Source organism: Leisingera aquimarina DSM 24565, assembly GCF_000473165.1.
Classification (GTDB): Bacteria; Pseudomonadota; Alphaproteobacteria; order Rhodobacterales; family Rhodobacteraceae; genus Leisingera; species Leisingera aquimarina.
Genome location: NZ_AXBE01000012.1, coordinates 1 through 57,671 on the forward strand (window position 1 = coordinate 1; position 57,671 = coordinate 57,671).

The window sequence follows — 57,671 nt, forward strand, 5'->3', positions numbered from 1 at the left end:
GCATGGCGCGGTGGTCTATCACGCCTATTCGGGGCGCATCGCCCTGGAGCTGGAGCCGGGCACGGTCTATTGGTGCACCGCCGACCCTGGCTGGGTGACGGGCACCTCCTATGGCATCATCGCGCCGCTGGTGAACCGGGTGACGATGATCGTGGATGAGGCCGAGTTCGACCTTGCGCGCTGGTACGGCATCATCGGGCGCGAGAGGGTCGAGATCTGGTATTCGGCGCCCACCGCCATCCGGATGATGATGCGGGCGGGGGCAGAAGCGGCTGCGCCGTATGATTTCTCGTCCCTGACGTTTCTGGCCAGCGTCGGCGAGCCGCTGAACCCGGAGGCGGTGGAGTGGAGCGGCAAGGTGTTCCCGCAGCCGTTCCATGACAACTGGTGGCAGAGCGAAACCGGCGGGATCATGATTGCCAACCTGCCGGGCATGGCGGTGAAGCCCGGGTCGATGGGCAAGCCGCTGCCAGGGATCACCGCCGCCATCCTGAAACCGGACAGCGGCAGACTGGCGGAATGCGGCGCTGAGGAGACCGGGGAGCTGGCGCTGTGGCCGGACTGGCCTTCGGTGATGCGGGGGTATCTGCATGAGGAGGCGCGGTACAAGAAATGCTTTGCCGGTGGCTGGTATCTGTCCGGCGACCTGGCCACCCGTGATGAGGACGGATATTATTGGTTTGTCGGGCGCAAGGACGACCTGATTAAGACGTCCGGCCATCTGATCGGCCCGTTCGAGGTGGAAAGCGCGCTGATCGAGCACCCGGCGGTAGCCGAGGCGGCGGTGATCGGTGTGCCGGATGAGACCGCCGGTGAGATCGTGAAAGCGTATGCCACACTGAACCCGGGCATTGAGCCGGGCGAAGGCCTGGAGGGCGAAGTGCGGGCCCATGCGCGCAAGCGGCTGGGGGCGGCGGTGGCGCCGCGTTTCATCCTGTTCCGCAACACTCTGCCCAAGACCCGTTCCGGCAAGATCATGCGGCGGCTGCTTAAGGCGCGTGAACTGGGACTGCCGGAGGGAGACATCTCTACATTGGAGAGCGATGAGACATGAGCACCCATGAGAAAATCCGCCTCGGCCGGGGCCATGTTCGCGAACTGCTGACTGCGATGATGCGGGTCCGCATGTTCGAGGACAAATGCGCCGAGTTGTACACCCAGGAGGAAATCCGCGGCTTCCTGCATCTTTATGACGGCGAAGAGGCGATTGCCGCTGGCGTGATCCCGGTGCTGGCGGAGGGCGACCGGATTGTTGCCACCTACCGCGAACACGGCCACGCGCTGGTGCGCGGGGTTTCGATGAATGCGGTGATGGCGGAGATGTTCGGTAAGGCGGAGGGCTGCTCGGGCGGCGCGGCGGCTCGATGCATCTGTATGACGCGGCGGCCAACTTCTATGGCGGCAACGCGATTGTCGGCGGCGGGCTGCCGCTGGCGGCGGGGCTGGCGCTGGCCGATCATCTGCGCGGCGATCCCCATATGACCGCCTGTTTCTTTGGCGAGGGGGCGGTGGCTGAAGGCGAGTTCCATGAGGCAATGAACCTGGCGGCCCTGTGGGGGCTGCCGGTTCTTTTTGTCTGTGAAAACAACGGCTATGCCATGGGCACTGCGCTGGATCGCAGCGAGTCCGAGACAGATATCAGCGCAAAGGCCGCTGCCTATGGGGTGAAGTCCGAAGTGGTGGACGGCATGGATGTGGTGGCGGTTGAGGCGGCTGCCCGGCAGGCGCTTGCCGAGATCCGCAAAACCGGCAGGCCGGTGTTGCTGGAGTGCCGTACCTACCGGTTCCGGGCCCATTCGATGTTCGACGCGCAGCTGTACCGGGACAAGGCCGAGGTCGATGACTGGCGCAAGCGCGGCCCGATCGTCCGCTTCCGCAACTGGCTGCTGGAAGCGAAGCTGATACACGAGGACGAGATCGCCGGGATCGAGACGCGGATCAGGGCCGAGATTGCAGAGGCGGTTCAATTTGCCGAAGACGGCACGTGGGAACCTGCTGAAGACCTAACGCGTCATGTTTTAGTGCCGCAGCCCAGTCCTGTTGAACCTGCGACGCCTGGTGGGGAAACCCGGTTGGTAAGCTACCGGGAGGCGGTGCGCGAGGCCCTCCGCGATGCAATGAGGCGCGACGAACGGGTGTTCCTGATGGGCGAGGATGTGGGCGCCTATGGCGGCTGCTATGCGGTGTCCAAGGGGCTGATGGAGGAATTCGGCGAGGCCCGCATCCGTGACACGCCGCTGTCTGAGTCGGGCTTTACCGGCGCCGGGATCGGCGCGGCGATGGCTGGGATGCGCCCAGTTGTTGAACTGATGACGGTCAATTTCTCGCTGCTGGCGCTGGATCAGATCCTGAACACTGCCGCCACTGTCCGCCATATGTCAGGCGGCCAGTTCGGCGTGCCACTGGTGATCCGCATGGCCACGGAGGCGGGCAAGCAGATGGCGGCGCAGCACTCGCACAGCCTGGAAGGGTGGTATGCGCATTTTCCGGGGCTGAAGGTGCTGGCGCCGGCCACAGTCGAGGACGCCCGCGGGGTGCTGTGGACGGCGCTGTGCGACCCTGATCCGGTGCTGATTTTCGAGAATGTGATGCTCTATAACCGCGAGAACTTGCTGAGCAGCACGGCGGGGCCGGTGGATATTTCACAGGCCGCAATCCGCCGCGAGGGGAGCGATGTCACCCTGATCACCTATGGGGGGGCGCTGTTCAAGACGCTGGAGGCGGCGGAAAAACTGGCGGACTCGGGCATCTCGGCGGAGGTTCTGGACCTGCGCAGCCTGCGTCCGCTGGATAATGCCACGATCCTGGCCTCGGTTGGCAAGACCCGCCGAGCAGTCATTGTTGACGAGGGCTGGCGGTCGGGATCGCTGGCGGCTGAGATTTCGGCGCGAATCATGGAGCAAGGGTTCTGGAGCCTGGACGCGCCGGTTGGGCGGGTCTGTTCGGCCGAAGTGCCGATCCCCTATCCCAAGCACCTGGAAGACGCTGCCATTCCGCAGGTGCCGGCCATCGTGGCGGCAGGGCGATCTGTCATGGGAGACAGGTAAGATGGGTCTCTTCGTCATGCCCTCGCTCGGCTCCGACATGGAAAGCGGCACCTTGGTGGAATGGCTGGTCGCACCGGGTGACACTGTGGCCCGTGGTGATGCGGTTGCGGTGGTCGAAACTCAGAAGGGCGCGATCGAAATCGAGTGTTTCGAGGCCGGTACGGTGCAGGAGCTGAAGGCGCAGCCCGGCACGGTCCTGCCGGTGGGAGCGCCGATGGCCGTCATTCTGGCAGCTGGAGACGCGGCGCCTGAGACGGATGCGCTGCCGGAGCCGGAACAGGAACCTCAACCGCTATCCAAACCGGAACCTGCTGCGGAACCCGCAGCCGCGCCCGCCCGGGACACCACTGTGCCTGCCGCCGCGGCAGGAGCTGTGGCCGGCGCGATCAAAGCGTCGCCGGCGGCGCGGGCGCGGGCGGCGGAGCTGGGGCTGGACCTTGGCACGCTGGCGGGCAGCGGTCCGGGCGGCGCCGTCGTACTGGCGGATGTGGTGCCGGGGGGCGCGCGTGATATCGGCGAACCGGCCTCGCGTCTTGATGAGATGCGCAAGGCAATTTCCGCCGCGATGACTCACTCTAAGCGAACAATCCCGCATTTCTACTTGTCGCAGACCATGGATGTGCAGGCGACCCTTGATATGCTGGCGGTGCGCAATGCCGGGGTGCCGCCGGCTGAGCGGGTCCTGCTGGGCGCAGTGCTGCTGCGGATGGCGGCGCTGGCGGTGCAGAAGACAGGGACCCTGAACGGGCATTTCACCGATGGGGTTTTCCGCCCTGCGGAGCAGGTCAACCCCAGCCTTGCCGTGGCTTTACGCGGCGGTGGGCTGGTGGCGCCCGCGCTTGCTGATGTGCCCGCGATGACGCTGGATGAGATGATGTTTGCCATGCCGGACATGGTTTCCCGCGCGCGGGCAGGGCGGCTTCGAAGTTCGGAGATGACCCGCGGGACTATTACCGTGTCCAGCCTTGGCGAAACCAGCGGCGAGGTGATGGCGGGTGTGATCTTCCCGCCGCAGGTTGCATTGATCGGGATCGGTGCGCCCCAGATGCGGCCCTGGGTGATCGCGGGCGGGGTTGTCCCGCGCACCGTTATTACTGTCACTCTTGCTGCCGATCACCGGGTCAGCGGCGGGCGCGAGGCAGCCAGGTTCCTGAGCCAATTCGAAGTGCTTGTTTCACAGCCGGAGGTGTTATGACTCAACCCGATATGCGTGCTCTGTTCCTGGAAGAGCTGACGCGGATTTCCCCGGATATCGATCCGGCAGATGTGTCGGACAGCGATCATCTGCAGGATGATTTGGAGCTGGATTCTATGGACATTCTCAACCTGGTGACGGCCTTGCACCAGCGGCTGGGTGTCAGCATCTCGGAAGCCGATTACCCGAAAATCGCGACTCCGGGATTTGCGGTAAGCTATCTGTCCGATGCGGCGGGAAGCGGCTGAACCGGGCAAGGAATACGGAGCAAGTAAGGGTCAGCCGATCTGGTAGAGCGCATAGATCGACCCAAAATAAACTCCCAGTACCAGCCATGAATCAAGGCCGGCGCCAAATATCTTGGGCGTTCGGCGGATCAACAGGCCGGCCACGTAGATTGCAGTCACAAGAATGCCCGCTGCGATGCTGAGCTGGGCGCCTGTGGTTGCGTGATCCAGGTTCGGGCCGCTCCGGTAGGCGAGGTCGGCAGGCAGCAGAAGGGCCAGCATGATCAGATTGCTGCCGAAGATGTTGGAGATCGCCATCGTATAGGCGCCGATGCGGGCGGCGGCCAGCGTGGTGCTGAGTTCCGGCAGCGATGTTGCCGCCGCCAGAAGCGTCACTCCTACAAAGGGCGCCCCGAGCTGTGTACGTTCGGCGAACAGAGCCAGCTGTTGGTCTTCGGTATAGTTCACGGATATGGGTCAGGATTTTTGCCATGCCAAAACCCGTGCAAGCAACACTACGGAATCCAGTGATATCCGGAGCAAGCCGTCTGAGTGTTTTTGGCGGAGATGTTCAGATCGGTGCCGGAGTGTTCCTGCTGGAACCAATGCCAATCCATGCAGATGGGATCCTGCACTGGCTTGGTTTTTTACCTAACGCGCTGAGCACGGCCTTTCCGTGTCACAGCGAACCGGAGGCAATGGGTATTTTGAGGTTCCAAGCCGCGCCTGAACGAGGTTGGAAAGCGCAATTGCCAGAGCATCTGGAGACTATCCGCGTAGAGCATCCACGATGACAGCCAGTACTCACAGCTTGCAGCTGATACCGGCTGGTATCGACACCTACAGCCACCCTGTTGTTTATATGCACGCCGATTGCTACGTTTGCCAGGCCGAAGGTTTCCGGGCCCTCACCCGGGTGCGTATTGACTGTGGATGCAAATGGGTAATTGCAACGCCGAATGTGGTGACTGGCGGAGGCTGGTTGCCGCCCGATGCTGCTGCTCTGTCGGATGCGGCATGGCAGGCATTGCAGCCGGGCCCCGGAGCAATAGGGAAGCTATCGCACCCGGAGCCGCCAGCAGCTGCATCTTTCATTCGTGCCAAGGTTTACGGTGAGCGCCTTGCACAGGCGCAGTTCAGCACCATCATAGGCGACGCGCTGGCCCGCAGGCTTTCGGACCTGGATCTGGCAGCCTTTGTAACCGCCTGTGCTGGCGACCGTCTGGATTTTGAAGAAACAATTGCGCTGACGCGGGCCATGCAGGCAGTCGGCAAAACCTTGTGCTGGGGCAAGGATCTTGTTCTGGACAAACACTGCGTCGGCGGATTGCCCCGCAACCGGACCACACCCATCGTGGTGGCGATCGTTGCGGCAGCCGGGCATATCATCCCTAAAACTTCCAGCCGGGCCATAACATCACCTGCCGGGACCGCGGATGTCATGGAGGTTATGGCACCGGTAGAACTGGATTTGACTGAAATGCGCCGGGTGATTGAGGCGCAGGGAGGCTGCGTTGTCTGGGGCGGCGGGCTTCACATCAGTCCGGCAGATGACGTCGTGATCCGTATTGAACGGCCCCTGGATTTCGACAGCGATGGCCAGCTTGCGGCAAGTGTCTTGTCTGAGAAGGCCGCCGCCGGGGTCGAAAGGGTGATCATCGATATTCCTGCGGGACCAACCGCCAAAGTCCGCTCTGCGGCAGCGGCCGCATCCCTGTCAGCGCGTCTGAAAGCGGTTGCTGCAGCGATTGGGTTGGAATTGAAAATCCACGTCAGTGACGGCAGCCAGCCAGTGGGCTGCGGGATCGGTCCGGCGCTGGAAGCGGCGGATGTGCTGAAAGTGCTGCGCCGGACACCGGATGCGCCGGCGGATCTGCGCGTGCGGGCGCTGACGCTCGCGGGACAATTGCTTGATTTGGGCGGTGCTGCGGGAGCCGGCGCAGACACTGCTGCAAAGCTGCTGGACAGCGCCGCCACCGAGCAACGTTTCATGGCGATATGCGAAGCGCAGGGCGGATTCAGAGAACCGGAAGCCGCTTCGCACCGGACACTTGTGACTGCTGCACACAGCGGGACAATTACCGCAATCGACAATCGCCTGATCGCCCGGATCGCGAAACTCGCAGGCGCACCGCAGCGTGCCCGGGCTGGGATTTTGCTGCTGGCCCGCCCCGGTGACAGTATTCAACACGGCGAACCCCTGTTTGAAATCCATTCGGAGACCCCGGGAGAGTTGGCTTATGCGCGGGACTACGCCGCGCGCCAGCCCGGCCCGTTTTCCATCAGGAGGCAGCCATGACACCCGTTCTGGCGCCTTTTCCAGCCATGATGCCTATGGGTGTCCGCCTTGTGGAATCGGCCGGCGCCCGGATTGTTCCAATCAACTGGCGGCCCTTCCCGGATGGCGAGAGCCTGATTACCTTGGATGGAGACGTTGCCGGCTGCGATTTGGCCATATTGTGCACTCTGCAGGATCCCGACCGGCACATACTGCCGCTTCGTTTTGCAGCAGCCACTGCCCGTGAGATGGCAGCCTCCAGAATCGGACTGATTGCGCCCTACCTTGGCTATATGCGACAGGACCGGCGCTTTGCTGCCGGGCAGGCTGTCAGTGCGCCATTGTTTGCAGCCTGCCTTGAGGAAAGCTTTGACTGGCTCATAACTGCGGACCCGCATCTGCACCGGATTCAGAATCTGGCAGAACTGTTTTCCATTCCCGCACGGCATGTGGTTACTGCCCCGGTGCTTGCCGGTTGGATCGCCCGGAACATCGCCAGCCCCATCCTGATCGGTCCCGATGAAGAAAGTCGGCAATGGGTGGCCGAGGTTGCTGCACTCGCCGGGTGCCGCTACGAGGTGTTTCATAAACACCGAAGCGGCGATCAAGAGGTCGAAGTCATTGCCCCGTCCAGGATTGCTCTGACGGCCGGTACTCCAGTCATTTTGGATGACATAGCCTCGTCTGGCGGCACATTGGTCAAAACCTTAAAACAATTGGCCCCAGCGTGGAAAAGCCCGCCAATTTGTGTGGTGATACATGCGGTGTTTGCTGCCAGGGCCCATGCCCGAGTTATGGAAGCGGGCGCCCGCAGAATTATCACCACGGACAGCATCCCGCACAAGAGCAATGGAATCAGTATCACACCGTTATTGGGCGAAGCTTGGTGCAGCCAGATTGAAAACGGCGAGAGACAATTGGAAAGCAAAGAAGATCCACAATCATTTCGGAGTTGATCTGGCGCAATGCCCGGGCCCGTGAAATCAGAAATGCTGGCAGCATGTGGTGGTGTAATGGGAAGTAACCGCGAGAACGAACCGGAGGGGACCGGACCGCCAAGGCAGCTCCCGCTGGTGCGGTGGCTGATCTGGGCGGCTCTTTTCGGTACCCTGATGCTTTGGGCACTGGCAAATTCAACTGCTAATGTTCAATCCGTGCCCTACAGCGTATTGAAAGCAATGGTCCAGCGCGGCGAGGTCACCCGTGTTTTGCTGGAAGAGTTCGCCATCACGGTTGTCAGCGGCACTTCTAACGGTACCGAGCCCGTTCGTGCTGCCATCCCTGCCCAAGGCGATCCGGATCTGCTGCCGCTTCTTGAAGCCCAAGGGGTGGAAATCACCGCCAAACCGCCGCGAGGCGTTTCGGTTCTGTCCTACATGCTGCCTTGGGTATTGATTCTTGCGGTCTATCTCTGGTTCCAGCGGCGGATGTTCAGCCGGATCAGCGGTGGCATGGGCACGCCTGGGCTGGGCGGGATCTTCAGTGGGCGGTTCTCCAAACCCAGCGAAACCCGCTCACAAACCACGTTTGATGACGTTGCAGGCCAGGAGCAGGCAAAACGCGAGGTAGCTGAACTTGTCGAGTTCCTGCGCGAGCCCGACCGGTTCAGCAAAGTCGGCGCTGAGGTGCCGCATGGGGTCCTGCTGATGGGCCCGCCCGGAACCGGCAAAACCCTGCTGGCCAAGGCGCTCGCGGGAGAGGCCGACGTGCCGTTTTTTTCTACTTCCGGATCAGAGTTCATCGAAGTCTTTGTTGGTGTCGGCGCTGGCCGAGTGCGGAAGATGTTCGAAGCCGCGCGCAAAGTCGCCCCGGCGGTGATTTTCATCGACGAGCTGGACAGTATTGGCCGTACCCGCGGCACTGGGCTTGGCGGCGGCCACGATGAGCGCGAACAGACTCTGAATCAAATCCTTGCCGAACTTGACGGGTTTGAGGGAAAGGAGGCGGTGGTGGTTCTGGCCGCGACCAACCGGCCGGACGTGCTGGATCCGGCGCTGCTGCGCCCCGGCCGTTTTGACCGCCACGTTACACTGAACCTGCCCGATCTGCCGGCCCGCCGCGCCATTCTAGATCTCCACTCCCGCGACCTGCCGCTCTGCTGTCCTGACGATCTCAGCATCATCGCCGAAGGAACCCCCGGGTTTTCCGGCGCTGACTTGAAAAACCTGTTGAACGAGGCCGCTATTAATGCAGCCCGGCGGCAAGCAGCGGACATTACCAGTGCGGATCTTCAGGAAGCCCGGGACAAGGTGATGATGGGAACCGTCCGGACTCTGGCTCTCAAACCCGAAGAGCGGCATCGTTTGGCTGTGCATGAAGCCGGCCATACAGCTGCAGCCTTTTTCATTCCCGAAGCTGATCCGCTGTATAAGGTCACGATCATTCCGCGCGGCCGCAGTCTTGGCGGAACCCACATGCTGAGCCGCGAGGAGCATCATACCCTGCCTGAGAATTTTCTGCGCGCTCAACTGACGATCCTACTGGCGGGCAGGGCGGCCGAAAAGCTGTTGACCGGCATCGTCAGCTCCGGTGCGGATGACGACATCAATCGTGCAACCACGCTTGCCCGGTCCATGGTGACGCGCTGGGGCATGACAGAGGAGATCGGGCCAATTGACTTGCGGCAGACCGAAGATCACCCTTTCCTCGGGCAATCCATCGCGCGGCCGCGAGAGCATGCCGACGAGACAGCCGCCCAAGTGGATAAAGCAGTGATGACACTTCTGAAAACAGCTGAGACAGCAGCCGCAGAGCTTCTTCAAACGCATCAGGTAGAGGTCAGTCTGCTGGTTCACGAACTGGAAATGAGGGAGACGCTGAACCTTGAGGAAATTGAAACCTGCCTGACTTCAGGGAGTAAGGTCTGTTCCCTCAGCTGAATTAGTCTCGATGTGATCTGACACCGCCCCCTTCTCAGCACGCTGAAATGGGAACGGCGCATCTCTTGATGGAGATGATGGTTGCCCGTTTTTTTGGTGGTGCTGACCCACCACAAAACGAGGAAGCCACGATGCTGAATACTACCGACAAGATCATCAAGCACAAAACCGGCCTGCTGAACCTGGCCGAGGAACTGGGCAATGTCAGCAAAGCCTAGGATCGCATCCACTCGCTGCACGCCCTAACCGACAGCACATCAACCTGCTGCAGCTTCTGAACTACTTCCTCTGGATTCCGGGCATTCTTCGAGTCAATGGCGGAACGCCCTTCAATGCCGCGTGTCCGCCATTCGGATCCTTCGTTTTTCTAAACACAACAGCGGGCCATGTATGAACTGCCTCCCCCGCAAGCGACTTTTGAGACTCCCGGTTTTCCAGCTTATATGTATTCGGTCTTTTCGCGGGGCATGTTGGATTGCGTTTGACCGAGATGGGAAGTCGCGTGCCTTGTGTCTCACTACTTCACCGGCCGTTGAGGCCATGGACCACCACAAGCTGACAAGACGCCGATTGGCCGTTGGTCCCTCTCTCCTTCGCAGGCAGTTTCCTTGTGTTCGTTTTTTGGATCAAACCGCGGTCAGTGCCGTTGGCCCGTATCTTTCCTCTTTGGTTGGAACTGCCCAAGCGATCCGGGCCAGCTTGTTCGCAGCCGACGCTGCCGCGACGTTCGCGTGCCTCCTTTCCTTCAGATCATTTGCCCAGCAGGTGAGTGGTGAGGATCCGTCTCTGAAGAAGTGGAAAACTGCTCGGGTGGCCAGACAAAACCGCCCGAAATGATGCGCGCCGTTGCACTCTTCCATAGCAACGATGCAAGATGGAAGGCGGGCAAGAAAGTCGAGAAGACGAAATCACTGGAGACGTCTGCGACACACCACTTCGCCTTTCACATCCAGCCCTGCCAAGCTGCAAACCGTCTTACCCAGATCAATCTTCAGAACCGCAATATCGATCAGAATACTACTTCTTCTCCGCCAGTTATCACACCGTAGCTGAGTTTGGGTGGGAAGGCAGTTCATCCCATTAATTCAGATGGAAAAGGGCGTTATATTCCGCGGATCGCGTTCTCGCGATTGCTGTATGTGAGCTCGGATGGCGTGCGTGGTCGAAGCGCTGCCATGACGAATTTGTCCCATAGTGCTTCCTTCCAGTCCAACGAAAGGATCACACCATCAAACCGTGGGATCAAACACCTCACTGCGTGATGCCCTGCCGGGCAGTGGACGCGACCTATCTCAAGGCACACCGCACCGCGACCAGCATGGCTGCGAAAAAGGGGGGCGCGCGGCCGCCTGATCGGTAGAACCAAGGGTGGCATGAATACCAAGCTGCATGCCATCTGTGATAGCCAAGGGCGCCCGCTCAACCTGTTCGTTACCGCCGGGCAAGTCAGCGATTACATCGGTGCTCGAGCTTTGCTTAGCAGTCTGCCAAACGTGGACTGGCTGCTCGGTGATCGCGGTTATGACGCCGGCTGGTTCCGGGACGCGCTGAAAGACAAAGGGATACGCGCCTGCATCCCCGGCCGGAGGCAACGCAAGACGCCGGTCAAATACGATAAGCGCCGATACAAGCGGCGAAACCGCATCGAGATCATGTTTGGCAGGCTCAAGGATTGGAGGCCCGTGGCCACCCTCTATGACCGCTGTCCCAAGGTCTTCCTGTGTGCCATCGCCCTCGCAGCAACCGTCATCTACTGGTTATGAATCATCGGGTAATTTGTGGCTGCTTCCCTCGGAGCTGAAAGAGGGCTCACACTTCTGGCTGTCGAAGCTGAAGGAAGGAAGCAACCATGAAACACTATGCCGGACTGGACCTGTCGATGGACAGCACGCAGGTTTGCATCGTCGATGAAAACGGTGGGAAAGTAACCTCGATGAAGGTCGAGAGCGCGCCTGACCAGATCGCATGTGCGTTAAATCGAGTCGGCGACATTGAGCGGGCGGTGATCGAATCCGGCCGCATGTCGTCGGCAATCTGCCACGGCTTGCGAGCTCTCGGCGTTCCCGTCGTGTGCATCGACGCAGGGCAGGCGGATCAGAGCCTAAAGGTATTAAAGGCGAACAAGACTGACCCGCATGACGCAGCCGGGCTGGCGCAACTTGCCAGGACAGGCTTCTACAAGGAAGTGCATGTCAAAACTGCGGCCGCCCAGGCGTGCGCAGCGTCATCGCGACGCGCAGCCATCTCGTCGAAGCCCGGGTGCGGCTCGACAACATGATCCTAGGTATATGTGCAACTTTCGGGTTCAAACCCGGCCCCGGTCAGGGCAAGTCGTTTATCGACCGGGTGATGACTGCTGCAGATGTACCGGGCCTTGGCCAGAGAATCACAGCGCTGGTCGCCGCCAGAACCGGATTGGTGGAACAGATCAGGCAGCTGGATCGTGTCTTGCGTGAGTTCGCTCACCAATCGTCGGCCTGCAGGCAGCTCATGAGCATCTCCGGCGTCGGCGTTCAAACTTCCGCCGCTTTCGCCGCAGCCATCGATCAAGCTGACCGCTTCCGGCAATCCCGCACTGCAGGCGCCTACTTCGAATTGGTCCCCAGGCGTCACCAATCCGGGGAAATCGACTGGACAGGACGCATCACCAAACAGGGCGACAGCATGGTCCGCAAGCTGCTCTACGAAGCGGCCAACTCGATCCTGACGCGCAGTCGTGGCAGCTTCGCCCTCAAGACCTGGGCCCAGAAGATCGCCAAACGCCGAGGTCTGAGAAAGGCGCGCGTGGCGCTTGCCAGGCAGCTGACCGTCATCATGCACGCGATGCTGCGTGACGGCACTTTGTTCGAAGCGTGAGGTGAGATAGAAATCATTTGCCAGCGGTGAAGCCGGACAGTTGATCCGAGGGCGGTGTCCCGAGAGGGAACGCAGGGACGAACGATCTGCGAAGGTTACCGGATGGGCCCGGGAGCCCGCTTCGAGTCAATGCAACGTTCGGCCTTGTGAAACCCGATACAGCACGATCGCCTCACAGCAAACAGTGCGGACAGATCCTTGAAACCCTCAAGGGGAACACCGCCAAGCTCTGCAAATTGCAGATCCTGAACCTAGGAGAGCGGTCGCCGTTAATACGACCATGTCCTTCGCTGCGTGGTCACCATTGGCCGGGTACCGTGATTTGCAGACCACGTTGAATCATCAGCAAACCGCCAGCGGATCCTAACTTGCCCGCTGCGCGGCCAGTTGGCTGCCCCAATTGAGCGAGCAGCTTTGGTCAACCGTGTGCATCGAAGGCGGCAACATTCTGAAAGGATGAGTTGTGTTGCGGCGGCTGGACACCAAGCACTGTTTCGGCACTGCAATCATTTCCCGGAATTGACCTGTCGCATTGGTTCAGGCAGCGCTTCTGGTTAAGCTGTTCCTTAATTAACAATATGGGGAACTGCGACGGTGTCTGCCTCGCTCGAGAAGGATCAGGTTGGGGCACTGGGCTGGCACGCTGAAGCGGTTGCCGCCACCATAGACGGGCTTGACACAACCGCAAACGGGCTGACCGATGCGGAAGCCGCGGCTCGAGCGGTCCGTTTCGGCCGCAATGAACTGCCCGGCCAATTGCGGGCAGGACCGCTGAAACGGTTTCTCGCGCAGTTCAACAATCTGTTGATCTACATTCTTATCGCAGCTGCTGCGATCACAGGTGTGTTGGGTCAAATCAAGGATACACTCGTCATTCTTGCTGTGGTCTTGGTGAATGCAGCTATTGGGTTCATTCAGGAAGGCCGCGCTGAGGCTGCTATTGCAGCGCTCCAACGGATGCTGGCACCTATGGCTTCGGTACTGCGCGGCAACCGCCGCCGCAGGATTGATGCCGCTGATCTGGTGCCAGGCGATATCATCTTGATCGAAGCCGGTGACAGGGTTCCGGCAGATGCCCGTCTGATCGAAGCCACCGCGTTGAAGGTGCAGGAAGCCATCCTTTCGGGAGAATCCGTGCCCGTCACCAAGTCGGTGAAGCCGGTTGCCTTCGACGCCGCCCTTGGCGAACGGGCATCAATGATTTACAGCGGGACGCTGGTTGTATCCGGGCAGGGCCGCGCCATTGTCACCGCGACAGGAAGCGAAGCCGAAATCGGCCGGATCAGCGGCCTTCTCGCGGGTGTCGAGGAACTGATGACACCGCTCCTGAAAAAGATGGGAGTTTTTGCCCGCTGGATCACTGCACTGATCCTGAGCGGTGCGGTGCTCTTGCTGGTCTACGGGTTCTTCGTTCAGCACCTGCCTTTCGAGGCGCTTTTCATGGTTGTCGTCAGCCTTTCAGTTGCTGCAATCCCGGAAGGGCTGCCGGCTGTCCTGACAATCACACTGGCAATTGGCGTGCGCAAGATGTCAGATCGCCACGCGATCGTGCGCCGCTTGCCGGCAATCGAGACGCTAGGAGCGCTGACCGTCATCTGCACCGACAAAACCGGCACCCTGACGCGCAACGAGATGATGGTGGCATCGGTCTCCGCCCAAGGCCGGCGCTTCACGGTCGAAGGCGATGGGTATCAGACGGAAGGCCAAATCGTGGCCGTGAACGGCGGGGAGGATGACGGTCTTTCAGGGCTGATCGCAGCGGGTGTGCTCTGCAACGACGCCGGTATTGCCGCGGGAGTGGATGGTGTGCTTTCGGCTAGTGGCGATCCCATGGAGGCTGCGCTGCTAGTTTTGGCGGACAAAGCCGGGACACCTCATAACGTCTTGCGAGCTAAGTGGACACGGGAGGCGCTGCTGCCGTTCGATGCGGCACGCCGTTACATGGCGACGCTGGACAAAAGCGCGGAGGGTGCCTTCATTCACCTGAAGGGTGCACCGGAAGCGGTGCTTTCCATGTGCGCCAGCCAGGCGGGTAACTGCGGTGAAATCCCGCTCGACCAGGCTTACTGGGAAGCTGAGACCGTCCGCATTGCCGCGCTCGGCCAGCGAGTCATAGCCCTTGCGGCCAAGCCCGTGCCGAAAGCTGAGGCGGCTTTGAACCAATCAGCTCTCGCAGAGGGGTTGGTGCTTCTGGGGATGGTCGGGCTGATCGACCCGCCGCGTGCTGAGGCGGTTGCCGCTGTTGCCGAATGCCAGGGCGCTGGAATCACTGTCAAGATGATCACCGGTGATCATGCCGCGACTGCCGCAGCCATTGCTGCCGACGTCGGGCTATCCAACGCTGATCGCGTTCTTACCGGGCAAGATCTTGACGGCTTGGATGACGCCATGTTGATGCAGAAAGCTGAGATAACCAGCGTGTTCGCCCGCACCACGCCGGAGCACAAGCTGCGTCTCGTCACGGCGCTGCAGGCACGGGGGCACATCGTCGCGATGACCGGCGACGGAGTCAATGATACACCGGCGCTCAAGCGGGCCAATGCCGGGGTTGCCATGGGCATCACCGGGTCGGACGCTGCCAAGGAAGTAGCCGATCTGATCCTGACGGACGACAATTTCGTTTCAATTGCGGCCGCCGTTCGCGAGGGGCGCACGGTCTTCGACAATATCCGCAAGGTGATAAGCTGGACCCTGCCAACGAACGCTGGGGAGGCTGGCATCATCATCCTTGCTCTTGTTTTGGGTCTGGTCATCCCTTTTTCGGCGCTGCAGATCCTATGGATCAACCTCGTAACAGCCGGCTCGCTCGGGGTAGCCCTCGCGTTTGAACGACCGGAGAAAGCGGTCATGCACCAACCTCCTCTGCCTGCCGATGCGCCGATACTGGATCGCGTTCTGGTCTGGCATATAGCGCTCGTAACGGTGCTGTTTCTCGCGGCGGTATACGGGGTGTTCAACTACGCAACAGACCGTGGCTACAGCCTTGAACTTGCGCGAACCCTCACCGTGAATATGCTGATCATCCTCGAAATCTTTCATCTCTTCTACATCCGGAACTTTCATACCACATCGCTGACCTGGGAAGCTCTGCGCGGAACACCGGCGGTTTGGGCTTGCCTGCTGGTCGTCGTGGCTGGCCAGTTGCTGTTTACCTATGCGCCATTCATGCAGGAGGTGTTTGGCACGCGTGCGGTCACCCTGACCGATGGTGCAATCCTGATTGGCGTGGGTGCCGCGTTCTTTGCGATCCTTGAGATGGAAAAGCAGCTGCGCCTGCGATTGAAGCGCGTAAAGCTGAAGCAATTTAATCAGCCTAGCCTGGGCGGTCCAATTTAAGTTGTTGTGTATTTGCGTGGAGCTTACCCCTTTGGGGCCCGGGCTTCATACGGCTTTCGGACCCTTAGGATTTGCCCCAACGCTGGCCCACCGGACTGAGCGTTTTCTTTTTTCCAAACCCTTGGAAGCCGGGTGGCCCTGGTGGATTTCATGAACTCCGCCGGTGTCATATTGCCGATTGAGCGGTGCGGCCGTTCATTGTTGTACAACTGAACGCCAGAACGCCCACATTAGCGAACCGAGGGAAGTTTTTTTCCAAAGCAACCTTGGTTTGGCAGATCCGTTTATGTCCATGAGCTGATCGATAGGCCCGGCGATGCAGTGTTTCGGTGCAATCTCACGGGCAGTTGGCCGGACCGGTTTCTGGAAGTCCCGGTATGGATGTTTGACCGGGCCGCATGCGCTTCCTGCCATCGTGCTGGTATGGCGCATATTAGCAGTGTGCCGAAGTTTTTTGGGATCTGCATGTGTAAGCAGGCCGTGCAAACATGCAGTAGGGCTTCCGCAACCAACTCGTTGGACCGAGACTGGCCGATCCAGAACTCAGCGTGATGACGGATGTGTTCAATCCGATCCACAGAACCCGGTGCGCGACCGTGGAAGCGATGGACGGCAATCTCAGGATCATTGCGCGCAGGAGAGGCATTGCCCACCGCCTCCTGCAGAAACGATTGAGGCACAGGAGGCAGCGGTGTACCGGCCGCTCCTGCAGGCGCTGCTTCATACCCTCCCGCTGCGAAGGGGCAGCGGGGGTTGATCGGCCTTCTAGTGCTGCCGATCCTGCTGCTGGAGATCCTGAATACCCTGCGCCTTCTTGCCAGTCGCCGCCGACAGCGCGAGGCAGCCGTACTGGCTTGACTTCCCTCAATGCCGCGGGCACCGGGCTGGGCCACCATGCGGGCATGAATGGCGACCACGGGCACAGCAAGGAAGAAATCGCGCGCCGTCTGGCTGGCAGCAATGGCACCGGGCGGCTGCGTGACGCTGTTTACGGCGGCATTGACGGCGCTGTCACCACTTTTGCAATTGCTGCGGGGGTCGAAGGCGCCGGGTTTTCCCCTGGCGTGATCATCGCCCTGGGCAGTGCCAATGTACTGGCGGACGGGTTCTCCATGGCAGCGGCAAACTACCTGGGCACCAAAGCTGATTTGGATGACCGGCGGCGGCTTTATGCGGTTGAGGAACGCCATATCCGCCAGTACCCGGAGGGTGAGCGCGAGGAGTTGCGCCAGATCTTCCAGGATCTGGGTCTGAGTGGTAAAGTGCTGGAGGGTGCGGTGCGCTCTGTTGCCGGCAAGCCGGAGAAGTGGATTGCGCTGATGCTGACGAGCGAATACGGGCTAGCCCCCGCGGAACCCAACCCGGTTGCGGCGGCAGTAACAACCTTTGCGGCCTTCATGCTGGCGGGCATCGTGCCGCTGCTGCCGTTCGTGCTGGGGCTGCCTGACCCGTTTTTGATTGCGGCGGTGGCGACGGGGCTGGTGTTTTTCGGCATTGGCGCCAGCAAGAGCATCTGGTCACTGGCGCCCTGGTGGAAGTCCGGGCTGGAGACCCTGCTGATCGGTTCCTGCGCGGCCGGTCTGGCCTATCTGGCGGGCAGCCTGTTCCGGGTTTGAGGCCGATCAAGGGGGGCGGTCCTGTTTGGCCCTATACTGAGCGTAAAAGGGGGCCCGCAACATGTTTTCAAATGCCTTCAAGATCGCAACTCTGCAAGGGTTTGACATCAAGATCGATCCGAGCTGGGCATTGATCGCCGCACTGATCACATGGAGCTTGTCGACGCAGTTTTTTCCTAGGGTCTATCCTGGTGCGGCGCCTGGCGTATACATCACTTTGGCTTTGCTTGCGATGCTTGGCTTCTTTGCCTCGCTGATCCTGCACGAGATGTCCCACTCGGTGGTCGCCCGGCGGTTCGGTGTCGAAATCAAAGGGATTACGCTATTCATTTTCGGCGGTGTTGCCGAGCTGGGGTCGGAGCCCAAAACCGCCATCAGCGAGTTCTGGATTGCCATCGCGGGACCGCTGATGAGCTTTGCCCTGGCGCTCGGGTTCTGGCTGCTGGCGCAGGCGGGCAGCCTGCTGGCCCCCGAAATGGCGCTGAACCATGTATTTGCCTATCTTGCTCTGATCAATCTGGTGCTGGCAGTCTTCAACCTGGTCCCGGCCTTTCCGCTTGACGGCGGGCGTATCTTCCGGGCCTATCTCTGGAGCCAGAGTAAGGACCTGCTGAAGGCGACGGCCACTGCCACAAGGATCAGCAGCTTTTTTGCCTATGCCCTGATCATCTTTGGCGTTATCGGTCTCTTCTCAGGCAATCCGGTTGCATCCCTGTGGAAGGTGCTGATTGGTGTGTTTGTACTGATGGCTGCTAAGGGGACCTATGCGCATCAGTTGCAGGCCGCCGCTTTCAAGGACAAGACGATAGCCCGCATGATGACGCGCGATGCGGTGACTGTTCTGCCTGAGGTGAGCCTGCAATATCTGGTGGACGAGGTGATGCTGACAGAGCGTAAGACCTTTGTGCCGGTGACAGAGGGCGACGTACTGCTGGGTTATGTGAGTACAGAGCTGCTGCAGGGTGTCAGGCGCGAAGAGTGGCTGGTGACCAAAGTTGGGGATGTCTATGCCCCGTTGGATGAGGACAACACGGTCAGCCCCGGCCTGCCTGCTGCAGAACTGATGGCAAAAGTATCCGCAACCGGCCGCCGCAAGTTTCTCGTCGCAGACGGCCGCCAGCTGCTGGGCGTGATAACCCTGACTGATCTGATGAGCTATCTGGCGGTGCTGCAGGACATCAGGCCTCTGGACGGAATATCTAAGCGGAGCTGACGGAATGAAACGGATACTGATCGTGCAGGGCCACCCGGACAATTCCCGGCAGCATTTCTGCCATGCTCTGGCGCAGAGCTATGAGTTGGCTGCAGCGGAAGCCGGTCATCAGGTCGACGTAGTTGATGTACCCGCCAGCGGTGCGGCCTGCTTGCGATCCCGCGCGGAATGGGAAGGCAGCCTTCCCGAATATGCCGCTGAGGCACAGCGGGCGATTGCTGCCGCCGACCACATCGTCTTCATCTACCCGCTTTGGCTGGGCAGCATGCCGGCGCTGCTGAAGGCCTGGCTGGAACAGGTGTTCCGGGAAGGTTTTGCCTTCACCACGGGCAAACGCGGATGGCGTCCCAGGCTGAAGGGGAAATCAGCGCGTGTCATCGTCACGATGGGGATGCCCGCCTTTGCCTATAAATGGTTCTTTCTGGCGCATTCGCTGCGCAGCTTTGAACGCAACATCCTGAAGTTCTGCGGGATCAGGCCGGTCAGATGGTCGGTGTTCGGGATGGTCGAGGACTCTAATCCAGGCAGGCGCGGAAAATACCTGGCGGAAACCGCCCGCAACGGGGCAGCGGCGCGCTAGGGTCAGGACCCAGGACTGGTCAGGCCGCGATGATATCCTTCAGATGGCCGGCGATGTCGTCCAGCCCGGCATGGGTCAGGTCCTTATCAGCCTCTCCGATCACCTTGGATTTCAGCGCGTCAGGTAAGGCGGCCCGCAGCTGCCCCAGCATATGCGGCGCAGCCGTCAGGATCAACTGGTCGAAGGTTCCCGCAGCATTCCGTCTTTCCAGATCCTGTGCGATCAGGCGTGCAAAGGCTGCCTCGGCGGCCCGTTTCGGATCGCTGGCTTCGAATGTGGCCGCCCCATGCGCGCTGCTGATCGGATGGGTGCCGGCACGGTCGGCATTCTCCACCGCAGGCGGTGCTTGCAAAGCATGCCCGGCGGAGGCGGTGAAGCCCTTGCCCAGCCCGTGGTTTTCGACGATGCGTGCGGTGCGGGCATTAGCAAGAACGGCGAGGGTCACGATTGGTTTCATGGGTTTTCTCCAGTTGCTGAATGTCGGCTGCATTTGCCCTGAACCGGCCGCGGGCCGCCGCCCAGGAAGGCAAACCAGTACGCCAGGGCGACGCCGCCCGCGCCGCCGGCGATATTGCCCAGGGTGACCCAGAACAGGTTGGCGGCCGCCGCGGAGAGGGGGGTATCCGCTCCGGCACCCCAGGCCTGCGGGAAGAAATACATGTTGGCGATGGAATGCTCGAGTCCTAGAAGCACGAAGGCGGTGATCGGCCAGAGTATGGCCAGGACCTTGCCGGCGGCCGTGCGGGCGGCGAAGGACAGCCAGACGGCGAGGCATACCAGGGCGTTGCACAGGGCGCCGCGGACAAAAGCCTCAAGCGGTGTCAGATCTGCCTTGGCCCCGGCTATGGCGCTGGCGGTTTCGCCCATCGCACCGTCCAGCAGACCGGTCAGGGCAAAGGCGGAGGCCAGTCCGGCGGCGCCGGTCAGATTGCCGAAATAGACGATGCCCCAACTGCGCAGCAGCAGGCGGAGCGGGATTTTGCGGTCCACAGCGGCGATCACCATCAGCACATTGCCGGTGAACAGCTCTGCCCCGGCAATCACCACCAGAATCAGGCCGAGTGAGAACACCGCGCCGCCCAGCACCCGGACCGGTCCTGTTACGGGTGCGGTGCCCGTGAGGGTCATCGTGTAAGCCGCCGCGCCGAAACCGATGAAGGCACCGGCCAGCAGGGCCAGAACAAACATCTGCGGCAGAGGCAGCCGGGCTTTGGCGGTTCCCGCTGTCTCTACCAGCGCCGCGATTTCAGCAGGTTTGTAGGCGTCAAAGGAGGCCTGGCTGGTCATATGTCGGCTCCTGAATTCATGGGTGCAAGGGGTCAGTGGGCAAAGAGAACCGGCAGGTCTGTCTGTTCGATCATCGTGCGGGTGGTGCCGCCGAATACGGCCTCGCGCAGGCGGGAATGGCCGTAGGCCCCCATCGCCACCAGATCGGCACCGGCTTCGCGGGCGCGCTGCTGGATGCCGTGGCCGACATTCTGGCCGCCACCGGGGAATTGCGAGAGGGTGACATTGCAGCCGTGGTGGCTGAGCCAGGCGGCGACATCGGTGCCCGGGTCCTCGCCGTCACGCTGATCGGAAGCGCTGGATTCAAAGCAGCCGATCACCACCTCCTGCGCGTGGCGCAGATAGGTCAGCGCCGCATGTGCGGCGCGGGAGGCCGCAAGGCTGCTGTCCCAAGCCAGGAAGATGCGGCTGTATCTGGTAAAGGGCGCGCCATTTACAATGACAGGAACCGGAGACTGAAACAGCAGGCCATGCAGCGCTTCACGGAAGACATCCTCTCGGTCCCTGAGGCCATCGGCAAATTGCGCGATGTCGCAGGATTTTGCCCGCTGGGCACAAAGCAGCCGGATGTCCGCCCCAGCGCAAACCGCATATTGCACATCGCCGGAGCAGCAGCTGCGCGTAAGAAGGCCGCTCACCTCGCCAGCGCGGGTTTCGGCTGCCTGACGGGCCTCCCGGAGACGGTCAACCCAGTCGGCCGGCATCGCTGTTGAGCCGAAGGCTGTCGTGCCAGAGACGAAGTAGGGTCTGCCGGGCGGATTATCCAGCAGCAGGCAGGCGAGGTATGCGTCCTGGCGCTGCGCCGCTTCGGCGGCAGCGATGACAGCTTCGTCGCTGGTGTCTGTGGCGAGCACATAGAGAGCTGTGTTGCGTTGCATGTCTGGCCTCCGGGTTTTTGATCGCGGCAAGCCGGAATGCACGCCGCGTCAATCTGTAAATCAGGGCTGCTGCGGGATGCCATGATCCTGATCAATCCGGTGTGAAAGAGTGTCTCCCCTTGGGCGCTTGCATGAAATATGCCGGACTGACACCACTGCAAACTATGCCTAAGGTTAAGGCCGGCCTTTCGGCGGGGCCTGATAGCCGGCATCATGATTCAGCGGGCCCAGAACTCCTGCTTGAACAGCTCGTTGAGCTCGAGCAGCCAGTTGGCCGGAGGAAGCTGAAGAAGTGCCAAGACGGTAAAGCCGGCAACTGCCGCGAGCGCAATCAGCGCCTCGGCCCGGTGGCCGCGTGGAGACATCCTGCTGCCGAAGAACAGCATTTTGAACACATGCAGATGGAGCGCTGCATGCCACAGGGAACAGGCAATAAACAGCGCCGCCAGGACAATATGGAGATCACTCCAGTCCTGCTTGCCCAGTCCCAGCGCCTCCCAATCCACCTGATTAGAAATTTTACCTTTGGGCGAAAAGAAAAGGATGCTGCCGCTGAGAAGAATAGCTGCAAATGAGAAGGTTACACCAAAAACGGCCAGGGCCCTGCTAGTCAACCCGGCTTTTGATCTGGTTTGGGTACCGGTCTGGGTCATTTTTTGTCTCCTGTCTGGATAGGTTGAGTCTATCCGGCAGCAAGTCCGCGCGCCTTGATCCAGACATGGTTTTGGCGTGCAGACGCAGAACGGGCTGGTTTGACCTCACTCAAGGCAGGCACAATGTGCCTCTGGTATGCTTAGCCAGGGGTAGACCAATGCATCCAGATGAGAACCAGCAGGTTGAAGTGGTGGCTTTTCTGAGCGATCCGTCAGCTTATGGCATTGACGCACCGGTCGAGGTGATCACGACGCATTCCGCACATGTGTTCCTGGCCGACGGCCTGGCGTTCAAGATCAAGCGGGCGGTGCGCTACAGCTATCTGGACTTTTCCTCGCTTCAGGCCCGCAAGGATGTTCTGAAGCGGGAGCTTGCCCTGAATGCTTCTGCAGCGCCTGAGATCTATGACCGGGTGGTTGCGGTCACCCGCGAGGCGGCGGGCGGCCTGGCGCTTGAGGGGACAGGACCCGCTGTCGAATACGCCCTGCGGATGCACCGGTTCGCGCGGGAGGCCGAGCTGTGCGCGATTGCTGATGCAGGCGGTTTGACGGTTGATCTGGCAGGGCAGCTCGGCTCCGCGGTTGCCGCCTACCACAGAGATGCCGAAGAACGCAGCGCTGACGGGGCTGCCCTGATAGGAGAGATCAATGAGGAGCTGCAGGAGGCCTTGGGCGGTATGGGGGACGTGCTGAACTGCGGCCGGGTGGCGTCGTTTCTTGTCGCGGCCGCACAGGCCTTTGCCAAGACCGCGCCGCTTCTCAGCAAACGTACGGCGGCAGGCCGCGTGCGCAGATGCCACGGTGATTTGCATCTGCGGAACCTCGTGCTGATCGACGGCAGAGTAGTGCCGTTTGATGCGCTGGAGTTCGACGAACAGCTGGGCACCTGCGATGTCTTCTATGACTTCGGTTTCCTGCTGATGGATCTGCTGCACCGGGAAGCACAGGCGCAGGCGAATGCAGCGTTGAACAGCTATCTGCAGGCCACCAGGGATATCGGTGGACTGGCTGCGCTGCCGCTGTTCATGGCGCTGCGTGCGGCGATCCGGGCGATGGTTGCGGTGCAGGGCATGGCAGGCGGAACCTTGGCTGAACCCGCGCAGGAGGCGCGGGATTACCTTGAGCTGGCGGCCGCCTGTCTTGCGCCGGTGCCGCCTCGGCTGGTGGCGGTCGGCGGATTGTCGGGCACCGGCAAGACCACGGTCGCCGCGAGGACCGCACCGTACTTGACGCCGCTTCCAGGCGCGTTCCACCTGCGCAGCGATGTGGAACGCAAAGCTCTGTTCGGGGCTGCTCCGCTGGAGCATCTGCCTGCCGAAGGTTACCGCCCTGAGGTCACTGCGAAGGTCTATGCCCGGTTGATGGATCAGGCAGAGCAGGCCATGCGGGCCGGTCACAGCGTTGTTATTGACGCGACTTTCCTTGCTGCGGAATACCGGGACGCCGTGCAGGCGCTGGCGGTCCGGCTGCGGGTACCGTTCGACGGGATCTGGCTGCATGGCGCCACTGTCGAATTAGAGCGCAGGATCGCCGCCCGCACCAATGATGCCTCGGATGCGGACGCGGAAGTGCTGCAAGTGCAGTTGAAGCACCGCGCGGATCCTGCGGATTGGATCCGGATCAGCTGCCGGGGCGCCAAACGTGAGGTTGCGGCGCGGGTGAAGGCCGCCCTGTTGCCGGAGTGATCCGGACCGGCCTTGTGCGGCTGGAGGCGGGCCGCTGGGGGTAACCTCAATCAATTCAGCCGGAGGCCACGGGCGTAATGTTGAATAACTTCTGAGGAGGAACACCATGTACAAGAATATTCTGGTTCCCATTGCCCCGGATCACGGCGCAGATAGCGCCAGTTCTCTACAGGTTGCCCGGTTGCTGGCGGACAACGATGCCAGGATCACCGCGCTGACGGTTGCCGATGAGATCCCCGGCTATGTGGTGCAGCAACTGCCGGAGGGCCTGTTGGAAGACACCCGCGCAGAGATGCTGACGGCGCTCAAGTCGGATCTGGGCGGGGTGAAAGACATCAAGGCGGATGTGGTCACCGGCCATGCCGGGCGCACGATTAATGATTACGCCGAGGCGCATGGCGCGGACTGCATCGTCATCGCGTCGCACCGGCCCGGATTGCAGGATTATTTCCTCGGCTCGACGGGGGCGCGGGTTGTGCGCCACGCCAAATGCACTGTGGTTGTGATCCGCTAGCTGTCGTGCGCCACTGAACGGCGGAACAGCATGAGGCTGGTCGCCAGCAGGGCGGCGCCCAGCAGTGCCATCCACAGAAATTCCGGCCAGACGGTCTCAACCCCTGCACCTTTGAAGACGATGGCCTGGCTGGCGGCCATGTAGTGGCGGGAGGGCAGGATGACAGTGGCAGCCTGCAGCCAGTCCGGCTGGCTTTCCACCGGGGTTTCGCCGCCTGACAGCATCAGCATCGGCAGAATGGTCAGCATTACCAAGAGCGCAAACTGGGCCATTGAGCGCGCGACCGTCGCCAGGAACACCCCCAGCGCGGTTGCGGTGAACAGGAACAGTGCTGTGCCGCAGAGGAACAGGGCCTTGGACCCTGCAATGCTGATGTCCAGGACCCCTTGCATGACAAAGGCCAGCGACAGCGCCGCTGCGATCAGCACCACCGCGGCGTTTGCCCAGATCTTGGCCACGGCGATGTCAAAGGGCGACAGCGGCATCGCCAGCAGGTGTTCGATGGTGCCGTGCTCGCGCTCGCGGATCATCGCGGCACCGGTCAGGATCGTGGTCAGCCACATGATCTGGCCGATCAGCGCGTTGATGCCGGCAAAGCGCACGGTGTCGCGGTTCGGGTTGAAGGCGCTGCGGATGATGATCTCCAAGGTCTGCGGTGCGGCCAAGTCTGCGCCGATCGCAAAGCGGCGGATCTCGGTGCTGAGGATGCTGGTGATGTAATTGGCACCGATGCCTGCCTGTTCCATCGCGGTGGCGTCGATCAGCACCTGGATTTCCGGTACCCGGCCCGCGCGGACGCCCTTTTCGAACCCGGGCGGCACGGCGACGACAAACAGGAAGTGGCCGGCGTCCATCCGGGCGGCGCCGGTGCCGGGTTCAATCTGGACAACCGGCTGGAATTCGGGCGGGAAAAACGCGGCGGCCAGGGTGCGGGACAGGGGCGAGTTGTCCTCATCCGCAAAGGCGATGGACGCGTTGTTGACCGAGGTCGCAACCCCGGTGGCCTCCATCACCGGTGCCAGGGTGAACGACCAGGCCAGAAGCGCCATCATCACCCAGTCGCGGCGCAGGCTCATCATCTCCTTGAGGCCGAGCCAGAATATGCAGGAGATACGCTGCATCTACTTCTCCTGCGCGCGCAGCGCCAATACGGCCAGCAGGGTAAACACCGGCCCGAAGCAGGCCAGCGCCAGAATGTCGGGCATCAGCGCCTCCCAACCCAGCCCCTTGGTGAAGGCGCCGACGTTCAGATGCAGGAAGTAGGAGGAGGGCCACAGCGACCCGATGGTCTGGGCGCTGCCCTCCAGTGTCGAGACCGGCTGGAGTAAGCCGGAGAACTGGATAGTCGGCACCACCGAGGCAATGGCGGTTGTGAAGGTGGCTGCCACCTGGCTGGAAGTCATGGTGGCGATCAGCAGCCCGTAAGAGGTTGCGGCCCAGACATAGAGAAGCGCGCCAAGAGCCAGGGGCAGCGGGTCCCCTTTGAGCGGCACCCCGAAGACCGCAACTGTCATCGCGGCCAGCAGAAGGAAGTTGGCGTATGCGATCACGATATATGGGATCTGCTTGCCGATCAGGAATTCCAGCCGGGTAGTCGGCGTCACATAGAAATTGGTGACCGAGCCCAGCTCCTTTTCCCGCGCGACGCTGACTGCCATCAGCACCGCAGGCAGCATGATCAGCAGGATTGCCGGCATGGCCGGCGCCATTGCGGCGATACTCTCGAAGCTCTGGTTGTAGCGGAACCGCGGCTCTATCCGGGCAATTTCAGCAGGGCGGGTGGTCCTGAAAGCGGCTTGTGCGTCCAGGAAAGTCTGATGCAGCCCGGCAGCGTAACCCTCCACCGTTTCGCCCTTGAAGGGGATCGCGCCATCGACAATGGCAAGCACCTCTGCCGGTTCATCCGCCCGCAGCTTCTGCCCGAAACCGGGGGGCAGCTCGATCACCAGAGAGACTTCGCCCGAAACCAGACGGCTGCGGCCCTCGGCGGCGCTGGCCAAAGGCGGCGTGGGTCTGAAGTAGCGGGAGCCGGAAATCTCAGCGAGGTAGGCGCGGCTTTCGGGGCTTTGCGACAGGTCCAAGGCGGCATAGTCCAGCTCGTCGATATCCAGCGAAATTCCGAAGCAGAACACCAGCATCAGGATGACCGAGCCGAGGAAGGCAAAGGCAAGCCGCACCGGGTCGCGCAGGACCTCAATCGTCTCGCGCCGCGCATAGGCCTGGGCGCGGGTGAGGCCGCCGCCGGAGGTCGCGGCTTCTGCCTGCACTGCGGTTTTCGGTGCTGAGACTGGGGCAGGGGGGGCGGCGGCCCTGAGGATTGAGACAAAGGCCTGTTCCAGGGTGTCCGCAGCCTGCGATGCCATCAGCTCCTGCGGGGTTCCTTCAGCCAGCACCTTGCCCGCATGCATGAAGGAGACCCGGTCGCAGCGTTCGGCCTCGCCCATGAAATGGGTGGAGACAAAGATGGTCACCCCCTCGTTGCGCGACAGTTCGAGGAGCAGCGCCCAGAACATGTCGCGAGCCTCCGGGTCGACGCCGGAGGTCGGCTCGTCCAGGATCAGCACCCGCGGGTGGTGGATCATCGCAACCGCCAGCGACAGACGCTGTTTGATGCCCAACGGCAGGGAGCTGGCCAGGGAAGTGCTGTGGGCGGTCAACCCGAAGCGCTGCGTCAGTTCTGCGACTCTGGCCTCCCGGTCCTTGATCCCGAAAATGCGTGCGTGGAGCTGCAGGTTCTGATGCATGGTCAATTCGCCATAAAGCGAAAACGCCTGGCTCATGTAGCCGGTCTCGCGGCGCATTGCGCGGTTGCGGGCATCAACCGGCTTGCCGAACAGCTGCGCCTCGCCGGAGCTGATGGGCAGCAGGCCTGTCAGCATTTTCATGGTTGTCGACTTGCCGCAGCCGTTGGAGCCGAGAAAGCCGAAGATTTCACCGCGTGCAATGCTGAAATCGACGTGGTCGACTGCGGTGAAGTCACCGAAGCGGCGGGTCAGCCCGCGGGCGGTGATGACCGGTTCGCCGCCGCCGTGTTTGGCTTGCGTCTGGTCCTGAACCAGCGTTGGCTTTCCTTGCGCCCGCAGCTGCCGGTAGGCAGATTCGAGGTCTTCAGCCCCGCCTCGCAAGCCTTCTGGCGGGCCCTGAAACAGCACCCGGCCTGCATCCATGGCGACGATCCAGTCAAAGCTCTGCGCCTCCTCCATATATGCGGTCGAGACCAGTACGGAGAGGCCGGGGCTTTGTTCGCGGATGGCGCTTATCAACGCCCAGAATTGGCGGCGCGACAGCGGGTCAACGCCGGTTGTTGGCTCGTCCAGCACCAGGAGCTTGGGGTCGTGGATCAGTGCGCAGCACAGGCCCAGCTTCTGCTTCATGCCGCCGGAAAGCTTGCCCATCAGCCGGTTTGCGAAGGGTGCCAGCCCGGTTGCGGTGAGGAGCGCCGCGATCCGGGTCTCGCGCTCCGCCTCGCCCTGGCCGAACAGGCGCGAGAAGAACTCGAGGTTTTCGCGCACGGAAAGTTCGGGATAGAGGTTGCGGCCCAGCCCCTGCGGCATGAAGGCAATCGCGGGGCATATTCGGCGCCGGTGCGCGGGGTCGCCGATGGGGCCGCCGAGGACGTCTAAGGTCCCCGCTTGCAGTTTCTTGGCGCCAGTGATCAGGCCGAGGAGGGTCGATTTGCCGACCCCGTCCGGCCCAATGATGCCAACAAGCTGGCCGGCGGGAAGGTCCAAGGAGATCGCGTCCAGCGCGATATGTTTGCGATAGCGGTGTGTGACCTCCGCGACGTGGATTCCAGGGATGCCTGTAGCGGCCCTCATTCGAACAGCTCAGGCGGAATGCGCCGCTCCAACGCTTCGGGCCAGGGGCTGTCAAGGGTCAGCCGGATCACGGCGATGCCGCGCAGGCCGGTCTTCACGTGTTCGATCCGTGCCGCCACTAGATCCTGCGGAATACGAACGCGAACGCGGAACACCAGCTGCTCGCGCTCGCTGAGGGTTTCCACTTGCTTGGGTGTGAACTGGGCCTCTGGCGAGACGAAGGTGACCGTAGCAGGAATGGCATATTCGGGCAGCGCATCAAGCACGATGCGGGCCTCGGCGCCGATCGGCAGGAGACCTGCCTCGCGAGCGGGCAGGAACACATCCATGTAAATGTTTTCGAGGCTGAGGAGGGTCAGGATTGGCCCGCCGGCGGCCACCACCTCACCCTGTTCGGCCAACCGGTAGAGCACCCGGCCCGGCATCGGTGCAGTGAGGGTGCTGTCCTCGATCTGCGCGGCTATCCTGCGGACCTCTGCCTCAGCAGCCGCAATCCCGGCATCCGCGGTGGCCACCCGCGCCTGCGCCGCGCCCAGCACCGCCTCGGCGACCTGATGCGCAGTTTCGCGTTCCTCGAACACGGTTTCAGAGATGTTGTGCCCGGCCAGCAGGGCGGTGGCACGGTCCAGTTCATGGGCAGCGCGACGCTGTTCGCTCTGGCGCTGCAGAACCAGTGCCTCCGCCTCGGCCTTGGTTTGGCGGGCCAGCGCGGCTTCGGCCTTGGCCCGGTCATGCACTGCCGACAGCTCATCCGTATCCATTTCCACCAGCACATCACCGGCTGCGGCCAGGCTGCCCTCGGCGGCCAGCACCTTTGCCACGCGGCCCGCCCGTGCCGGGGCAATCTCGACCTGTTCAGCCTCGATCCGGCCGTTACCCTGGACGAAGCCTTGCGGCAGGTCCGCACCGTTTTCCGAAACGAACAGGTAGGCAGCAGCGGCCAAAAGCAGAAGGGCTGCCGTGGCAAGAGTTGCACCAGTGATTTTATTCATGGCAGAGCGCCCCGTCCTGTTGCGGCACCTGCGTAATCTAGTCCGGTTCCGCGCGGCCCGCTTTGCTCTGAGTCAATCCTGCGCTGCCGGATTGCCGCTATCATCGTTGCGTGTGCGGCGGGTGCCGGGATGGGACCGGGCGGCGCGCTGCAGAAGTTTCGGAGCAAAGGAGAACACTGATGCTGGTGCGGCTGGCAGTTGCAGTGGCTATCGCGGCAGGTCCGGTCTGGGCGCAGGATACCGGCGCGGACGAGGGGCGGGACCTGTTCCTGTACTTCTGCGCAGAGTGCCACGGCAAAGATGCAGCAAGCCTAGGCCCGATGGCGGAGATGATGGCGCTCAGGCCGCCAGACCTCAGACAACTGACCGAACGCAACGGCGGCGAATTTCCCATCGAGGCGGTTGCCAAGCAGATTGACGGCCGGCAGCCGGTTGCCGCCCATGGCGACATGCCGGTGTTCGGCCCCTCGCTGGACGAGGATCAGTATGTTGCCATGGCGCTGCCAAGCGGCCAGCCGATGATGGTGCCCCGGTCGCTGCACAATCTGATCGTCTATCTGCAGTCGGTGCAAAGCCATCAAGCAGGGGCTGAATGACTGCCAATCGCTGCTGCATAGGATATCCTGAATTCCATGCCTGCGGCACCAGGAGTCCCCGTCGGCAGATCAACTGCTATCCGTTCACAGGAGGAGAAAATGTTTCAAAGAATAGTCGTTGGACTGGATGGTTCCGAGGCGGCGGAAAACGCACTGCGAATGGCGTGTGATTTGGCTTAGAAATACGGGTCAGACATACACCTTGTGCACACGCCGCAGCCTCAGACGGTTGCATTCGCACTGGGGGCTGTTGCGAGTTATCACGCGGCCACGACAATGCCATCGGCGGAGGAAGTGCAGACCGCCGGAGAAACGATCCTTAATGCGGGACGCGCTATTGCGGAATCCTGCAATCAAGCCATTGCTGAAATGCATCTGGAAGCCGGTGATCCGGCTGATAATATCATCAACTGTACAAAGGCCTGCGGTGCTGATCTGATCGTTACAGGCCGCCGCGGATTGGGGTCCTTTAGCGCTCTTGTTCAAGGAAGTACAACCCACCGGCTGTCAACGGCGGTACGATTTCCGGCCACGGGCGGCGCAAAACCCGGCCATTTCAGGAGTGACCGGCGCCTTGGCACGCGCGCTCTCCAAATAGCTGGCGTGTGCCGAGGCGCCTTGGTCCGTCAGGACCAATCGGAGTTCCATTTCAGGAGTTTTCTTTGAACTGTTTCGCCCTGCTTTGGGCCAGGCGGTAGCTGTCCCCGCTCATCTCAAGGATACTCACATGATGGGTCAACCTGTCCAGCAAGGCTCCGGTCAGGCGCTCTGATCCGAATGTTTCCGTCCACTCGTCGAACGGCAGGTTGCTGGTGATCAGGATGGAACCGCGCTCGTATCGCTGCGAGGTCAGCTCGAACAGAAGCTCGGCGCCGGTCTTGCTGAGGGGCACGAAGCCCAGTTTGTCGATGATCAGGAGCTTCTGTTTCACCAACTGCTTCTGGAGCCGCAGAAGCAGGCGCTCGTCACGGGCCTCCATGAGTTCATGGACGACGGCGGCCGCCGTGGTGAAGCGGACGGTCAGCCCCTTCTGGCAGGCCGCCAATCCAAGACCGAGCGCAATGTGGGTCTTGCCGGTGCCGCTGGGGCCGAGGGCAATGACGTTCTCGCAGCGGTCGATCCATTCGCAGCGCGCCAGTTCCAGCACCTGCATCTTGTTGAGGGGCGGGATCGCGGTGAAGTCGAAGCTGTCGAGGCTCTTGGTGGCCGGGAATCTCGCCGCCTTGATCCGCCGTTCGACCATGCGCCGTTCCCGGTCGATGAGTTCCAGTTCGACCAACCGGGCCAGGAACTGGACATGGTCGCGTCCCTCGGCGGCGCACAGCCTGGCCTGCTTGTCATATTCCCTCAGGAAGGTCGGCAGCTTTAGCTTCTTCAGTTGATGGTTCAGCAGGATCTGTGGTGCTTCTGTCATGCCGGCCCGCCCGCCGTCAGGCACATGTAACTGGACGGCGACGTCGTCGCCACCTTGGCTCGCGGCAGGTAGGGGTAGACATCAAGGTCGAGCCTCGGGGGCCGCCGTTCAACCCGGCACAGCACCAGGTGCTTCACTGCATCAAAACTGATGGCACCCATTTGCAAGGCCGTCTTCACCGCGGCATGGACGTCTTCCATCTCGAAGCTCTCGATCAACCGCAGGACCTGCACATACTCGCGCCGACCGGCCTTGAGCAGACGCGCCTCCATTAACCGTTGAAGGGTATGGAAGGCCTTGGGAAGATCCCAGTTCGCCAGCGGCGCTGCTTGGTCGAACGCCCCGATCTTCTGCTCGATGAGCGGCAGGTAGTGCAGCGGATCGAAGATCATGTCTTCGCGGTCGTAGCTGCGCGGGTGCCGCGCAATGACGTCGCCGCCACAACCTATCACCACCCGGTCAACGAAGCCGCGGATCCAGACATCACGGTGACCGTAGGCGACCGGCACTGAATGGTCGTTGGTCTTGTAGCGCACGAGTGCCAAGGAACTGACACGGCCCGTGGCCTGGTCGCAAGCCTCGAAGGGCGTGGCCGGCACCGCAGCCATCGCATCCAGATCATGCTGAAGCCGCTCGCCAATCGTCGCGCCATGACCGCGCAGAATATCGCCCTGGCGTCTCCGGCATTGATCTTCCAGCCATAGATTGAAGGCATCCCAGGTCGGGAAGTTTGGGACCGGCACCATGAAGTTACGTCTGGCATAACCGACCAGGCCCTCGACCGCCCCTTTGTCATTCCCTTTGCCAGGGCGGCCATACCGATCCCGGATCACGTAGTGAGACAGAAACTCGCTGAAGAGCCGGGCCCGCCTGCGCGCGCCATCCGGCTGGATGCGGGCAACCAGGCAGCGGTCATTGTCGTAGAGCACCGACAGGGGAACACGGCCGAAGAAGGCAAAGGCATGCACATGGCCGTCCATCCACGCCTCGGCTGTCGCCGCAGGATAGGCGCGAACATAACAGGCATCGCTATGCGGCAAATCCAGTGCGAAGAAATGGGCTTTCTGCTCGACCCCGCCGATCACGACGGTAGCTTCGCCAAAATCGGCCTGCGCGTGACCCGGCGGATGCTGGAGCGGCACGAACATCTCGCGGCTGCGGCGGCCATGCTCACGGACATAGTCCTTGATGATTGTGTAGCCGCCGGCAAAGCCATGCTCGTCGCGCAGCCGCTCGAAAATCCGTTTCGCCGTGTGGCGCTGCTTGCGCGGCCGCTCCCGGTCTTCCGAAAACCACTGATCAATAATCCCGGTGAACCCGTCCAGCTTCGGGCGCCGGATCGGTGCCGTACGCCGATAACCCGGCGGAGCTGAGTACACGATCATCTTGTCGACGCTGTCCCGCGAGATCCCGAAATGACGGGCGATGGCTCTCTTGCTCATACCTTCGCGGAAATACGCCTGGCGAACCTTCCGATAAAGTTCCACGGTGAAAATGCTCCTGCCCTCCCTGAAACCAGAAAGAGCCAAAACTGGCCGGTTTTTACGCCGCCCGCAGCAAGGTCATCCCGCCGCTACCGTGGCCGAGTTTCGCACCGCCGCTTACACCTGATTCATCAATAACCTTTGGCTAAGCGCAGTGGCGCATATGCGAGATCTGATCCGTCTTCATAGCGTTTGCATTCCTGCGCCCCATTTAAAATACGCTATAGCTGCGAATAGAATTACAGAGTCCAATAGGATTTTGGGAACCCACATTCTTCAGCAGGCTCCGCTTTAGTGTTGTGTAGAATTTATGAAGAAAGTTTCCGCGCAATTTCCCGGGCGCTGGCATGTGCGGAAGCTACCGATGCATCGTGACGATCGTCCGCAAACTCCTGGTATTCTGCAGAAGCTTCAAACATGTGCTCGGCACCGAGATACTTTCGAAGCGTGTTGATATGAGCAGAGAGGTGACCGGAGCCATCCCGGATACCACCATTTTCAAACCCAAATTCGCCTGCTGATGTAAGCAATACCAGAGTTTTACCTGACATGATGGGTTCCAAAGGGAAATCACCGCGAGCAAGATCAAACGTAAAGGTCTTGTTTATCCGGATGATCTGATCAAACCACGCCTTGAGTGCAGCGGGCATGCCGTAGTTGTACATGGGGCTGGAGAACAGAAGAATATCAGCACGATCAAGTTCGTCGATTAGAGTATCAGAGAGGCTCACCAACTCTTCCTGCTGTTCTGTGCGTTCGGTGCCTGGAGTAAACACTGAAGCAATCCAGTCGTTGCTAATGAAATCCGGCGGGGTCATGCCGACATCCCGCAGGATAATTTTTACTTCAGGATCATTTTCTTTCCACTGCTCGACAAAACTGTCTGCAAGGGCCCTGGAAATAGAATTATAGGCGGCAACAGCGTTATCAGTCCGACGTACGCTAGCGTCAATTCGAAGGATGGTAGTCATGTCTGCACCTTTATGGGTTGAATCGTCTCCTTAAAGTTGGACCCGGATTGCATGACACTCAAATGAAGAGAATTTCGCGGGCAGCTAAAGAAGCTCATCTGTCTCAGACCGCCTGTAAAGTAGGCTCCAGCCAGCCTGCCGTCTTGAGCAGGTCCTTATCTCCGGCCGCGCTGGATGTCAGTGAGAGGCTGTACCCTGGTGTGCGCGATCCAACCGGTAGAGAAATTGTCGGCGCATTCAGGAATGCAGCTTTCATCGACGCTGAAAGGATATGCGCGTTCTCGCGTGCGAATGCGGCCGGATCTCTTATGACGCTCTGAATCGTCGGCGGGCGGGACAGTAGTGTCGGGTATAGCAGCATGCCACCGTCCAGTTCGGCTTCGAACTCTTGAATCACCACCTGCCTCGCAGCGAGCAATGCACGCGTATTCTCATCACTGATTGCCGCCGAGTGAGAGAGGCGCTCTCTTACTCTTGGGTCCAGACCGGTGTGATCCGTCTGGACCACTTTTTTGAGCAGGCGGTAGGCTTCGGCTCCGACAAGTGTCCCGTGTGTGTGAAACAATTCGTTGACCCGCGCAAAACTCCGGATGGTTCGGAACTCTAAATCAAACCCGGAATCCGCCAATTGCGCTACGACTTTGCGGTACATGGCCACTATATCGGGCGCGTAGTCGGCCAATGCCTTGTCATCAAGGCATATAATGCGCTTGCGGCATTGGCCGGGGGCGCGATCTTCGGCGAGCAAATTATCCAGCAGCTGGACCTGTTCAACATGCCGTGCGAGGGGGCCAGGTGTGTCCAACGAGGGGGCCAGTGGGAAAATGCCCGCATCGTCGTACCGCCCCATCGTCGGGCGGAAGCCAACGATTCCCTGGCAGGCGGCCGGGATACGGACGGATCCGGATGTGTCCGTGCCCAAGGCCAAATCAGCCAGCCCCAGCGCAACCGCTGTGGCCGACCCGCTTGATGACCCGCCAGGCACCAAACTCCGCCTCAAAGCATTGGGCGGAGTGCCAAAGTGAGGGTTGATGCCCAGCCCAGAGAAAGCAAACTCCGACATATTCGTATGTCCAATGACGATGAGCCCCGCAGCCCGCAACAGGGCTACGATCGGCGCATCGCTTTGCGCTGGTTCAGGGTGATAGAGCCGTGATCCCGCGTGGCTGCCTAAACCCTGAACATCGATATTTGCTTTTACCGCTATAAATTTCCCATCAAGCGGGCTTAGCGGTGTCCCATTCTCCTGCCTTGCATCCGCCGCACGTGCATCAGCCAGCAGCCTGTCCTGCGGCACATCAGTAAAGATGCTTTGATGCTCATCCAGCGAAGCCAGGAAATCACTGGCTCTTTGTTCTATGGTCATTTGGTCAAGACCGGGGCGGAGTAATATGGCAGTTCTTCAACGCGAACACTCTCTGCATCGGCGTCATATTGCGACCGGACATGCTGCGCGATCTCTTCGAGAGAAGCAAACCAGACATCACCCCGATCCAACACCGACTCGAGCCATTTTTCGACTTGCCGCCAGCGCGCCAAGCGTCCGGTCAGAAACGGATGCCAGATGCCAATCCAAAAGCCGCCGGCTTCATATTGGGCTTCGAATTCTTCCCAAAAAGGGGTGAGGCCCGCGGTTGGCCCTGCGACAGGCATCATATACCCGATCTCATCGTAATGAGCGAATTGCGGCCAATCATCGGTGCCCCAATGCACTGGCAGCTCAATCAGTGACCGCCCCTTGGAACGCATAATATAGGGAAAGTCATCGGCCATGAGCGAGCTGTCATACTCAAACTCATGCTTGTTCAGCAGATCGACGACGCCCTGCGTCACGTTGTATACCGGCGCACGATAGCCTTTGGGTTTTTTCCCGAGAACCCGCGCGTGGGACTCCAGCGCGCGTTCGAACCAGTATTCCTGCTCTGAGGTGCTGTGGTTCGTCGGGTCTTCGTGCAAATAACCGTGGTGTCCGATTTCATGGCCGTCCTTCAGGATGGCCTCCATCGCACTCGGGTATTGCTCAATGACCCAGCCCGGCGCGAAAAAGGACTGTTTCAAACCCAGCCTTTTGTAAGTCTCCAAAATCCGTGGGATAGCCACGGTCGGGCCATAGCGACCCATCGAAATAGGGTACAAGCGGTCATGCCCGTCAGCCGGTTTAGAGATGTGAATCAGGCTGTCGGCATCAATATCGAAAGTGATCGCGCAGGCGCATCGTGCACCATTGGGCCATTTGATTTTCTTCTGCATCTCTTCGCTCCTTTGTCACCCAAGCTAGGCGTGTTCCGTCAGCCAATCGTCATACCACCTCAGCAAGGCGGATCTGACGATGGCATAGTCTTCTGCTCTCAGCCTCTGATCGGCTGCATGCTGCATGTTGTCAGCAATGTCTCGAAAGACACTTTGTTCGTCTCGATTGCAGATCTTGCCGTGATACACGGCCAGAGAACCGCTGGTGTAAACCGACAGAATATCTGAGGATTTAGCACTGCTAACCAGCAGTTCGATCGGGTCGGCACGGTCTGATAACCATGGGCCTTGTAAGTTTTCCAGGCTGACAATCATGAAATCAGCGCGCTTGCCCTCGGTGAGACTGCCTATATTGTGATCCATACCCATCTGCCGAGCGCCGCCCATCGTGGCCATGTCGAACACATCCTGTGCGCACAAATCGCGTTCCGCGGGATCAGCGGACCAATACAGATTCCGCGCCAGGCGCATTTCCGCAAACATATCCTCATCGCCTGCGAGGCTGGTACCATCCATACCCAGTGCAAGGTTTATGCCTAGCCGCATCATTTGCGGAGCGCGTGCAATTCCGGACCGGAGCCGTAAATTCGAGCTTGGATTGCAAACGATATGCGCGCCCATCTCAGCCACTTGCTGAAGATCGTTGTCATCGGCCCAAACCATATGGGCCAAAGACAGTTTCTTGTTCAGCAAGCCGGCTTGGGCCAGCTCTGCAACAGGGCTTTGGAATTCCGGCCGTCCAGCAGAGAGATGCTGCAGTAATGATTCTGCCGCATGTGTCTGCATGCGTAAGCCTTTGTGCTGAACCGCGAACCCGATATCCCGCAACAGCTCATGCCCCGTCCAATGAGGTGCCACCGGCCCGAACCAGACATCTGCGTTTTCGGTGGTTGCATTTTCTTCAGCCAGACGGACTACGAGGCCTAAATACGTAGCCGGGTCCATCCGCACGCGAGAAAGATGCTGGTGCTCCAGTTTTTCACGCAAATCTTGCGGCAGTGATGCCAAGAAATCGGTGTCCTGCCCGGCCGGGTGGACAAGACGATTTTGCCAGCGCTCCCCCGGCGCGATTGCACAGGACATTCCCAACCGGTTGTACACATCGATCTTTTCGCGGATTTTAACCTCTGCGAGTGCCGCCGTTGCCCCGGGAGTACAAGCATCGACAACAGCCGTCACACCATTTTTCAGAAGGCGTAGGGCAGCATATTCGGTCGATGTCTTGGACGAGATAGCAGCTGCACCAGCAGTGGCTAGAATCCAAGGTTCCAGCAGGTCGTCAGAGATACCCTGATTAACCAGATTCACCCCGAAACAATGGTGATGCGCGTTTACAAACCCTGGAAGAATTGCGACGTTTTCGCCAACATGGACGCGGGCTTCAGGAAAGCGCGACGTCAAGTCCTGCAGGGGTGCAATACCGCGCACCCTCCCGTCCCGGACATAGATCGCGCAATCCTTGCGGCTGTCAAACGTATCAACGATGACCCAACAGGCCGAGAAAATGTCCCCAGTATCACCCATCGTGCACGACGAATTCCAACGTTGTCGGTTTGCCTTCGGACCCGTTTACTGGAGTGATGTCCTGCGGACAGGCAGACATCACCGCGTAGACCGAAGTCTCCACCTGAAAGGTGATCGTATCCCCTGGCTTGGAAACAGGCGGTGCCCAGTCAAGGTTCATTCCTGAACTGACAGGGACATTCATCCACAGATTAAACGGTGCAGGGACATGCGGTGCTTTTTGACCGATCGCAAGCAAGGCTTGCCGCAAGTTATCCGAGCAGTTGTCATGGTATTCCGTGCAGCCCAGCTGTTTGTAGCGGTTCCAATCGCAGCTGGCGATCAAAGTATCATGGACACCCGGCGAACAGTCCTGGGTCAGGGTCAGCAAAGGGTTGCGCAGGTTACTGACTAGCCGGTCCCCGACTTTTGGAGACACCGACAGGAGATCTGTGTGCACATGCTCCATGGACATGAACTCCCCCAGGTCACCGGCCTTGAATGCCCAGAAATCGCAGACCTGCCAGCCGCTGAGATTGGTGATCGTCAGGCATTGCCCCGCATCTACACGCACCGCGACTCCACAGCGCGCCGGAATAACGTAGCGCTTTGAGAGCACAGGAATGCCATTTTTTGAAATGGCGCTGTCCAAACTTTGGTTAAGGCCATCAGGCTGCGAAGGATTATAATTTTGCATACGCAGAAACTCCAAATTGGGAGTCTAGAAACGCATGTCCCCGCGCAGTTTAGAAATGACAAAAATTCACCCGACGGATTAGTTCGTTAAAGGCACCGAACCGCAGTGTCAGTCTTCAAAGAACCTTTGACCAACCGCGCTTTCTCGGAACTCATCTGCCTGGTCTAACAGCCATTCACGAAAGACTCTCACACGCGCCCGATTGGCATAGGTTTCCGGGCAAACAAGATAATAGCTCTTGTTCTCCAGTGCGGTGTCAAAGGGGGCTACAAGCATCTGCCTTTCCAGGAGGCGAGCCGCGGCCAGCAGGCTGACCAAAGCTACCCCGTGCCCATCGCTTGCCGTCGACAAACAGATGTGTTCTTCGGAATAGGTGACATAGGGTTCGACTTTGCAGTCCGCCAGCCCAACGGCGTTCATCCAGCTGGCCCAGCTCGGGTCAGTCTCTGAAAAGCCGCTCCATTTGTATTCAATCAGTTTGGATTCAAGTAAATCTGCGGCGGAAAAAAGCGTTTTCGCCTTTTCCACGCTGCATACCGGTGTGACTTTGTCACTTAAAACCCAGGCGACATAACTGTCGGGGTAATCACCATAGCCATAGCGAATGGCCACATCCACGCCGCTCGACTTAAAATCCACTAGTTGATCACTGGAAAGGATACGCACAGAAATTTCTGGGTGCTTTTCGTAGAAATTTCGCAGCCTGGGGCTCAGCCAATTTGCAGCAAAGGACCCAGTCGTCGATATCGTCAGGGTTCCCTCCAGCTCATCCTCCTCTAAAGCCAGAGACGCTGCTTCGATGTTTTTGAATGCGGCTATGATATGTGGTGCGTAATTCGCCCCTTCCTCTGTCAGCTTCAGTGCTCGGGGCAATCTATGAAACAGAGAGACCCCAAGTTGCTCTTCCAGTGACTTGATCTGATGGGAGACAGCTGTTGGCGTGACACATAGCTCATCCGCAGCATCCTTGAAACTCAGATGACGACAGGCGGCCTCAAAGGCCTGAATGCTTTTCAAAGATGGTATCTTTGCCATTTTGCGCTGTTTTGCTCTCCTTTGCATCATCTTACCGCCCCTGCATCGTAACCTAATCCGCCCTTCGCGTGGGTATGAAATTCTCAGCTGTGGGATGAAAACATATAGGTTGAGGTGGTTCTGCGTTCTCCCGTCAAATTGTGCGAAAGTTGGGAGGGCGTTTTGGAACCATACTTAAAAGTCACCAGTATCGAAAAAACGTTCGGTGCCGTGCGCGCATTGGACAATGTCAATCTGCTTGCATCAAGGGGAGAGTGCATTGCGATTTTGGGTGAGAACGGCGCGGGGAAAACCACGCTGGCCAGCGTTTTAATCGGTCTCTATCAGCCCGACAGCGGCCAGATCGAACTGGATGGGTCAAAGATTTCTGTCACTAGCCCTGCAGCGGCGATCGAGCACGGGATCGGCATGATCCACCAGCACTTCAGCCTGTTTGGCGCAATGACCGCGGAGGAAAACATCCTGATCGGGCTTCCTGGCGAAAAACGCGGCGCGGCGGCTCGCGCTCGCATTCGGCAGCTTTGTGACGATTTCGACTTCACTGTGGATTTCAACGTGCCCGTGGCCAGCATGGCCGTCGGAATGAAGCAGCGGGTGGAAATCCTGAAAGCACTGTTTCGCGACGTGTCGATCCTGATCCTGGATGAGCCCACCAGTGTTCTCGCTCCCACCGAAGTCGCCCCATTCCTGCAGGGTGTACGGAAGCTTGTTGCCAATGGCTGCCTAGTTTTCTTCATAAGCCATAAGCTCGACGAGATCCGAGAGATCGCGGATCGCGTCATGATCATGCGCCATGGCCGTGTTGAGGGGATTCTGCCGGTGGCTACCACACCGATGACCCAAATGTCGGCGCTGATGATGGGGCAAGATGCTTCCGGCCAACCTGCGGAAAAAACCGAAATAAAAGAGACACGCCTGGATACGGTGCTCGCACCGAAAGCACTTGTTGTCTCTGATGTTAGCCTCACGGCCCCGAGCGGTGCAGAGATCCTGAAAGACGTCGACTTCACCCTGCATGCCGGGGAAATCCTTGGAATTGTCGGAATCGACGGCAATGGGCAAACCGAACTCAGCGAAGTGATCACGGGGCTGAAGCGGCAGACAAGCGGGAGAATCCTTCTTGGAGACAAAGAAATCTCCAATAGCACCATCACCGAGCGAATTTCTGATGGTGTCGGGTTTGTTCCTGAAGACCGTCATGCAGAGGGCCTTGTTCTCTCCCTGAGCGTGGAAGAGAATTTTGCCTTTCGCTCAGTTGGCGAGGACAAGTTCATGTCTGGTAGGCTGATTTCCAGGCGGGCCATCAGCAAAATCGCCGAAGAGGCCGTCAAAGTCTATGACATCCGCCCGTCCAACCCGAAGCTGAATGCCTCAGCTTTGTCCGGCGGCAATCAGCAAAAAATCGTTCTGGCCCGAGAAGTTGCTCGGGCGCGAAACCTATTGGTGGTCGTGCAACCAACCAAAGGGCTTGATGTAGGGGCAACGCAATTCGTTCAGGACCAGATCCGCGCCGTCGCGCAAAGCGGTGTCGGGGTGCTCTATATCTCGACAGAGTTGGAGCATGTTTTGGAGATATCCCACCGTGTGGCTGTCATGGCCTTCGGACGTATCAGCGGAATCGTTGATCCGCAGAACACCACGCTTCAGGACATTGGGCTTTTAATGACCGCATCGCCGGAGGAGAAACTATGAATAGCTTGACAATGCAACGTAGGGTTGCAATAGCATTGCTTCTGGCACTGACCGTCGGCGGCTTTTTGATCTTGATCGACGGGCACAATCCGTTTGCGGCCTACAAGGTTCTGTTTTTTGAATCCTTCCTAGACTATTGGGGGTTTTCCAACACCTTGGTCAAGGCCTCGCCTATGCTTTTGGCTGGCCTCGCTGTGATCATTCCGATGCGCGCGGGCGTGTTTAACATCGGAGGCGAAGGTCAGATATACATCGGCGGGCTTTTTGGCGCCATCTTTGCACTAGCCCTCCCAGACCTGCCTGGTGTTCTGGGCGTGCCGCTGATCTTTCTGTCTGCCGCCATCGGCGGGGCCTTCTGGGCTGCTATTCCTGCATACTTGAAGGCGTATCGCGGCACCAACGAAGTCATTGTGACGCTTCTGATGAACTTCATAGCAATCCACATTGTCAGTTATGCTGTCGCTGGGCCGCTGTTGGCCGAAGGTGCCCCATATCCGTATTCGGATGAGGTCTCGGAAGCGTATCGCTTGCCCATTCTGATGCCGCGCTCCGACGCGCATGCCGGGATCGTAATCGGGCTGGCCATGGCCATTATTCTGTATTTCTGGCTGCGGTTCATGCCTTCTGGGTTCCAGCTGGACTTGGTTGGCCGCAACGCCCGGGCAGCCGCCTATGCCGGGGTGGATGAAAAGAAAACCATTATCCGCGCCATGCTTATCGGCGGCAGCCTGGCAGGGATGGCCGGTGCAATCGAAGTCATCGGTCTGAAATACCGGCTCTTCCACCTGTTCAGCGACGGCTACGGATACGATGGTATCGTCGTTGCCTTCCTTGCGGCACTGAACCCGATCGTAGCGCCGTTGACCGCCCTGTTCTTGGCAGGCCTATCGGCTGGCGCAGGCACGATGCAGCGCGCCGTCGGGGTTGACAGTTCTGTCATCGAAGTTGTCGAGGGGCTTGTGGTGGTCTTCGTCGCCGCCGCGCTCGTCGCGCCGCGCAATGTTTCGAAATCCTTCCTGAAAACACTGCTGAGCCAGGGGCTGAACAGCCGCTCGGAGCACAGTGAAAAGAAAGAGGCATAGCACCATGTTTGATCTTGTTTTGCTGGGCGACGTCCTAGCCGGAACCGCACGACTGGGCACTCCTATTGCCTTTGCAGCCCTGGGCGGTGTGATCGCGGAAAGAGGCGGGCTGTATAATATCGGTCTGGAAGGCCAAATCTTGGCTGGAGCCCTAGGGGCTGCGGCAGGGTCCTTTGCGACAGGTTCGGCTCTGATCGGGCTAGGTTGCGGCGTTATCTGCGGTCTGATCTCCGGACTTTTTCTGGGCTATATGTCTATACGCCTGCGCATCAATCAGCTGGTCGGAGGCATCGCGCTTAACTTGCTTTTGGCTGGACTGACCGCCTTTCTCTCCCGTCAGATCTTCGGAGCGCAAGCTGGTGGGGCACGCGTTGAAGGGTTCACCCAGATCCACGTGCCGCTGCTGTCAGACATTCCGGTACTTGGCCCATCGCTGTTTTCACAAGACCCGCTGTTCTATCTGCTGATCGGGATGGCGATACTGGCTTGGTATTGGCTGATGAAAACACCAAAGGGGCTGGATTTGCGCGCGGTGGGCGAAAATCCCAAGGCCGCTGACTTGGCCGGGGTTCCTGTCTTTCGCATGCAATACCTTGCGATTGCGGTTAGCGGCGCACTGGCGGCCCTCGCGGGGGGGCATCTGGTTCTGTCACAGGTCTATGTCTTTGCCGAAGGCATGAGCGCCGGCAAAGGGTTCATCGCCTTGGCGGCTATTATTCTGGGCCGCTGGTCCCCGTTGGGTGCCGTGTGCGCTGCGCTGTTCTTTGGATTCTGCGACGCAGTTCAGTTCAAACTGCAGTTCACTTCGCCCGAAGTACCCTATCAGCTGTTTCTGATCCTGCCCTACCTCGCTTCGCTCATCGCCTTGGTGCTCCTAGCGACCAAGGCAAGCGCCCCTGCGGGCGTAGGCCGGCCCTACGACCGGGAGCATCGATAAAATTCAGCCGTGACGTGAGAAACCATCGCTTTTCACGTCCGGCCTCCCCCTGCAAGCTTTGTCTACATTTCAAACTGGGAGGAACACAAATGCAAATGAGACACAAAATTCTTGCTGGCCTGGCAGCACTTTTACTGGCAGGGCCTGCAGCATCCGAAGACTTCGAACGGGCTGCCATCGTGATGCCAGGCTCCATATCTGACAACGGCTGGAACCAATCTGGCTACGAGGGGCTCATTCAAGCGGGTGAAGCGCTTGGCTTTGAAACGGCCTTCTCCGAAAGCGTGCATCAGCCTGAGCAGATCGAGGTACTTAGTGATTACGCCCGTCGCGGGTACGACTTGGTGATCGGTCACGGTGGCGAGTTTCAGGACGCGGTGGAACGCGTTGCGGCCCGGTTCCCGGAAACCATGTTTATGGTCAACAACGGCCTTGGCAATGGCGAGAACATCGCCAACGCGGATTTCTACTTCAGCCAGATCGCCTATCTGATGGGTTACGTTGCCGGCTCAATGACCGAGACCGGCACGATCGGTATCATCGCCGCGCAGAAATTCAAGTTCACCACAGATACCGTGGCCGGCTATGAGGCTGGCGCCAAGGCCGCGAATCCAGACGTCAGCGTGCTGGTGACCTGGACCGGTGACTGGGATGATATCGCCAAAGGCAAGGAGGCGGCTTTGAACCAGATTTCGCAAGGCGCGGATGTTGTTTGGCCGACCATGGACAGCGCAACGCTGGGTTCTATGCAGGCAGTGCAGGAAAAGGGCGTCTACGGCATCGGTATCTACCGTGATGCAATCAATGAGTGGCCGGAAGTTCTGCAGTCCGCGATCCTGGATGTGCGCGGTAACATGCGCACCTACCTGGAAAGGGCGACCGCAGGCGTGCTGGAAGGCGCACTTTACCGGGCAGACATGAGCAACGAGTTGGCAATGCGTATCGGGTCCTTCCACCCAGATATCCCGGCCGATGTTGTTAACGAGGTCGCCAAACTGATCGACGCCATGAAGTCCGGCGCATTGGTCGTCGAACCACAATAACACCTCCCTGAACTACCGCCCCAAAAAACTTGGGGCGGGAATTTTGCAGGTATTTGAATGAGCCTGAAATTCAGAAATAGATATTTGTTCCGGGCTTCGAATGCATCGCAGGTTTCCCATTGCCGCCATACGTTGATGTCGCAGCATCTGGTAAATTTGGGCTCGAAGCGCCAGTCTGCGCCTTCTGCAGCAGACGGCCGGATCAGCCCATTGTTACCTATCGGCACGTCACTTAGGTTGGCGGAATGGACGAGGATGAATCAATTTCAATCTACAAAGCCATTCCCGGTGGTGAGGAGCTTTTGGGTTGGTTTGGCAAAGTGCCCAATTTCCATGATGCGGAAGTCCTGGACTTGCATCTAAAACGCAAGGGGCGCTCAACGCTACGACTGCACGCGTGGAACATGACTAGCAAAGTCAGGAACGGTTACTTTGTACTGGAAAAGCACGCGGTTGTAGAGTTTTCGATTGGTCGAATAGTTACCTTGGAGCTTGGTGATTTCAACCATCAGAATGTCATTGATGGGCTGACTATTTCACGCGTAGAAGTCGGCGAGAACAGCCAAGCTTTTGAATTGCTGTTGGAGCCGTCGTTTGGGCTGGCAGGGATTATTCGCGCGGAAGAGTTATCGGTTGCGTTCATTCCTGGAAAGCCAGACAAATAACTTTCCTTCAACGACCGCGTAGTCTGCGCTATGCAGTCTTGTGGTCGAAGGATCTTGAACGTCCGCTCTGCGCCGTTTGCTACGTGCTGCACCGGCGAGAGGCAACCAGGTGGCCGACGGCAACTGTGGGCTCTGAGCTGCCTTGCAGCACCGCAGCGGGCTGATCACCGTCCTGGACCAATGCCGTCGCTGTCGCGGGTGACCCCAGTCAGCCCAAAGCGGACATGCTTTACCAGAACGTCGGGCGGGAAATTGGCTTTCGCTGCACGAGCAGTCGGAGTTCATGGCCAGCCTTGAAAGCGGACCTTCTTGGAAAAGCGAAACAACTCCGAGCCTCGCAACGAGAGAAAAACATCTTCAAAGTTGACTGACAGAGCCGTACGAAGAGTTAGTGCTTTCCACCCAATGCGAGCAAACGATTTAGACGAAGGAAATTTTTTAATGCCTAGCCACATAGATTCCTCGCTCGAAACCCTCATCGCGCATGGTGCGACGCCAACTGGAATTGTTGATGCCCTTCGGAAACCCGGTGGAAGCCCGTTCTTCAGATGCGCGCTTCAAGTGACCCCTTATGACTATGGGCTGCGCCACGCAAAGGACGCAGGTATTTCATCCGAAAGCGACTATAACGAGGCTATGGCTAAGGCCTGTCGCGAAAACGGTGTCCAAGTCGTCGCGATCACGGACCATTTTCGCTATGATGCTTCAGTGTCGTTAGCTGAGTGTCTTCGGGAAAATTGAGCGGCCCCGCTTGAGTGGTCCAAGTTGAAAGTTAGTGCATGGTTGGCCTTTGGTCTACCGGAACAATGGCCTCTGGAGCCGGTGGGCGGTAGCCCAGAGCACTGTGTGGTCGTCTGGTGTTGTAGTGTTTTCTCCAACTTTCGATGATGATCTGGGCTTCCCGCAGCGAGTAAAAGACCTCACCGTTCAGCAGCTCGTCGCGCATGCGCCCGTTGAAGCTTTCGCAATATCCGTTCTCCCACGGTGACCCGGGTTCGATGAATGCGGTCTTAGCCCCAACTGCTTTGATCCAGCCTCTGACGGCCTCAGCTATGAATTCGGGGCCGTTGTCAGACCTGATGTAAGCAGGCACGCCCCGAAGAATGAACAGGTCGGTCAGAACATCAATGACCTCGGTCGAGTTCAGCTGCCGCCTCACCCGGGTCGCCAAACATTCCCGACTGTGTTCGTCCAGAATATTCAATGTCCTGAACGCTCGNCCATCGTCTGTTCGATGATGCACGAAGTCGTACGACCAGACGTGATTGCGATACTCTGGCCGCAGCCGAACACACGAACCATTGTTGAGCCAGAGCCGCCCTTTCTTGGGCTGTTTCATGGGAACCTTTAGCCCCTCTCGCCGCCATAGACGTTCGACGCGCTTGTCGTTCACCTGCCAGCCTGCGTCTCACAGCAGAGCGGCAATCCGACGGTAGCCATATCGACCATACTGACGTGTCAGCTCGATCATGTCCTCGACCAGGCGGTCTTCGTCAGCACGCCCAAGTGGCAACCGGCGCTGCGTGGATCGGTGCTGGCCCAGGACGCGGCATACACGGCGTTCGGAAATCTTGATTTGGCTACGCACATGATCGATGCAGGCACGGCGGCGCGAGGGGCTCAGAAGTTTCCCTTTGCGGCCTCTGACAGGATCAGTTTGTCGAGTGTAAGATCTGAAACGGCACGGCGAAGGCGCTCGTTCTCCTTCTGGAGCCGCTTCAGTTCCTTGAGTTGTTCTGTGCCCATTCCGCCGTACTTCTTCTTCCAACGGCAATAGGTTTGTTCCGTCACACTGATCTGCCGAATGGCGTCTATTCGGGGCATGCCTTGCCCCATCAGCACTTCAACCTGCCGTAACTTCACGACAATCTCTTCAGGCTTGGGTCTCTTAATCGCCATCTATGGTCCTCCGCTTTCCTAATCATAGGGGCGGACCACTTCATTGGGGGAGGCTCAGCAGTCCGACCCGGCGCTAGCCGTAATCATTGATCATGTTCTTCCCTCGCATGAAGCCATATGCGCAGCGGCGGCTGCGCTCGAGGTTGAGATTACTGCTATCGCCAAACGCCATGATCTGTCTCGTCGTTTGATGACGATCCCTGGGATCGGACCGGTTGTTGCGTTGAGCTTTCTGGCACTCATCGAGAACACCGAGCGGTTTCCAAAGACTGCAAATGTCGGAGCGTTCGTGGGCCTAACGCCGAGACGATATCAGTCCGGTGAGGTCGACTACTCTGGCCGAATATCCAAAAGAGGCGATGCCGCCATGCGTCGCCTGCTGTACGAAGTGGCCAGTACATTGATCAATCGTGTGAAGCGATATTCACCGTTGAAGTCTTGGGCTGTCCGCCTAGCGGCGAGGCGAGGCTTCAAAAAGGCCGCTGTCGCGACAGCCCGCAAACTGGCTGTACTCATGCTGACACTTTGGAAGACTGGCGAAGAATTCCATTGGACAAAGGAGGCCACTACTTGAGCTAAAATCCCGCCGGAGCCGGTAGGAAGCAAAGTCCCTGTGGGACGGAAGGCAGATCGACCTCGGAGAGAACTATGCCCCACAGTGACAATGCGAACTTCCGTTGACATAGCCGCAATCAGAGAACCTTCTCCAAGAACCGCCCTCTCGGCAGATTGCTTCGCAATCGCCTGCCGGGTAATACATGGCCGGTTCCGTGACAGCGAACTGTTGCGGCATCTCTTCGAGACAACCGTCGCGCGGTGTATCGAAGAGGGTCTGGTCAGCGGGCAGCGCATGGCCATCGATGCCAGCCTGATCGAAGCCGATGCCAACAAGCAAAATTCTACGCCTAAGGAAGAATGGGACGTCAGGCAGATCGATCCCGCCGATGCGCCTCGGGCGGTCCGTGAGTATCTCGACACCCTGGACGAGGCTGCCTTCGGCGCGGCCAGCGAGGTTCAGCCAAAGTTTACGTCCCATTCCGACCCTGCCAGCCAATGGACCGCAGCCCGCAAGGGTCCGGCCTTCTTCAGCTATTCCGACAATTACCTGATCGACACGGACCACGGCGTCATCGTGGACGCGGAGGCGACGAGATCAATCCGCCAAGCCGAAGTTGGGTCGACCAAGACCATGCTCGCGCGCGTGAAGGCCAGGTTCGACCTCCACCCTGAGCGCCTGATCGCAGACACCGCCTATGGCACCGCGCCGATGCTTGGCTGGTTGGTCGACCGCAAGATCGTCCCGCACATCCCCGTCTTCGACAAGTCGGGGCGCAGCGACGGAACCTGGACCCGCGCGGACTTCGAGTGGGATGCCGGGAACAATCAATACATCTGCCCGGAACGCCACGAACTGAAGCAATTCCGCCGGAACTATTCCGATCCGAACCGAGGGCCGACCAGAAAGGGCGTCGCGAAATACCGGTGCCTAAAGCACACGTGCCAGGCCTGCCCTTCGAAGTCTCGTTGCTGCCCTAACATGGACTTCCGGTCGATCACCCGAGAGGAGCATGAAGACGCGCGGCAAGTCGCTCGCGACATCCACTGCCCGGCAGTGCATGTTTACATGCACGAGAGGGGCGAAGACCGACCAATACATCATCTCAATGAAGCTGCGCAAGAAGGTCGAGATGCTCTTCGCCCACCTCAAGCGTATCCTTGGACTCAGTCGGCTCCGATTACGCGGCCCATGCGGCGCAAACGACGAATTCCTCCTCGCCGCCACCGCCCAAAACCTCCGCAAACTGGCCAAGGTCATTCCCGCACCGCGGCAACCGAAGAAAGCCTGATAAGAAAGGCGCTCACGCTCTTTTCCGGCGCCCATATTCTGCGCCCGCGAACGGGTGTTTTTCCACGGAATGGGGACTTTGCTGCCGTTCGCCGCACATGCAAACAGGATGCCCACACATGTCCGCTTTAGGCACATAGCACCCTTTGCAAACTTCAGGCAGATTCCCACAAGCCGAAGTTATGGCTGCCGCCAGAGCCCGTCTTCTCCAAGCCAAAAGTTCGGGCAGTTCGCTCGAAATTTCAGCGCAAACGGGCTTTCTGAAAATCACGCCGCACCACTGGCCTTTACAGCTTTCTTCCATCCTCATCATGCTGTGCCGCATGCCCGATGCCCTATCTATTATAGTTGTCGAAGCTGACCGTGAGCGCGCATTCATGATTGTGGATGGGCTGCGCGAAGCTGGAGAATTCGACATACAGGTCATCTCGGAACCGTCCGGGCTTGCGCGCCAGATCCAGTTGCGGGACCCGGATGTTGTCCTCATCGACATCGAAAACCCGTCCCGCGATATGCTGGAGGAATTGGCACTCGCATCCGGCCCCAAAGAAAGGCCTGTTGCGATGTTTGTGGACCGCAGTGAAAACGGCATGTCTTCGGCCGCCGTGGAGGCCGGGGTTTCGGCGTATGTGGTGGATGGATTGCAGCCCGCACGGCTAAAGCCAGTTCTGGATGCCGCCATTGCCCGCTTCCGGTTGTTTCAGCGTATGCGCACAGAACTGGTCGAGGCCAAACGCGCCCTGGAAGAGCGTAAGGTCATCGACCGCGCCAAGGGGATGGTTATGAAGGCCCGCGGCATTGGCGAGGACGAAGCCTATGCGCTGCTGCGAAAAGCGGCAATGGACCAGAACAAGCGTGTCGCGGAGGTTGCCCAGGCGCTGGTCACCGCAGCAGGGCTGCTGGCATGAGCGTGACGCTGATCCCAACAGGCTATGTCCCGCTGACCGATGCAGCACCGCTGATTGCGGCTCAGGAAATGGGCTTTGCCGCCGAGGAGCGGCTGACGCTGGAGTTGCACCGCGCACCCTCCTGGTCGTCGCTGCGGGATATGCTGGCCTTTGGCCGGGTGGACGCTGCCCATATGCTCGCGCCTGTGCCGGTCGCCGCGGCGCTTGGCCTCGGCGGCGCCAGCACACGCCTGTCTGTTCTGTGTGTGCTCTCCGTCAATGGCACCGTCATTGGTGTCAGCAGCAGCCTGGCCCGCAGGCTGGCCGATACCGGACACAGGTTCTCCTTCGACGACGCTGTGTCTGCCGGGAACGCCCTGACTGGCGCTGCCGGCCCGGATCTGCGGATTGGCGTCCCGTTTCCCTTTTCCATGCACGCCGAACTACTGACCTACTGGCTGAAAGGGCTGGGGACGGACACACCCCTGGACATAAGCATCCGCACGGTTCCACCGCCGCTGATGGCCCAGGCCATCCGCAAGGGGGAAATCGACGCCTTCTGCGTCGGCGAACCTTGGGGATCCATGGCGGTTGAGCAGGGTGCAGGCGCGCTGCTGCTGCCTGGCCGGGCCATCTGGTCCTTTGCGCCGGAAAAGGTGCTGGCCGTCCGCGGTGCGTGGGCGGAGACCGAACCCGGCCTGTCAGGCCGCCTGATCCGGGCGCTGTGGCGCGCAGGGCGCTGGCTGGCCGACCCGGCCTCCCGCGGGCTTGCAGCCGAGATCCTGTCTTCCCGTCGGTATCTCGACTTGCCTGCCGAAATTATCGAACGGGCCCTTTCGGGAAAGTTCACAGTCACGGCGCAGGGCCTGCAGCGTGAAGCACCCGGTTTCATCGGGTTCCACGATGGTGCAGCAGGGTTCCCCTGGCGCAGCCAGGCCCAATGGATTGCGCTGCAACTCGCACGGAGGAACGGCTTGAACCGCCAGGCGGCGCTTGCAAAGGCCGGGCGTGTTTTCCGCAGCGATCTTTACCGCGATGCCCTGCGCGGGACTGGCGCGGACTTGCCCGGCGCCTCTTCGAAATTGGAAGGCGCGATTGGCGCCCCTATGTTGGCAGCGGGAGAATCTGAGGCCGTCAGGCTGCTGCAGAACCGGTTCTTCGATGGCCGGGTTTTTGATCCCCAGGCCGCGGATTGATGAAAAACTAGGCAGCGCTCCTTCATGCTGCGCTGCAGTGCAGAAAATCTTGCTGCAGATGCAAAAAACTGTTGGCGCTTCCCGGCTCATCCGGCAGTCTGAATGCAGGCAGGCAACGGAGCCTGACTGAGAATTTTCCCGAAGACCGGGTTTCACTGAGCAAAGCCGCTCGACCCACCGCCACTCCTCCCGGCGGTGCGTGTCAGCGGCTTTTTTCTGTTCCGCCCCTTGGGCCGGACACAGCTAGGAAAAGGAAACAACCCGATGAAGACACTCATTATGGCGCTTGCGGCCTCCACGGCACTGACCGGACCGGCACTGGCCGGAGCACTGGAACTGGAAAGAGATGTGCTGACCTTCGGCTTCATCAAGCTGACGGATATGGCGCCGCTGGCAGTGGCCTATGAGCAGGGCTTTTTCGATGACGAGGGCCTGTTCGTTACGCTGGAAGCACAGGCGAACTGGAAGGTTCTGCTGGATGGCGTGATCGACGGCACTCTGGACGGCGCCCATATGCTGGCAGGTCAGCCTCTGGCCGCCACCATCGGCTATGGGACTGAGGCTCATATCATCACGCCGTTCTCCATGGACCTGAATGGCAATGGCATCACGCTCTCCAACGAAGTGTGGGAGATGATGAAGCCGAACCTGCCCACGGACGCAGATGGCAAGATCGCGCATCCTATTTCGGCCTCCCACCTGAAACCGGTGATCGAAGACTTCAACGCCAATGGCAAGCCGTTCAACATGGGAATGGTGTTCCCGGTCTCTACTCACAATTACGAGCTGCGCTACTGGCTGGCGGCCGGCGGCATCCATCCCGGCTACTACTCGCCTGAAAACGTGACCGGCCAGATCGGCGCCGAGGCCTTTCTGTCGGTGACCCCGCCGCCGCAGATGCCCGCTACATTGGAGGCCGGCACCATCTCCGGCTACTGCGTAGGCGAACCCTGGAACCAGCAGGCCGTGTTCAAGGGCATCGGTGTCCCGGTTATCACCGACTACGAGCTGTGGAAGAACAATCCGGAAAAAGTATTCGGCATCACCGCCGAATTCGCCGAGGAAAACCCGAACACCACCCGGGCTGTGGTCAAGGCGCTGATCCGCGCCGCCATGTGGCTGGATGAAAACGGTAATGCCAACCGTCCCGAAGCGGTGGAGATCCTGTCGCGCCCGGATTACGTCGGTGCCGACTACGAAGTGATCGCCAACTCGATGACCGGCACTTTCGAGTACGAAAAGGGCGACAAGCGCGAGGTCCCGGATTTCAACGTGTTCTTCCGTTACAACGCCACCTATCCATTCTACTCGGACGCGGTCTGGTATCTGACCCAGATGCGCCGCTGGGGGCAGATCGCCGACCCCAAGCCCGACAGCTGGTATGACGAGGTCGCCCGGTCGGTCTACAAGCCTGAAATCTATCTCGAGGCCGCAAAGGTGCTGGTCGATGAGGGCCTGGCAAACCACGAAGACTTCCCCTGGGACAGCGACGGCTACAAGGCCCTGACCCCGGCAGAGGACATCATCGATGGCATCCCATTCGGTGGCAAAACGCCCAACGCCTATATCGACAGCCTGCCGATTGGCTTGAAGTCCGGCCAGACCGTAGTCGGCAACGCCGTTCAGGGCTGACACCGGTCGGGAGGGCGGGCGGAGCGATGCTTCCGTAGGAGCGAGCTCCGTTCCCCTTCCCCAGCAATCCCCAGAGGACTACACTATGACCATCGCCGACCACGACACGCTGAACTCCGAGGCTCGCCGCTCCCGGCTCTTCACCCGCATCAACAATATGGACGCCTGGTTCCAGGTCTTCGGCCTAGCCTGGATCACCCCGGTTCTTAAAGCCGCAGCCGGCGACAACCCCAAGGCGCAGATAAAGGAGATCTGGCGCCTGCTGGCGGTGCCCGTCATCGCAATTGCCGCCTTTCTGGTTCTCTGGGGCACATTGGCGCCCAAGGTGCAAACCTCGCTGGGCGCAATTCCCGGCCCGGCTGCCGTGTGGGCCGAAGCCGTGAACCTGCACCAGGATGCACAGGCAAAAGCCGCCAAGGAGCAGGTCCACTACGAAAAGGTCGAGGCCCGCAACCAGCGTTTCATCGACCGGGGCCAGCCGGAGCGGGTCAAGGACATCCCCTTCACAGGTGCGCCGTCTTACTACCAGCAGATCTGGACTTCGATCCAGACCGTCTTCTTCGGGTTCCTGATCGCCTCCGCCGTAGCAATTCCGCTTGGCATTCTGGCCGGCCTTTCACCAGTTGCGAACTCTGCCATCAACCCGCTGGTTCAGATCTTCAAACCCGTGTCTCCGCTGGCATGGCTGCCCATCGTCACTATGGTGGTCTCCGCGCTTTATGCCACTAACGACGGTCTGTTCTCCAAGTCCTTCCTGGTCTCAGCCATCACCGTCACGCTTTGCTCGCTGTGGCCAACGCTGATCAATACCGCGCTGGGGGTGGCTTCCATCGACAAGGACCTGGTGAATGTCTCCAAGGTTCTGAAAATGAACACCTATACCAAGATCACCAAGCTGGTGCTGCCTTCGGCCCTGCCGCTGATCTTCACCGGCCTGCGCCTGTCGCTGGGGGTCGGCTGGATGGTGCTGATCGCGGCCGAAATGCTGGCCCAAAACCCCGGCCTTGGCAAATTTGTCTGGGACGAATTCCAGAACGGCTCCTCCCAGTCGCTGGCCAAGATCATCGTCGCGGTCCTGACCATCGGCATCATCGGCTTCCTGCTGGACCGGGTGATGTACGCGCTGCAATCACTCTTTACCTTCACGAACAACCGGTGATCCGCCATGAGCATTCTTGAATTCAGCAATGTCTGCAAAAGATTCGGTGAGGGTACGGCCAGAACCACCGTTCTCAGGAACATCAGCCTGAGCGTTCAGGAGGGCGAATTCCTCGTGCTTCTGGGCTTTTCCGGCACCGGCAAGACAACCCTGATCAACCTGATGGCCGGCCTTGAGGCACCATCTGACGGTTCGGTCACCTTCAGGGGCAAAAAGATCACCGGCCCCGGCCCCGAACGCGGGGTGATCTTCCAAAGCTACTCGCTGATGCCCTGGCTCACGGTGAACGGCAATGTCTCGCTTGCGGTGGACACGGTCTTTCCGGGCCTGCCCAAGGCCGAAAAACAGGCCAAGGTGGACCGCTACGTCCAGATGGTCGGCCTCAGCCACGCTGCCAGCCGCCGCCCGGCGGAGCTGTCGGGCGGCATGCGGCAGCGGGTCAACGTGGCGCGGGCTTTGGCGATGGACCCGGAGGTCCTCTTGCTGGATGAGCCGCTGTCGGCACTGGACGCGCTGACCCGCGCCAATTTGGCGGATGAGATCGAGATGATCTGGGAAGCGGACAAGAAGACCTGCGTGCTGATCACCAATGACGTGGACGAGGCGATCTTGCTGGCCGACCGCATCATTGCGCTCAATCCCGATGGCACCCTTGGCGAAGAGTTCAAGGTCGCCATCCCGCGTCCCCGCGACCGGTCGGCGATGAATACGGATGAGTCCTTCAAGCGTTTGCGGGCCAAGGTGACGAGCTACCTGATGGAGGTGGGGATTGAGGCCAAGATCAAAGGCACCAGAATCCTGCCGGATGTGACCCCGGTCCACGGGCTGCCTGCGGCTGTGGCCGAGGCCTCGAAGTCGATGACCGAGGAGCGCTTCCTGGATTTCTCGCAGCTGCACAAGATCTACCCCACACCCAAGGGGCCGCTGACAGTGGTCGAGGATTTCAACCTCAAGATCAACAAGGGCGAGTTCATTTCGCTGATCGGCCATTCGGGCTGCGGCAAGTCCACGGTGCTGACCATGGCCGCCGGGCTGAACCCGATCTCCAAGGGGGCAATCAAGCTGGACCGCAAACACGTCGAGGGCGCCGACCCGGAGCGCGCCGTGGTGTTCCAGTCGCCCAACCTGTTTCCCTGGCTGACCGCTCGCGAAAACTGCGCCATCGGGGTGGACAAGGTCTATCCCAAGGCATCCCAGGCGGAACGGCAGGACGTGGTGGAATACTACCTGGAGCGCGTCGGCCTGGGTGAGGCGATGGACAAGCCCGCCAGCGCCATGTCGAACGGCATGCAGCAGCGGGTGGGTATCGCCCGCGCCTTTGCCCTGTCACCCAAACTGCTGCTCTTGGATGAACCCTTTGGAATGCTCGACAGCCTTACCCGCTGGGAGCTGCAGGAGGTGCTGATGGAGGTGTGGAGCCGCACCAAGGTCACCGCCATCTGCGTCACCCACGACGTCGACGAGGCGATCCTTCTGGCCGACCGCGTGGTGATGATGACCAATGGCCCCCAGGCCACCATCGGCAAAATCACAGAGGTGGATCTGCCGCGCCCGCGCACTCGCAAAGCGCTGCTGGAGCACCCGGACTACTACACTTACCGGCAGGAGGTGCTCGATTTCCTCGAGGAATACGAGCACGGGGCCCAGCCGACCCCGAAACCGGCCGCCAACAAGATTGCAGCGGAGTAAGACCATGACCCAGAAACTCGTCATCATCGGGGCCGGCATGGCTTCGGGCAGGGTGATCGAGCATCTGCTCGACGCAGACCCCAACGCCTATGACATCACCCTGTTCAACGCCGAGCCGCGCGGAAACTACAACCGCATCATGCTGTCGCCGGTTCTGTCGGGGGAGAAGACCTACGAGGAGATCGTTACCCATTCGGATGACTGGTATGCGCAGAACGGCGTCACCTGCCGCTTCGGCGAGCATGTGGTGAATATCGACCGCGAGATGAAGGTGGTCGAGGGCGAAAACGGTCATGTTCCTTACGACAAGCTGATCATCGCCACCGGCTCCGCCCCCTTCATCATCCCGGTGCCGGGCCATGACCTGCCCAATGTGATCAGTTACCGCGACCTGGATGACACCAACGCGATGATCGAAGCCGCCGGGAAAGGCAGCAAGGCGGTGGTGATCGGCGGCGGCCTCCTGGGGCTCGAGGCGGCAGCGGGCCTCAAGGAACGCGGCATGAATGTGACCGTGCTGCACCTGATGGGCCACCTGATGGAGCGCCAGCTGGACGAGGCCGCGGGTTATCTCTTGCGCAAGGATCTGGAGGCGCGCGGCATTACCGTGAAAACCCAGGCCGCAACCAAGGCAATCCTGGGTGAGGGCCGCGCCGAAGCCGTGCTTCTGGAAAGCGGCGAGACGCTGGGGGCCGATCTGGTCGTGATGGCCGTGGGCATCCGCCCGGAAACCCGGCTCGCCACGGACGCACATCTGGATGTGGCGCGCGGCATCGAGGTGAACGCGCAGATGCAGACATCCGACCCTGATATCTATGCGGTCGGCGAATGCGTTGAGTTCGACGGCCACCTCTTCGGCCTTGTTGCGCCGCTCTACGATCAGGCCAAAGTGCTGGCGGACAGTCTCTTGGGCCAGCCCAGTGCATTTGTCGTCAAGGAACTGGCGACCAAGCTCAAGGTCACAGGCTGCGATCTGTTCAGCGCCGGGGATTTTGCCGGCGGCGAGACCCGCGAGGACATCGTCTTCCGCGATCCCTCCCGCGGTATCTACAAACGCCTGGTGATCGAAGAGGACCGCCTGATCGGCGCAGTGATGTACGGCGACACTGCCGACGGCAGCTGGTTCTTCGGGCTGATCAAAGACGGTACAGATATCGAGGAGATGCGCGAGACGCTGATCTTCGGCCCGGCTTTTCAGGGGGGCGCCTCTGCGGACCCTTTGTCAGCCGTTGCAGCCTTACCGCCTGAGGCGGAAATTTGCGGCTGCAACGGCGTTTGCAAAGGACAGATCACCAGTGCCATCGAAGGCGGCGCGACAGACCTTGGCGCAATCCGCGCCAAGACCAAGGCCAGCGCCTCCTGTGGCACTTGCACCGGGCTGGTGGAGCAGCTTTTGTCGGTGACGCTGGGTGATGAGTACGCTGCCCCTCAGGCCCAACCCATTTGCGGCTGCACCAGCCACACCCACGAGGATGTCCGCCGCCTGATCAAGTCGCAGGAGCTGAAAAGCCAGGCCGCAGTCTGGCAGGAACTGGGCTGGACCACCCCGAACGGCTGCCACAGCTGCCGCCCGGCGGTGAACTATTACCTATTGGCCGACTGGCCGCTTGAGTACCAGGATGACCCGCAAAGCCGTTTCGTGAACGAACGCAAGCACGCCAACATCCAGAAGGACGGCACCTTTTCCGTGGTGCCGCGCATGTGGGGCGGCATCACCACCCCGGAGGAGCTGCGCGCCATTGCCGATGCCGCCGACAGGTACAATGTGCCGACGGTCAAGGTCACCGGTGGCCAGCGCATCGACCTTTTGGGTGTCAGAGGCGAGGATCTGCCAGCCATCTGGTCCGACCTGAACGGCGCAGGGCTGGTCTCGGGCCATGCCTATTCCAAGGGGCTTCGCACCGTGAAAACCTGCGTCGGCACCGATCACTGCCGCTTTGGCACCCAGGACAGCACCGGGCTGGGCATCAAGCTGGAAAAACACCTCTGGGGGTCCTGGACGCCGCATAAGCTGAAGCTGGCGGTCTCCGGCTGCCCGCGCAACTGCGCCGAGGCAACCTGCAAGGACATCGGGGTGATCTGTGTGGACAGTGGCTATGAAATCCACGTGGGCGGCGCAGCCGGCATGGAGATCAAGGGCACCGAAGTCCTGTGCAAGGTGGAGACTGAGGAAGACGCCATCAAAGTGATTTCCGCCATGACCCAGATCTATCGCGAAAATGCCAAGTACCTCGACCGGATCTACAAATGGCTGGCCAAGGTCGGTCTGGACTGGGTCAAGACGCAGATCGTAGACGATCTGGAGAACCGCAAGGCACTGGCCGAGCGCTTTGCGCTGTCGCAATCCGTCTACCGCAAGGACCCCTGGGCCGAGCACGCGCAGAACCAAACCGTTCGGGCGCAATACGCCCCTCTTGCCAATCTCACATTGGAGGCTGCGGAATGAACTGGATCGACATCGGCCCAATTGACAGCATTCCCCTTTACGGCGCCCGGGTCATAAAAACACCCGTGGGCTGCGTCGCGCTGTTCCGCACCGGCCAGGATGAGGTCTTTGCCGCCGACGACCGCTGCCCGCACAAGGGCGGCCCGCTATCCGAAGGGATAGTGCATGGCCAAAGCGTGACCTGCCCGTTGCATAACTGGGTGTTTGACCTCAACATCGGCGAGGCGCAGGGCGCGGATGAAGGCCGGATCAGCACCTACCCGGTGCGCGTCGAAGCCGGGCGCCTTTTGATTGATGGCAATGCAATCGGCAAACGGAGCGCTGCGTGATGCCGGGTGCCGGATGCAAGGAAACCCGCTCAACCTGCCCCTATTGCGGCACCGGCTGCGGTGTGCTGCTGCGCCCGGACGGCGTGGGCGGGCTGGCGGTGCGTGGCGACCCGGACCACCCGGCCAATCGCGGGCGGCTCTGCTCCAAGGGGCTGGCACTGGGGG

General features: G+C 60.1%; 49 protein-coding genes and 5 pseudogenes (1 of these 54 running past the window's edge). 36 read left to right on the top strand and 18 right to left on the bottom strand.

The window, feature by feature from the left end; genetic code table 11:
• From AQUI_RS0101225 to AQUI_RS0101245, 5 genes are all read left to right on the top strand, one after another.
• On the top strand, positions 1–1,054 hold a 1,054-nt coding region (locus tag AQUI_RS0101225), incomplete at its 5' end, for an AMP-binding protein (RefSeq protein WP_027255911.1).
• A complete protein-coding gene (locus AQUI_RS32180; RefSeq protein ID WP_281171981.1) occupies positions 1,051–1,482 on the top strand; it encodes a thiamine pyrophosphate-dependent enzyme in 432 nt (143 codons plus the stop codon). The genes AQUI_RS0101225 and AQUI_RS32180, both read left to right, overlap by 4 nt.
• A complete protein-coding gene (locus tag AQUI_RS32185) occupies positions 1,365–3,047 on the top strand; it encodes a pyruvate dehydrogenase complex E1 component subunit beta (protein WP_281171982.1) in 1,683 nt (560 codons plus the stop codon). Before AQUI_RS32180 ends, AQUI_RS32185 begins: the two co-directional genes overlap by 118 nt.
• Before the next feature lies 1 nt (position 3,048).
• Positions 3,049–4,242, top strand: a complete 1,194-nt coding sequence (locus tag AQUI_RS0101240; protein ID WP_027255912.1) for a dihydrolipoamide acetyltransferase family protein — start codon at positions 3,049–3,051, stop codon at positions 4,240–4,242.
• On the top strand, positions 4,239–4,490 hold the full coding sequence (locus tag AQUI_RS0101245; protein ID WP_027255913.1) for an acyl carrier protein: 252 nt from the start codon (positions 4,239–4,241) through the stop codon (positions 4,488–4,490). Before AQUI_RS0101240 ends, AQUI_RS0101245 begins: the two co-directional genes overlap by 4 nt.
• 30 nt (positions 4,491–4,520) lie before the next feature.
• On the opposite strand, the gene AQUI_RS0101250 is transcribed toward AQUI_RS0101245, so the two are convergent.
• Positions 4,521–4,937, bottom strand: coding sequence for a hypothetical protein (locus AQUI_RS0101250; RefSeq protein WP_027255914.1), 417 nt, complete (start codon positions 4,935–4,937; stop codon positions 4,521–4,523).
• A gap of 23 nt (positions 4,938–4,960) precedes the next feature.
• Here AQUI_RS0101250 and AQUI_RS30510 point away from each other — a divergent pair, with 23 nt between their 5' ends.
• The 5 genes from AQUI_RS30510 (at position 4,961) to AQUI_RS30515 (ending at position 9,844) form a co-directional block, all read left to right on the top strand.
• Positions 4,961–5,263: a hypothetical protein gene (locus tag AQUI_RS30510; RefSeq protein ID WP_156916741.1), complete on the top strand. Its 303-nt coding sequence runs from the start codon at positions 4,961–4,963 to the stop codon at positions 5,261–5,263.
• On the top strand, positions 5,260–6,768 hold the full coding sequence (locus AQUI_RS0101260; protein WP_027255915.1) for a thymidine phosphorylase family protein: 1,509 nt from the start codon (positions 5,260–5,262) through the stop codon (positions 6,766–6,768). Before AQUI_RS30510 ends, AQUI_RS0101260 begins: the two co-directional genes overlap by 4 nt.
• A complete protein-coding gene (locus AQUI_RS26700; protein WP_051371735.1) occupies positions 6,765–7,703 on the top strand; it encodes a ribose-phosphate diphosphokinase in 939 nt (312 codons plus the stop codon). Before AQUI_RS0101260 ends, AQUI_RS26700 begins: the two co-directional genes overlap by 4 nt.
• A 57-nt stretch (positions 7,704–7,760) precedes the next feature.
• Positions 7,761–9,626, top strand: a complete 1,866-nt coding sequence (ftsH, locus tag AQUI_RS0101270) for an ATP-dependent zinc metalloprotease FtsH (protein ID WP_027255916.1) — start codon at positions 7,761–7,763, stop codon at positions 9,624–9,626.
• 68 nt (positions 9,627–9,694) lie between these two features.
• The gene (locus AQUI_RS30515; RefSeq protein WP_211235989.1) at positions 9,695–9,844 is read left to right on the top strand and encodes a hypothetical protein; all 150 of its coding nucleotides are present in this window, start codon (positions 9,695–9,697) and stop codon (positions 9,842–9,844) included.
• A 606-nt stretch (positions 9,845–10,450) separates the two neighbouring features.
• Here the strand turns inward: AQUI_RS30515 and AQUI_RS31690 are convergent.
• A pseudogene (locus AQUI_RS31690) lies at positions 10,451–10,636 on the bottom strand (IS110-like element ISMmg1 family transposase); the annotation flags it as partial.
• A 266-nt stretch (positions 10,637–10,902) separates the two neighbouring features.
• On the opposite strand from AQUI_RS31690, the pseudogene AQUI_RS29625 reads away from it, so the two are divergent.
• The 7 genes and pseudogenes from AQUI_RS29625 to AQUI_RS0101315 form a co-directional block, all read left to right on the top strand.
• Positions 10,903–11,389: pseudogene (locus AQUI_RS29625) on the top strand (IS5 family transposase); the annotation flags it as partial.
• An 86-nt stretch (positions 11,390–11,475) separates the two neighbouring features.
• A complete protein-coding gene (locus AQUI_RS31435; RefSeq protein ID WP_211235984.1) occupies positions 11,476–11,904 on the top strand; it encodes an IS110 family transposase in 429 nt (142 codons plus the stop codon).
• Complete coding sequence (locus AQUI_RS31440) at positions 11,841–12,482, top strand: IS110 family RNA-guided transposase (protein ID WP_211235985.1); 642 nt, start codon at positions 11,841–11,843, stop codon at positions 12,480–12,482. Before AQUI_RS31435 ends, AQUI_RS31440 begins: the two co-directional genes overlap by 64 nt.
• A 594-nt stretch (positions 12,483–13,076) precedes the next feature.
• Positions 13,077–15,818 (top strand): HAD-IC family P-type ATPase, encoded by a 2,742-nt coding sequence (locus AQUI_RS26710; RefSeq protein WP_342665570.1) that lies wholly within the window; start codon positions 13,077–13,079, stop codon positions 15,816–15,818.
• Positions 15,819–16,720: 902 nt separating this feature from the next.
• Complete coding sequence (locus tag AQUI_RS0101305) at positions 16,721–17,434, top strand: VIT1/CCC1 transporter family protein (RefSeq protein ID WP_035919578.1); 714 nt, start codon at positions 16,721–16,723, stop codon at positions 17,432–17,434.
• Positions 17,435–17,495: 61 nt separating this feature from the next.
• Positions 17,496–18,647: a site-2 protease family protein gene (locus tag AQUI_RS0101310; RefSeq protein WP_027255920.1), complete on the top strand. Its 1,152-nt coding sequence runs from the start codon at positions 17,496–17,498 to the stop codon at positions 18,645–18,647.
• A 4-nt stretch (positions 18,648–18,651) separates the two neighbouring features.
• Entirely contained in the window at positions 18,652–19,227 is a 576-nt protein-coding gene (locus tag AQUI_RS0101315; RefSeq protein ID WP_027255921.1) for an NAD(P)H-dependent oxidoreductase, read from the top strand.
• Between the two features lie 19 nt (positions 19,228–19,246).
• Here AQUI_RS0101315 and AQUI_RS29065 read toward each other — a convergent pair whose 3' ends face one another.
• The 4 genes from AQUI_RS29065 to AQUI_RS0101335 all read right to left on the bottom strand — a co-directional run bounded on the left by AQUI_RS29065 (position 19,247) and on the right by AQUI_RS0101335 (position 22,045).
• Positions 19,247–19,684 (bottom strand): host attachment protein, encoded by a 438-nt coding sequence (locus tag AQUI_RS29065; RefSeq protein WP_051371736.1) that lies wholly within the window; start codon positions 19,682–19,684, stop codon positions 19,247–19,249.
• The gene (locus tag AQUI_RS26720; RefSeq protein ID WP_051371737.1) at positions 19,681–20,514 is read right to left on the bottom strand and encodes a formate/nitrite transporter family protein; all 834 of its coding nucleotides are present in this window, start codon (positions 20,512–20,514) and stop codon (positions 19,681–19,683) included. The genes AQUI_RS29065 and AQUI_RS26720 overlap by 4 nt, the downstream gene beginning before the upstream one ends.
• Positions 20,515–20,546: 32 nt before the next feature.
• Positions 20,547–21,392: a universal stress protein gene (locus AQUI_RS0101330; protein WP_027255922.1), complete on the bottom strand. Its 846-nt coding sequence runs from the start codon at positions 21,390–21,392 to the stop codon at positions 20,547–20,549.
• A 218-nt stretch (positions 21,393–21,610) separates the two neighbouring features.
• The gene (locus AQUI_RS0101335) at positions 21,611–22,045 is read right to left on the bottom strand and encodes a DUF4405 domain-containing protein (protein WP_051371738.1); all 435 of its coding nucleotides are present in this window, start codon (positions 22,043–22,045) and stop codon (positions 21,611–21,613) included.
• A 158-nt stretch (positions 22,046–22,203) separates the two neighbouring features.
• Here AQUI_RS0101335 and AQUI_RS0101340 point away from each other — a divergent pair, with 158 nt between their 5' ends.
• Both AQUI_RS0101340 and AQUI_RS0101345 read left to right on the top strand, forming a co-directional pair.
• On the top strand, positions 22,204–23,730 hold the full coding sequence (locus tag AQUI_RS0101340; RefSeq protein ID WP_027255924.1) for a bifunctional aminoglycoside phosphotransferase/ATP-binding protein: 1,527 nt from the start codon (positions 22,204–22,206) through the stop codon (positions 23,728–23,730).
• A gap of 106 nt (positions 23,731–23,836) precedes the next feature.
• Positions 23,837–24,244, top strand: coding sequence for a universal stress protein (locus AQUI_RS0101345; RefSeq protein ID WP_027255925.1), 408 nt, complete (start codon positions 23,837–23,839; stop codon positions 24,242–24,244).
• On the opposite strand, the gene AQUI_RS0101350 is transcribed toward AQUI_RS0101345, so the two are convergent.
• The 3 genes from AQUI_RS0101350 to AQUI_RS0101360 are packed head-to-tail and all read right to left on the bottom strand — an operon-like array spanning position 24,241 to position 29,054.
• Positions 24,241–25,365, bottom strand: coding sequence for an ABC transporter permease (locus AQUI_RS0101350; protein WP_027255926.1), 1,125 nt, complete (start codon positions 25,363–25,365; stop codon positions 24,241–24,243). The two genes, AQUI_RS0101345 and AQUI_RS0101350, sit on opposite strands and share 4 nt — an antisense overlap.
• Positions 25,366–28,062 carry a ribosome-associated ATPase/putative transporter RbbA gene (rbbA, locus tag AQUI_RS0101355; protein ID WP_027255927.1) on the bottom strand — a complete coding sequence of 899 codons (2,697 nt, stop codon included), beginning with the start codon at positions 28,060–28,062 and terminating at the stop codon, positions 25,366–25,368.
• On the bottom strand, positions 28,059–29,054 hold the full coding sequence (locus AQUI_RS0101360; protein WP_027255928.1) for an HlyD family secretion protein: 996 nt from the start codon (positions 29,052–29,054) through the stop codon (positions 28,059–28,061). The genes rbbA and AQUI_RS0101360 overlap by 4 nt, the downstream gene beginning before the upstream one ends.
• A gap of 179 nt (positions 29,055–29,233) precedes the next feature.
• Here AQUI_RS0101360 and AQUI_RS0101365 point away from each other — a divergent pair, with 179 nt between their 5' ends.
• Together AQUI_RS0101365 and AQUI_RS29630 are read left to right on the top strand one after the other, a co-directional pair.
• Positions 29,234–29,650 carry a c-type cytochrome gene (locus tag AQUI_RS0101365; protein ID WP_027255929.1) on the top strand — a complete coding sequence of 139 codons (417 nt, stop codon included), beginning with the start codon at positions 29,234–29,236 and terminating at the stop codon, positions 29,648–29,650.
• A 159-nt stretch (positions 29,651–29,809) separates the two neighbouring features.
• Positions 29,810–30,316: pseudogene (locus AQUI_RS29630) on the top strand (universal stress protein).
• Here the strand turns inward: AQUI_RS29630 and istB are convergent.
• The 8 genes from istB to gcvA form a co-directional block, all read right to left on the bottom strand.
• Positions 30,300–31,064 (bottom strand): IS21-like element helper ATPase IstB, encoded by a 765-nt coding sequence (istB, locus tag AQUI_RS0101370; RefSeq protein ID WP_027255930.1) that lies wholly within the window; start codon positions 31,062–31,064, stop codon positions 30,300–30,302. The pseudogene AQUI_RS29630 and the gene istB sit on opposite strands and share 17 nt — an antisense overlap.
• Complete coding sequence (gene istA, locus AQUI_RS0101375) at positions 31,061–32,560, bottom strand: IS21 family transposase (RefSeq protein WP_156916747.1); 1,500 nt, start codon at positions 32,558–32,560, stop codon at positions 31,061–31,063. The genes istB and istA overlap by 4 nt, the downstream gene beginning before the upstream one ends.
• A 296-nt stretch (positions 32,561–32,856) precedes the next feature.
• Positions 32,857–33,519 carry an FMN-dependent NADH-azoreductase gene (locus AQUI_RS0101380; protein WP_027255932.1) on the bottom strand — a complete coding sequence of 221 codons (663 nt, stop codon included), beginning with the start codon at positions 33,517–33,519 and terminating at the stop codon, positions 32,857–32,859.
• A 103-nt stretch (positions 33,520–33,622) separates the two neighbouring features.
• Complete coding sequence (locus AQUI_RS26725; RefSeq protein ID WP_051371739.1) at positions 33,623–34,885, bottom strand: amidase family protein; 1,263 nt, start codon at positions 34,883–34,885, stop codon at positions 33,623–33,625.
• Positions 34,882–35,769: a polysaccharide deacetylase family protein gene (locus AQUI_RS0101390; protein WP_027255933.1), complete on the bottom strand. Its 888-nt coding sequence runs from the start codon at positions 35,767–35,769 to the stop codon at positions 34,882–34,884. Before AQUI_RS0101390 ends, AQUI_RS26725 begins: the two co-directional genes overlap by 4 nt.
• Before the next feature lie 24 nt (positions 35,770–35,793).
• Entirely contained in the window at positions 35,794–37,293 is a 1,500-nt protein-coding gene (locus tag AQUI_RS0101395; protein ID WP_027255934.1) for an amidohydrolase family protein, read from the bottom strand.
• Positions 37,286–37,969 (bottom strand): DUF1989 domain-containing protein, encoded by a 684-nt coding sequence (locus AQUI_RS0101400; RefSeq protein ID WP_084294200.1) that lies wholly within the window; start codon positions 37,967–37,969, stop codon positions 37,286–37,288. Before AQUI_RS0101400 ends, AQUI_RS0101395 begins: the two co-directional genes overlap by 8 nt.
• Positions 37,970–38,077: 108 nt before the next feature.
• Entirely contained in the window at positions 38,078–39,004 is a 927-nt protein-coding gene (gene gcvA / locus AQUI_RS0101405) for a transcriptional regulator GcvA (protein WP_027255936.1), read from the bottom strand.
• Positions 39,005–39,166: 162 nt separating this feature from the next.
• On the opposite strand from gcvA, the gene AQUI_RS0101410 reads away from it, so the two are divergent.
• The 5 genes from AQUI_RS0101410 to AQUI_RS0101430 all read left to right on the top strand — a co-directional run bounded on the left by AQUI_RS0101410 (position 39,167) and on the right by AQUI_RS0101430 (position 44,423).
• Positions 39,167–40,696, top strand: a complete 1,530-nt coding sequence (locus tag AQUI_RS0101410; RefSeq protein ID WP_027255937.1) for an ABC transporter ATP-binding protein — start codon at positions 39,167–39,169, stop codon at positions 40,694–40,696.
• Positions 40,693–41,778, top strand: a complete 1,086-nt coding sequence (locus AQUI_RS0101415) for an ABC transporter permease (protein WP_027255938.1) — start codon at positions 40,693–40,695, stop codon at positions 41,776–41,778. Before AQUI_RS0101410 ends, AQUI_RS0101415 begins: the two co-directional genes overlap by 4 nt.
• Before the next feature lie 4 nt (positions 41,779–41,782).
• Complete coding sequence (locus AQUI_RS0101420; RefSeq protein WP_027255939.1) at positions 41,783–42,715, top strand: ABC transporter permease; 933 nt, start codon at positions 41,783–41,785, stop codon at positions 42,713–42,715.
• A gap of 95 nt (positions 42,716–42,810) precedes the next feature.
• A complete protein-coding gene (locus AQUI_RS0101425) occupies positions 42,811–43,758 on the top strand; it encodes a BMP family protein (RefSeq protein ID WP_051371740.1) in 948 nt (315 codons plus the stop codon).
• Positions 43,759–44,003: 245 nt separating this feature from the next.
• Positions 44,004–44,423 carry an Imm50 family immunity protein gene (locus AQUI_RS0101430; protein WP_035919521.1) on the top strand — a complete coding sequence of 140 codons (420 nt, stop codon included), beginning with the start codon at positions 44,004–44,006 and terminating at the stop codon, positions 44,421–44,423.
• 772 nt (positions 44,424–45,195) lie between these two features.
• Here the strand turns inward: AQUI_RS0101430 and AQUI_RS26730 are convergent.
• A pseudogene (locus tag AQUI_RS26730) lies at positions 45,196–46,322 on the bottom strand (IS3 family transposase).
• A 43-nt stretch (positions 46,323–46,365) separates the two neighbouring features.
• Here AQUI_RS26730 and AQUI_RS26735 point away from each other — a divergent pair.
• The 10 genes and pseudogenes from AQUI_RS26735 to AQUI_RS0101490 all read left to right on the top strand — a co-directional run.
• Positions 46,366–46,896 carry an IS110 family RNA-guided transposase gene (locus AQUI_RS26735; RefSeq protein ID WP_051371741.1) on the top strand — a complete coding sequence of 177 codons (531 nt, stop codon included), beginning with the start codon at positions 46,366–46,368 and terminating at the stop codon, positions 46,894–46,896.
• Positions 46,897–47,079: 183 nt separating this feature from the next.
• Positions 47,080–48,169: pseudogene (locus AQUI_RS26740) on the top strand (transposase); the annotation flags it as partial.
• Between the two features lie 322 nt (positions 48,170–48,491).
• Positions 48,492–49,076 (top strand): ANTAR domain-containing response regulator, encoded by a 585-nt coding sequence (locus AQUI_RS0101455; RefSeq protein WP_027255943.1) that lies wholly within the window; start codon positions 48,492–48,494, stop codon positions 49,074–49,076.
• Positions 49,073–50,251: a CmpA/NrtA family ABC transporter substrate-binding protein gene (locus AQUI_RS0101460; RefSeq protein ID WP_027255944.1), complete on the top strand. Its 1,179-nt coding sequence runs from the start codon at positions 49,073–49,075 to the stop codon at positions 50,249–50,251. Before AQUI_RS0101455 ends, AQUI_RS0101460 begins: the two co-directional genes overlap by 4 nt.
• 264 nt (positions 50,252–50,515) lie before the next feature.
• Positions 50,516–51,883 carry a CmpA/NrtA family ABC transporter substrate-binding protein gene (locus tag AQUI_RS0101465; RefSeq protein ID WP_027255945.1) on the top strand — a complete coding sequence of 456 codons (1,368 nt, stop codon included), beginning with the start codon at positions 50,516–50,518 and terminating at the stop codon, positions 51,881–51,883.
• Between the two features lie 85 nt (positions 51,884–51,968).
• Positions 51,969–53,042, top strand: coding sequence for an ABC transporter permease (locus AQUI_RS0101470; RefSeq protein ID WP_027255946.1), 1,074 nt, complete (start codon positions 51,969–51,971; stop codon positions 53,040–53,042).
• Between the two features lie 6 nt (positions 53,043–53,048).
• Positions 53,049–54,731, top strand: a complete 1,683-nt coding sequence (locus tag AQUI_RS0101475; protein ID WP_027255947.1) for an ABC transporter ATP-binding protein — start codon at positions 53,049–53,051, stop codon at positions 54,729–54,731.
• Positions 54,732–54,735: 4 nt separating this feature from the next.
• The gene (gene nirB / locus AQUI_RS0101480; protein ID WP_027255948.1) at positions 54,736–57,177 is read left to right on the top strand and encodes a nitrite reductase large subunit NirB; all 2,442 of its coding nucleotides are present in this window, start codon (positions 54,736–54,738) and stop codon (positions 57,175–57,177) included.
• Positions 57,174–57,506: a nitrite reductase small subunit NirD gene (gene nirD, locus AQUI_RS0101485; RefSeq protein ID WP_027255949.1), complete on the top strand. Its 333-nt coding sequence runs from the start codon at positions 57,174–57,176 to the stop codon at positions 57,504–57,506. Before nirB ends, nirD begins: the two co-directional genes overlap by 4 nt.
• Positions 57,506–57,671 carry the beginning of a nitrate reductase gene (locus AQUI_RS0101490; RefSeq protein WP_027255950.1) on the top strand. The gene runs 2,480 nt beyond the window's last position, so 166 of the gene's 2,646 nt are visible here — the first part of the coding sequence; the start codon lies at positions 57,506–57,508; the stop codon falls past the right edge of the window. Before nirD ends, AQUI_RS0101490 begins: the two co-directional genes overlap by 1 nt.

Coding starts and splice junctions, on each gene's coding strand:
- AQUI_RS29065 (WP_051371736.1), bottom strand. CDS start 19,684: ATGAAACCAATCGTGACCCTCGCCGTTCTTGCTAATGCCCGCACCGCA.
- AQUI_RS30515 (WP_211235989.1), top strand. CDS start 9,695: ATGGAGATGATGGTTGCCCGTTTTTTTGGTGGTGCTGACCCACCACAA.
- nirD (WP_027255949.1), top strand. CDS start 57,174: ATGAACTGGATCGACATCGGCCCAATTGACAGCATTCCCCTTTACGGC.
- AQUI_RS0101315 (WP_027255921.1), top strand. CDS start 18,652: ATGAAACGGATACTGATCGTGCAGGGCCACCCGGACAATTCCCGGCAG.
- AQUI_RS0101330 (WP_027255922.1), bottom strand. CDS start 21,392: ATGCAACGCAACACAGCTCTCTATGTGCTCGCCACAGACACCAGCGAC.
- AQUI_RS26720 (WP_051371737.1), bottom strand. CDS start 20,514: ATGACCAGCCAGGCCTCCTTTGACGCCTACAAACCTGCTGAAATCGCG.
- AQUI_RS0101360 (WP_027255928.1), bottom strand. CDS start 29,054: ATGAATAAAATCACTGGTGCAACTCTTGCCACGGCAGCCCTTCTGCTT.
- gcvA (WP_027255936.1), bottom strand. CDS start 39,004: ATGGCAAAGATACCATCTTTGAAAAGCATTCAGGCCTTTGAGGCCGCC.
- AQUI_RS26700 (WP_051371735.1), top strand. CDS start 6,765: ATGACACCCGTTCTGGCGCCTTTTCCAGCCATGATGCCTATGGGTGTC.
- AQUI_RS0101455 (WP_027255943.1), top strand. CDS start 48,492: ATGCCCGATGCCCTATCTATTATAGTTGTCGAAGCTGACCGTGAGCGC.
- AQUI_RS0101465 (WP_027255945.1), top strand. CDS start 50,516: ATGAAGACACTCATTATGGCGCTTGCGGCCTCCACGGCACTGACCGGA.
- ftsH (WP_027255916.1), top strand. CDS start 7,761: ATGGGAAGTAACCGCGAGAACGAACCGGAGGGGACCGGACCGCCAAGG.
- AQUI_RS0101345 (WP_027255925.1), top strand. CDS start 23,837: ATGTACAAGAATATTCTGGTTCCCATTGCCCCGGATCACGGCGCAGAT.
- AQUI_RS0101365 (WP_027255929.1), top strand. CDS start 29,234: ATGCTGGTGCGGCTGGCAGTTGCAGTGGCTATCGCGGCAGGTCCGGTC.
- AQUI_RS0101390 (WP_027255933.1), bottom strand. CDS start 35,769: ATGCAGAAGAAAATCAAATGGCCCAATGGTGCACGATGCGCCTGCGCG.
- AQUI_RS31435 (WP_211235984.1), top strand. CDS start 11,476: ATGAAACACTATGCCGGACTGGACCTGTCGATGGACAGCACGCAGGTT.
- AQUI_RS0101400 (WP_084294200.1), bottom strand. CDS start 37,969: ATGCAAAATTATAATCCTTCGCAGCCTGATGGCCTTAACCAAAGTTTG.
- AQUI_RS0101335 (WP_051371738.1), bottom strand. CDS start 22,045: ATGACCCAGACCGGTACCCAAACCAGATCAAAAGCCGGGTTGACTAGC.
- AQUI_RS0101425 (WP_051371740.1), top strand. CDS start 42,811: ATGAGACACAAAATTCTTGCTGGCCTGGCAGCACTTTTACTGGCAGGG.
- AQUI_RS0101470 (WP_027255946.1), top strand. CDS start 51,969: ATGACCATCGCCGACCACGACACGCTGAACTCCGAGGCTCGCCGCTCC.
- AQUI_RS0101240 (WP_027255912.1), top strand. CDS start 3,049: ATGGGTCTCTTCGTCATGCCCTCGCTCGGCTCCGACATGGAAAGCGGC.
- AQUI_RS32180 (WP_281171981.1), top strand. CDS start 1,051: ATGAGCACCCATGAGAAAATCCGCCTCGGCCGGGGCCATGTTCGCGAA.
- AQUI_RS30510 (WP_156916741.1), top strand. CDS start 4,961: ATGCCAAAACCCGTGCAAGCAACACTACGGAATCCAGTGATATCCGGA.
- AQUI_RS0101380 (WP_027255932.1), bottom strand. CDS start 33,519: ATGACTACCATCCTTCGAATTGACGCTAGCGTACGTCGGACTGATAAC.
- AQUI_RS0101415 (WP_027255938.1), top strand. CDS start 40,693: ATGAATAGCTTGACAATGCAACGTAGGGTTGCAATAGCATTGCTTCTG.
- nirB (WP_027255948.1), top strand. CDS start 54,736: ATGACCCAGAAACTCGTCATCATCGGGGCCGGCATGGCTTCGGGCAGG.
- rbbA (WP_027255927.1), bottom strand. CDS start 28,062: ATGAGGGCCGCTACAGGCATCCCTGGAATCCACGTCGCGGAGGTCACA.
- AQUI_RS0101420 (WP_027255939.1), top strand. CDS start 41,783: ATGTTTGATCTTGTTTTGCTGGGCGACGTCCTAGCCGGAACCGCACGA.
- AQUI_RS0101395 (WP_027255934.1), bottom strand. CDS start 37,293: ATGGGTGATACTGGGGACATTTTCTCGGCCTGTTGGGTCATCGTTGAT.
- AQUI_RS32185 (WP_281171982.1), top strand. CDS start 1,365: ATGCATCTGTATGACGCGGCGGCCAACTTCTATGGCGGCAACGCGATT.
- AQUI_RS0101460 (WP_027255944.1), top strand. CDS start 49,073: ATGAGCGTGACGCTGATCCCAACAGGCTATGTCCCGCTGACCGATGCA.
- AQUI_RS0101260 (WP_027255915.1), top strand. CDS start 5,260: ATGACAGCCAGTACTCACAGCTTGCAGCTGATACCGGCTGGTATCGAC.
- AQUI_RS0101305 (WP_035919578.1), top strand. CDS start 16,721: ATGAATGGCGACCACGGGCACAGCAAGGAAGAAATCGCGCGCCGTCTG.
- AQUI_RS0101475 (WP_027255947.1), top strand. CDS start 53,049: ATGAGCATTCTTGAATTCAGCAATGTCTGCAAAAGATTCGGTGAGGGT.
- AQUI_RS0101340 (WP_027255924.1), top strand. CDS start 22,204: ATGCATCCAGATGAGAACCAGCAGGTTGAAGTGGTGGCTTTTCTGAGC.
- AQUI_RS0101310 (WP_027255920.1), top strand. CDS start 17,496: ATGTTTTCAAATGCCTTCAAGATCGCAACTCTGCAAGGGTTTGACATC.
- AQUI_RS0101430 (WP_035919521.1), top strand. CDS start 44,004: ATGGACGAGGATGAATCAATTTCAATCTACAAAGCCATTCCCGGTGGT.
- AQUI_RS0101245 (WP_027255913.1), top strand. CDS start 4,239: ATGACTCAACCCGATATGCGTGCTCTGTTCCTGGAAGAGCTGACGCGG.
- AQUI_RS0101350 (WP_027255926.1), bottom strand. CDS start 25,365: ATGCAGCGTATCTCCTGCATATTCTGGCTCGGCCTCAAGGAGATGATG.
- AQUI_RS26725 (WP_051371739.1), bottom strand. CDS start 34,885: ATGACCATAGAACAAAGAGCCAGTGATTTCCTGGCTTCGCTGGATGAG.
- istB (WP_027255930.1), bottom strand. CDS start 31,064: ATGACAGAAGCACCACAGATCCTGCTGAACCATCAACTGAAGAAGCTA.